This window comes from Aestuariicoccus sp. MJ-SS9, assembly GCF_032586235.1.
Lineage (GTDB): Bacteria > Pseudomonadota > Alphaproteobacteria > Rhodobacterales > Rhodobacteraceae > Aestuariicoccus.
The window spans coordinates 121921-179591 of record NZ_JAWHTD010000005.1; the positions used below are offsets into that span (position 1 = coordinate 121921).

Sequence of the window (57671 nt, forward strand, 5' to 3'; positions counted from 1 at the left end):
TGGAAACGCCGTTCTTCCGCGCCGCGTTTCAGGTTGTGCTGGGCGGCGCGCTGGTCTTTGCGGCGGGCGTGCTGATCGGATCGGGATAGGGCCGACAGGAAAGCCCCGGATCAGGTCCGGGGCCGTGTTGCGCGGTCAGGGATCGTCGGAGACTTCGTGCACCTCGATCACGTTGCCGTCCGGATCGTAGAAAAAGATCTGCCGCCAGCCCGCCACGGCGGCATGTTCCCAGTTGGAATAGGGCACGCCCCGCGCCTCGAGATGGGCGATGAAGCCGTTCAGATCGTCGGTGCGATAGGCGATGTGCCCCCGTGCCACCGGGTTCACGATCTGCCCGGCACGGAACCCCGCCTGCACGTCCTTTTCCGCGATATGGGTCTGGATCGCGCCATCCGTCACGAAGGCCACGTCGCCGGCGTAGCCCTTGTTCTTCTCCAGCACCGGCAGGCCGCTGGTTTCGGTTCTTAACCCCAGCACGTCGCGGTAAAACGCATCCATCCTGTCGACGTTGTCGGTGGCGAGGTTGATGTGATGCAGCCGCAATTTCATCGATCTACCGGCAGTAGGCGCCGCTGCGGTAGCGGGCGGTGTCGAAATGGAAGTGATCGCGGTGAAAGCGGTCCGAGTCTGGCCCCAGCACCGTGCCGAACGGCCCGCAGGCGGCGCGGTGCATCTGGCGCAGCGCCCGGCCGTTGCGGCCCCGGTCCCAATCGGTCAGCACCGTGATCCGCTGACCGTTTTTCAGAACCACCGCCGAGATGTCGATCGCGCGGCCGCGGCCGTGTTCGCTGATCTTGCCGCCGGGCTGGTTGTTGCGCGTGCGGCAGGCGTAATGCGCGGCGACCTCGATCCGTGCGACACCGCCGCCCCTGCGGCCGATGCTGCGCTTGAGCCCCTTGTCCACCCAGGTCTTCAGCGCCTTCGCGGTACGGCAGTCGACCAGCGCCTGCTGGCTGAGGGGGATGCCGTTGACCGAACGGACCCTGACCGCATCGTCGATCCCGCAGCCGCGAATGCGGCCGGGAACAAAGCCCACATGTTCGCCCTGGATATCCCGGTCGCCGCAGACCGCGCCGCGGCGGCGTTCGCGTTGCCGGGCCATGGCCTTTTCGACAATCGCGCCGGGGCGCAGGGCGGGACGCAGCGACAGGCGGGTGGCCTGCGGCGACATTGCGGCGAAGGCCAGAGCGCGGGTTTCGGCCACCTCGGCCGGTTCAGGCGCGAAACCGGGCCGCGCCTCGACACGGAGCTGCCGCGCCAGGCTTTCGGCCAGCGCTGCCTCGAGCACCGCAGGGCGCGCCGCGGGGCGCACCTGCGCCAGCGCGGGCGCCTCGTCTTGAATTTCGACCGTACCGCGCGGCACCGGGCGCAGGCTGCTGTCCGGCGCCTTGGCGAGGCTGGCGGACCCGATGACGCAAAGCACGATCAGGTTCAGGACAAACCGCATCATCCCGCCGCCTTTCCGCGTCCGAAATTTGGCTCGTCGGTGTCCTGACCCGCCTCGATGATGCCGCGGCGGATCGCGCGGGTCCGGGTGAAATAGTCGAAAAGGTGATCGCCGTCGCCCTGCCGGATCGCCCGCTGCAACGCAAAAAGCTCTTCGGTAAACCGGCCGAGGATCTCAATCGTCGCCTCCTTGTTGGTCAGGAAGACGTCGCGCCACATGGTCGGATCGCTGGCCGCAATCCGGGTGAAATCGCGAAAGCCCGCAGCCGAGAACTTGACCACCTCCTGATCCGACACGCGGCCCAGATCGTCGGCGACGCCGACCATCGTATAGGCGATGAGGTGCGGGATATGGCTGACCACGGCGCAGACCAGATCGTGATGGGCCACGTCCATCCGTTCGGTATTGGCCCCGAGCGCCTGCCAATAGGCCTCGAGCCGCGCAACCGCGTCCTCGTCGGCGCCTTCGGGTACGATCAGCGTCCAGCGGTTGTCGAAGAGCGTGGCAAAACCCGATTCCGGGCCGGAATGCTCGGTCCCCGCCATCGGATGCGCGGGCACGAAATGCACGCCCTCTGGCACATGCGGGCCGACCGCGTCGATCACCGATTGCTTGACCGAGCCCACATCGGTCAGTGTCGCGCCGGGCTTGAGATGGGGCGCGATCTCGCGCGCCACCACCTCCATCGCGCCGACGGGCACCGCCAGAACCACCAGATCGGCATCCCTGACCGCATCCGCCAGCCTGTCGCACACCGTGTCGCAGAGCCCGATGCGCCGCGCGGTTTCCCGCGTCTCGGCCGAGCGGGCATAGCCGGTGACATGGCCCGCCACGCCGCGGCGCTTCATCGCCCAGAACATCGACGACGCGATCAGACCGAGCCCGATCAGAGCGACCCGCTGGTAGATCATCTTGCCCCCGCCTTGAACAGGCCGATGCAATGGGCCACGCGGCGGCAGCTGGCCTCGTCGCCGACCGTGATCCGCAGCGCCGCGGGCAGCTTGTAGCCCGCGACCCGCCGCACGATGATCCCTTGGCTTTGCAGGTAGGTGTCGCAGGCCTCGGCCTCGTCCTGCGACCCGAACCGCGCCAGCACGAAATTCGCCGTCGATGCGTCGGACGGCACGCCATGCTCGGCCAGCGCCTCGGCCAGCCAGGCTCTGAGGCGGGTGTTCTCGGCGCGGCATTTCTCGGAATAGGCAATGTCGCGGACCGCCGCCTCGGCCGCCGCCAGCGCAGTGCCCGAGAGGTTGAACGGCCCCCGGACGCGGTTGAGCACGTCGATCACATGCCGCGGTCCATAACCCCAGCCGACGCGCAGCCCGCCCAGCCCGTAAAGCTTGGAGAAGGTCCGCGTCATCACGACATTCTCGCGTTCCTCAACCAGCGCCGCGCCGCCGTCATAGCCTTCGACGAATTCCGCATAGGCCCCGTCCAACACCAGCAGCGTCTGCTCCGGCAGGCTTTCGGCCAGCCGCGTGATCTCGGCCAGGCCGATCATGGTTCCGGTCGGGTTGTTGGGGTTGGCGATGAAGACCAGCCGCGTCTTGTCGGTGCAGGCCTCCAGGATGGCGTCCACATCGGTCACCCTTTCGCGTTCGCGCACCTCGACGGGCGTGGCCCCGGCGGCCAGCGCGCCGATGCGGTAGAGCGCAAAACCGTGTTCGGTATGGATCACCTCGTCGCCTGGCCCGGCATAGGCCTGGTTCAGAAACGCCAGAATCTCGTCGCTGCCGACGCCGCAGATGATGCGCTCGGCGTCCAGCCCGTGCACCTCGGCGATGGCCTTGCGCAGCGCGGCATGGTCGGTCGAGGGATAGCGGTGCAGCTCGTGCACCGACCGCTTCACCGCCTCCTGCGCGGCAGGCGACGGCCCGAACGGATTCTCGTTCGAGCTCAGCTTGATGATGTTCGACACGCCCTCGACATGCGACTTCCCACCGACATAAAGCGAGATGTCCATGATGCCGGGCTGCGGTTCGATGCCAGCCATTTGCGTCCCCACGCTATGCTTTGGAACTGTCTAGCCTTTGCCACCGGGCAAGACCAGCCTTCGGCGCGTCGCATCCGCCATCGGGCGGCATAAAAGCGCGCGGAAGCGCTCAATTTGGCAACGGCCTGTGGCGAGGGTCAGACCACGACCTCCAGCCGCTCCTGTTCGCCGACGTCGAACACGCGCTTGTAGCGCGCGATCTCCGAGGCCGGGCCCATCGCCTTGTTGGGATTGTCCGACAGCTTGACCGTGGGCTTGCCCTCGGCGCTGACCGCCTTGCACACAAGGCTGAACGGCGCCAGCCGGTCGTCCGGCGTCAATCCGCGGAAATCGTTGGTCAAGAGCGTGCCCCAGCCAAAGCTGACCCGCACGCGCCCTGCGAATTGCTGCTGCAACTCGACGATCTTTTCCTCGTCCAGCCCGTCCGAGAAGATCACCAGCTTCTTCTTCGGATCCTCGCCGCGTTCCTTCCACCAGCGGATCGCGATTTCCGCCCCCGTCGCCGGATCGCCGCTGTCGATGCGGATGCCGGTCCATCCCGCCAGCCAGTCGGGCGCGCGTTTCAGGAAACCCTCGGTCCCGAAGGTGTCGGGCAGGATGATGCGCAGGTTGCCCTCGTGCTCTTCGTGCCAGTCGGCCAGCACGTCATAAGGCGCCTTGGCCAGCGCCGCGTCGCCCTCGGCCAGCGCGGCATAGACCATCGGCAGCTCATGCGCATTGGTGCCGATCGCCTCCATGTCGCGGTTCTTGGCGATGAGGCAGTTCGACGTGCCGACAAAGCTGTCGCCCAGCCCCTCGACCATCGCCTGCACGCACCAGTCCTGCCAGAGGAACGAATGCCGCCGCCGCGTTCCGAAATCGGCGATCCGCAATTCGGGAAAGGCGCGCAGGTGTTCGACCTTTTCCCAAAGCTTGGTCATCGCACGGGCATAGAGCACCTGAAGCTCGAACCGCCCCATATCGTTCAGAACCGCGCGGCCGCGCAACTCCATCAGCACGGCGAGCGCGGGGATCTCCCACAGCATCACCTCGGGCCATGCGCCTTCGAAGGTCAGCTCGTACTGATCGCCCACCCGCTCCAGGTGATAGGGCGGCAGGCGCAGGTTCTCGAACCAGTCCATGAAATCCGGGCGGAACATCTGGCGCTTGCCGTAAAAGGTGTTCCCCCGCATCCAGGTCGATTCCCCGCGCCTCAGCGACAAGGACCGGATGTGATCGAGCTGCTCTCGCAGCTCGCCCTCGTCGATCAGCTTGGCCAGCGGCACATGCTTGGACCGGTTGATGAGCGAAAACGTCACCTGCGTGTCTGGCTTGTTGCGAAAAACCGACTGGCACATCAAGAGCTTGTAGAAATCCGTGTCGATGAGCGACCGCACGATCGGGTCGATCTTCCACTTGTGGTTCCAGACACGGGTAGCGATATCGACCATTGGACTGTCCTGCGCGGCTCATGCCGTTTAACCAAAGCGTCCCCGCGGTTGCAAGCGACGCGGCACCGGTGCGGCCGGGCGGCGGGCCGGGATTTGCAGATCTTGGGCAGCGTCCCCTAGACCAGCGCGACCCCCGCCGCCGCCATCCCCTGCCGCGCGGCGTCAAGCGATCCATCGAGGTCGATGGCGCGGCACAGATCGGTCCGCACGGTCACGTCAAACCCCAGCTTCGCCGCATCCACCGCCGAGTAGTTCACACAGAAATCCGTAGCGAGCCCCACCAGCGTCAGCCGGTCGATCCCGCGGGTGCGCAGATATCCCTCCAGCCCCGTGGGCGTCTCGTGATCGTTCTCAAAGAACGCCGAATAGCTGTCGATGGCCGGGTTGTACCCCTTGCGGACGATCAGGTCGGCGCGGTCGCTGTCCAGATCGGCGTGAAACGCCGCGCCCTGCGATCCCTGCACGCAATGATCGGGCCAGAGCACCTGGGGCCCATACGTCATCTCGATCATCTCCAGCGGCGCCTTGCCCGCGTGCTGCGAGGCAAAGGACGAATGGCCCGCCGGATGCCAGTCCTGGGTCAGGATCACCGCGTCGAATTCGGCCATCAGCGCGTTGATGGGCATCACGATCTCGTCCCCGCCGGTCACGGCCAGCGCGCCCCCGGGGCAGAAATCGTTCTGAACGTCGATAACGAGAAGTGCGTGCATATCCGGTCTCCCTCAGCTGGCACAGGCCTACCAGCCGCTCAGGCCGGGTCAAGCCCCGCATCTTGCGCAAAGCCGCGCACGGCAATAGACCGCGCGCATGTTCACCGTCGCCGCGCTCTACCACTTCACACGATTCGACGACCCCGCCGCGCTGCAGGGCCCGCTGGCGGCACTTGGCCGCGCGGAAAAGATCACTGGCACGCTGCTCTTGGCGCAGGAGGGGATCAACGGCACCATCGCCGGGCCGCGCGCCGGGATCGACGCGATGCTGGCCCACATCCGCGCGCTGCCCGGCTGCGCCGATCTCGAATGGAAGCTCTCTACCGCCGCCGAACGCCCCTTCGCCCGCCTCAAGGTGCGGCTCAAGCGCGAGATCGTGACCATGGGCCAGCCCGACGTCGATCCGCGCGCGGGCACCGGCCACTATGTCGCCCCCGCCGAATGGAACGCCCTGATCGCCAGCCCCGACGTCGCCGTGATCGACACCCGCAACGACTATGAGGTCGCCATAGGCACCTTCGACGGCGCCATCGACCCGCAAACCCAAAGCTTCCGTGACTTCCCCGCCTGGTGGGAGGAAAACAAGCACCGCTTCCACAACAAAAAGATCGCGATGTTCTGCACCGGCGGCATCCGCTGCGAGAAATCCACCAACTACCTGCTGGGCCAGGGGGTGGACGAGGTCTATCACCTCAAGGGCGGCATCCTGAAATACCTCGAAGAGGTGCCCGAGGATCAAAGCACCTGGCACGGCGACTGCTTCGTCTTCGACGGCCGCGTGTCGGTCGGCCACGGGCTGCGCGAAGGCCCGCATGACCTTTGCCACGCCTGCCGCCGCCCGATCCTGCCCGCCGACCGCGACCGCCCGGAATACGAACACGGCGTGTCCTGCCACCTGTGCATCGACGAAACGTCGGACGACGACAAGGCCCGCTTCCGCGAACGCCAGAAACAGATCGCCCTGGCCCGCGCCCGCGGCGAACGCCACCTGCACGCGGATGTCGACGACTTCGACACCCCCTGATCTTCTTCTTGGGATAAATACTCCGGGGGGCTGCGCAGCAGCGGGGGCAGCGCCCCCTCCCCGGCCCGGCTTCAGGCGGCCAGCGCCCGTTCGGGGGCCGATGACCCGCCGCGCCCCCGGGTCACGATCCAGATCATGATCGCGATGTTGAAGCCGTTCCAGACGATGCCGTTGACGAAGGCCCATTGGTAGCTGCCGGTCAGATCGTAGATCGCCCCCGACAGCCATCCGCCCAGGGCCATTCCCATGATCGTCATCATCAGCACAAAGCCGACCCGCGCCCCCGCCTCGCGCGCGGGCAGGTATTCGCGCACGATCACCGCATAGCTGGGCACGATCCCGCCCTGGCTCAGCCCGAATATCAGGCTGACGGCATAGAGGCTGACCATCCCGCCCGCCGGCAGGTAGAGAAAGAGCGCGATGCATTGCAACGTCGATCCGATCAACAGCGTGCGCACCCCGCCCAACCGGTCCGCCAGCACGCCCGAGATCAGCCGCGATACCACGCCGCCGAACAGCATCAGCGACAGCATCTCGGCCCCCACCGCCGCGCCGAACCCCATGTCCACGCAAAGCGCGACGATATGCACTTGCGGCATGGACATGGCCACGCAGCAGCTGATCCCGGCGAACCCCAGCAGGAATTGCAGCTGGCGCGGGCTCAGCCCTGTGCCCCGGGCCCGCTGCGAGGCCACGCTTTCGGCCTGTGCCAGCGCCTCGGCCGGGACCCGGCGGCGCAACAGCAGCGACAGCGGCAGCACGATGGCCAGCGTCAGCATCGCCAGCGCGGTGTAGATCCACCGCCAGCCCGCATCGGCCGCCAGCCAGCCCAAAAGCACCGGCCAGATCGCGCCCGACAGGTAATTGCCCGACGCCGCGATGGCGACGGCGATGCCGCGCCTGCGCAGAAACCATTGCGAGATATCGGCGATCAGAGGGCCGAAACAGGACGCAGTACCAAAGCCGATCGCCAGCTGCACCAGGCTCAGCACCGCGATCGACGGGCTCAGCGCCGCCACCGCATAGCTCACCGCGATCAGCAGACCCGACGCGATCAGCGCCCAGGTCATGCCAAAGCGGTCCACCGCCCGGCCGATCAGCAGGTTGCCCAGCGCGAAACCGATCATTGTCGTCGTGTAGGGCAGCGCCGATTCGGCGCGGCCCGCGCCGAATTCCGCCTCGACCGCGGGCATGATGACGATGATCGCCCACATGCCGACATTGCCCATCACCGCGATGGTCAGCGTGACCGCAAGCCGGATCCACGAATAGCGGCTGTCGAAGGGGGACGTGTCGTTCATGGCGGCACGCTACGCCGCCGCCCGCCGCCGCGATAGCCCAAATCGTCGACCCGTTTGAAAGGCCCGCCGCGATGGGGCACTCTGCCCCGGACTGGAGGGCATCATGAGCGACCGGATCGAAACAACGACCCTGAGCGATGGCGACGTTTCCGTCACGGTGTTGTCCTTGGGCTGCGCCATATTCGACTGGCAGGTCGCGGGGCGGCGCGTGGTGCTGGGCCATGCCGAGCCCGAACATTACCGGCAGAACCCGGGGTCCATGGGCGCGGTCTGGGGTCGGGTTGCCAACCGCATCTCGAACGCGCGTTTCACGCTGGACGGCACCGAATACCCTCTGGCCGCGAACCAGGGGCCGCATATGCTGCACGGCGGCCCGGACGGCATCGGCAAGCGCAACTGGACGATGGAGCGTGACGGCGACCGCGCTTTGCGGCTGACATTGCACTCGCCGCATCTGGACCAGGGCTTTCCGGGCGCGGTGGATTTCACGGTCACGATGCGGCTGGACGGACATACCCTGCACTACGACATGCAGGCCCTGCCCGACCGCCCTACGCCGATCAACATGGTGCAGCACAGCTATTTCAACCTTGCCTGCCATGGCACGGTGCGCGACCACATCCTGCGGCTCAACGCCTCGCATTACACGCCAACCCACAGCGATCTGATCCCCACCGGCGACATCGCCGACGTGACCGGCACCAAGTGGGATTTCCGCAGCCCCCGTACCCTGGCCGACGCAGACCCCGAAGACGAGGGCTGGGACGGCAACCTGATGTTCGACCCAGCCCAAGGCGACGCCCCGCAGGTCGAGCTGCGCACGCAGGACATGGGCCTGAAGCTCTGGACCGATCAGCCCGCAGTGCAGCTCTATTCCTCGATCTGGCTGGGCCCGGGTCCGACGCAGCGCCCCGATCAGCCGCATATGCGGTCGGGCGGGGTCTGCCTCGAGGCGCAGTATCCGCCGGACGCCGTCAATATTCCGGCGTTCGGGTCGATCATCCACACGCCCGACCGGCCCTACCGACAGCGCACCGCCATCGAAATCGCCCCCGTTCCGGCCCCTGGGTTTTAATCGCGGCGGCACTGTCCTAGTGTCGCGCGCATGAAAATCGCTGCCGACAGACCTGCGGTCACGCTCGACCGGATCATGGCCGCCGCCCGCGTGCTGCTCGGCGTCGCCGATGCGACGCCCATGGTCCCCTCGCCGCATATGGAGGCGACTTACGGCCAGCCTTTCTGGCTCAAGCTGGAGAACATGCAGCCCATCGGGGCCTTCAAACTGCGTGGCGCGCTCAACGCCGTTGCCGCCCTGCCTGACGGTACGCGGGGCGTGACCTGCTGTTCCACCGGCAATCATGGCCGCGGGGTGGCCTATGCCGCACGGGCACGCGGGATCCCCGCGACGATCTGCATGTCCAACCTCGTGCCGCAGGCCAAGTTCGACGGGATCCGCGCGCTGGGGGCCGAGGTCCGCATCGTCGGTACCTCGCAGGATGATGCGCAGGTGGAATGCGAACGGCTGGTGGCCGAAGAGGGCTTTACCGAGATCTCGCCTTTCGACGATCCGCTTGTGATCGCCGGGCAAGGCACCATCGGGCTGGAGATCCTCGCCGCCGCACCCGACATCGACACGCTGCTGGTGCCCCTGTCGGGCGGCGGGCTGGCCGCCGGTGTGGCGAGCGCCGCCAAGGCCATCAACCCCGCGATCCGCGTCATCGGCATAAGTATGGACCGGGGTGCGGCGATGTACGAAAGCCTCAAGGCCGGCCATCCCGTCGAGGTCGAGGAGGTGCCCAGCCTCGCCGACAGCCTCGGCGGCGGCATCGGGCTGATGAACCGCCTGTCCTACCCGATCTGCCGCACCTTGCTGGACGACGTGGTGATCGTGTCCGAAGAGGCCATCTATCGCGCCATGCAGACCCTTTATTACGAGGACCGCATCGTCGCCGAAGGGGCCTGCGTGGTCGGCATCGCCGCCGTGCAGACGGGCCGCGTTCAATTGACCGGGCCCACCGCCACGGTCATCACAGGGCGCAATGCCGACATGGATCTCTTCACCCGCGTCGTCACCGGGCAGGATGTGGTTCTGGGCGATCTGACACTCAGGGGGGCGCCTTATGCCGCATGACATCCGGGTGGTGACGGAAACCGAATTGCGCGAGCTGGTGAAGCTCGACCTCGACCTTGTCAACGTGGTCGAACAGGCCTTCGTCGCGCTGGGACGCGGCGACGTGATCATGCCGCCGATCATGTCGATGGAGCTGCCACAGCTGAACGCCGAGGTGGACGCCAAGACCGCCTTTATCCCCGGCTTCGACGGCTTCGCGCTCAAGGTCAGCACCGGTTTTTTCGACAACCCCAAACGCGGGCTGCCCAGCCTCGGCGGCCTGATGACCCTGCTGTCGGCCACCGATGGCGCGGTGCGGGCGGTGTTCCTGGACAACGGCTTTCTGACCGACATGCGGACCGCCGCCGCGGGCGCCGTGGCCGCACGGCACCTTGCACCTGAAACGGTGACGACGGCGGGCGTGATCGGCACCGGCCTGCAGGCCCGGCTGCAAATGCGCGCCGCCCATCTGGTGCGCCCGTTCGAGCGCGTGCTGGTCTGGGGCCGCGATCTGGAAAAGGCCACGCTCTGCGCCGCCGATCTGGGCCGCGACATCGGCGTCGAGGCCGAGGTCTGCACCGACCCCGCCGTGCTGATGAAACGCGCGCAGCTGGTGGTCACCACGACCCCCAGCTTCACCCCCATCGTTCAGGCGGGCTGGCTGCATCCCGAACTGCACATCACCGCCATGGGGTCGGACGCGCCCGACAAATGCGAACTTGCGCCCGAGGCGCTGGCCCGCGCCGATCTCTACGTCGCCGACAGCGCAGCCCAGGTCGAGACCCGGGGCGAATTGCGCACGGCGCTGGAAAGGGGGGTCTGGCCCGGCACCCCCGTCACCGAGTTGGGTCCGCTGATCCTCGGCGCGCAGCCGGGACGAAACAGCGCACGCGACACCACCATCGCCGATTTGACGGGCACCGGCGCACAGGATACCGCGATCGCGACACATGTGTTCGCACGGTTGGGGGATGCAGGCACCCTCATCTCCACCTGACCGGAATCGCACAAGGAAAAAGGACAGATCATGTTGAAGAACGATATGCTGGAACAGTGGGACCGAGAGAACTTCTTCCACCCATCGACACATCTCGCCGAATTCGCGCGTGGCAACCTGCCGAACCGCGTCATCACCGGCGGCACCGATTGCCACATCACCGACCGTGACGGCACCCGCCTGCTGGATGCCTTCGCCGGGCTCTACTGCGTCAACGTCGGTTACGGGCGTCAGGACATCGCCGACGCCATTGCCGCGCAGGCCAAAGAGCTGGCCTATTACCACGCCTATGTCGGCCACGGCACCGAGGCGTCGATCACGCTGGCCAAGATGATCCTCGACCGCGCGCCCGACCACATGTCCAAGGTCTATTTCGGGCTGTCCGGATCCGACGCGAACGAGACCAACATCAAGCTGGTCTGGTATTACAACAACATCCTGGGCCGCCCCGAGAAGAAAAAGATCATCTCGCGCTGGCGCGGCTATCACGGCTCGGGGCTGATGACCGGCTCGCTGACGGGGCTCGAGCTTTTCCACAAGAAGTTCGACCTGCCGCTGGCGCAGGTCCTGCATACCGAGGCGCCCTATTACTATCGCCGCACCGACACGGGCATGGACGAGGCCGCCTTCGTCACCCATTGCGCCGCCGAGCTCGAGGCGCTGATCGAACGCGAGGGCGCCGACACCATCGCCGCCTTCATCGGCGAGCCGGTCCTGGGCACCGGCGGCATCGTCCCGCCGCCCGCCGGTTACTGGAAGGCGATCCAGTCGGTCCTGCAAAAGCACGACATCCTGCTGATCGCCGACGAGGTCGTGACCGGCTTCGGCCGTCTGGGCAGCATGTTCGGCTCGGATCACTACGGTCTGAAACCCGATCTCATCACCATCGCCAAGGGCCTGACCTCGGCCTATGCACCGCTTTCCGGCTCCATCGTGTCCGACAGGATGTGGAAGGTTCTGGAACAGGGCACCGACGAAAACGGCCCCATCGGCCACGGCTGGACCTATTCGGCCCATCCCATCGGCTCCGCCGCCGGGGTCGCCAACCTGAAACTGCTGGACGAGCTGAACCTGATCGGCAACGCCGGTGACACCGGCGCGTATCTCAACAAGGTCATGACCGAGGCGGTGGGCCACCACGCCAACGTAGGCGAGGTGCGCGGCGAGGGCATGCTCTGCGCCGTCGAATTCGTCAAGGACCGCGACAGCCGCACCTTCTTCGACGCCGCCGACAAGGTCGGGCCCCGCATCGCCGCGGCCCTTCTCGACCAGGGCGTCATCGCCCGCGCCATGCCGCAGGGCGACATCCTGGGCTTCGCCCCGCCCTTCTGCCTCACCCGGGCCGAAGCGGACGAAATCGCCGCCAAGACCGCCAAAGCGGTGGCTCAGATCCTCACCTGACCTCTTTCATCTGGTCATAAATATCCCGGGGAGCGAGGGGCTGGCCCCTCGCTCCCCAATCTCAAGGCCCGCGCGGCGCTCAGAATCCCTGGGCCGCCGTCACCGCCCGCTTCCACGCGCCGTATTTCGCCGCGCGGGTGTCCTCGTCCATCTGCGGCTGGAAATTCCGCTCCAGCGCCCAGGTCTCGGCGAAACCCTCCATGTCCGGATAAAGCCCGGCGCGCTGCCCGGCGAGCCAGGCCGCACCCATGGCTGTCGTCTCTAGCACCTTGGGCCGGTCGACCGGCGCGCCGATGATGTCCGACAGGAACTGCATCGCCCAGTCGCTGGCGCTCATCCCGCCGTCCACGCGCAGGGTGCGGTCGCCGCCTTCGGGCGTCCAGTCCGCATGCATCGCCTCCAGCAGATCGCGGGTCTGATAACCGACCGATTCAAGCGCGGCGCGGGCGAACTCCTCTGGCCCGGAATTGCGCGTCAGCCCAAAGATCGCACCCCGGCATTCGGCGTTCCAATAGGGCGCGCCCAGCCCGGTGAAGGCCGGCACCAGGACAACGCCCTGCCCGGCATCGGCCTTTTCGGCCAGCGGCTGGGTCTCTTTCGCTTCGCGGATGATCTTGAGCCCGTCGCGCAGCCATTGCACCACCGCCCCGGCGATAAAGATCGATCCCTCCAGCGCATAGGTCGGCTTGCCGTCCATCTGATAGGCGATCGTCGTCAGCAGGCGGTTCTTCGAGGTCACCGGCGTTTCGCCGGTGTTGAGCAGCGCGAAACACCCGGTGCCGTAGGTCGATTTCAGCATCCCCGGCTGGAAACAGGCCTGCCCGATGGTCGCTGCCTGCTGGTCGCCCGCGACGCCCAGGATCGGGATCTCTCGCCCGAAAAGGTCGGACCGCGTCACGCCGAAATCGGCGGCGCAATCGTGCACTTCGGGCAGCATTCCGCGCGGAATGTCGAAAAGATCGCAGATTGTCTGCGACCAGCGCCCCTTGCGGATGTCGTAAAGCAATGTCCGCGCGGCGTTCGTGGCGTCGGTGACATGCCGCTTGCCGCCGGTCAGCTTCCAGATCAGATAGGTGTCGACGGTGCCGAAAAGAAGCTCGCCCGCCTTCGCCCGCTCGCGCGCGCCGTCGACGTTGTCCAGGATCCACTTCAGCTTGGTCCCCGAGAAATACGGGTCAAGCAGCAGGCCCGTCCGATCCGTGAACATCGCCTCGTGCCCGGCCTCGCGCAGCGCCGCGCAGGTGTCCGAGGTGCGGCGGTCCTGCCAGACGATGGCGTTATAGACCGGCTTGCCGGTCTCCTTGTCCCAAACCAGCGTGGTTTCGCGCTGATTGGTGATGCCGATGGCGGCGATGTCGTCCGCCGACACGCCCGCCCGCTCGATCACGCTGCGGCAGACGCCCGCGGTGGTCGACCAAAGGTCCGCCGGGTCGTGCTCGACCCAGCCGCTGGCCGGGTAATGCTGCGGAAATTCCTCCTGCGCGGTCGCGGTCAGGTTCATCGCCTCGTCGAAGAGAATGGCGCGGCTGGATGTGGTGCCCTGGTCGATGGCCAGAATGAATCGCATGGTCCCCCCTTGGAAATTCGTCTGGTAATTCGTCCTCTGCGGGCATTCGCCCGGTTTCGACCCGCGAGTCTACAATGCAAGAGGCCGAATGCCCAGACGGGGGGGCAGCCGGTGAGCAGAGCGCCGCTAGAAGTAGCTTTTGACCAGCGCGCCTGCCAAAAGCGACCATCCGTCCGCCACGACGAAGAACGCCAGCTTGAACGGCAGGGACACGATCGCCGGCGGCACCATCATCATGCCCATCGACATCAGCACCGCCGCCACGACAAGGTCGATGATCAGGAACGGCAGGAAGATCAGGAACCCGATCTGGAAGGCGCGCGCGATCTCAGACAGCATGAAGCTCGGCACCAGGATCGACAGCGGCGCGTCCGGGGACAGCGCCGTGCCGGCGGCGTCGGGCCGCAGATCCGCCATCGCCGCAAAGGTCGCGGGATCGGCGCGCCCGGCCATGAAGTCGCGGAACGGGGCCAGCGTGCGCGCCATGCCTTCGGTCAGGTCGATCTCTTCGGCGACCAGAGGCTGCAACCCGTCCTGCCAGGCGGCGGTAAAGACCGGCTCCATCACGAAATAGGTGAGGAAGAGCGCCAGGCTGACGATCAGCATGTTGGGCGGCGATTGCTGCAGGCCGACCGCCTGCCGCAGGATCGCCAGCACCGTCACCAGGAACGGAAAACAGGTGATCATCACCGCAATACCCGGTGCCAGGCTCAGCAGGGTGATCAGCGCAATCAGCTGAAGGCTGGTCGCCGTGACCGAACCGCCCTCGCCCAGATCGACCGAAATACCCTGCGCGGCGGCGGGCAACGCCGCCACCAGGATCAGGGCCATGAGCCCGGAAAACAGCGTCGGTCGCATCGCTCAGGACGACGCGCGCAGATCGGCGACCTCGGTCAGGCGCACGGCCAGCTGGCCATCATCACCGCCCTCGACCACCTCCAGAACCCCCACTCCGATCAGCTTGTCCCCGACATAAAGCTCGACGGGGTCGTCGACCTTTTTGTCGAGCGTCAGCACCGAGCCCTCGGTCAAGCGCAAGAGGTCGCGCACCAGCGGTTTGGCGCGTCCGATCGACACTGTGATTTCGATCGGGACGCTGGTGAAGGGGGCCTGCGCATCGGCGCGCGCCCGGACTGTCCGGCTCTCATCCATTGGCAACTTTCCTCTGATTGTCGTCGGCGAATGCCGCGACCGCATGGCCGACCGACTGCACGATTTCGCTCAGGTCGATCTGCTTTTCGGTTTCTCCGAAGCGGATGTCCGCCTGTCCCTCGTGCAGGGTCTCGTCGGCGATGATTTCAAGCGGAAAACCGTAATCGCCGCTGACCAGCGCTTCGACAGCGGCAAGGTTCCGCGGCGCCACCCCGATGACGACGCTGAGCGAGCCCGCATCGCGCGCCAACGTTTCCAGCTTTTCGATCAGATGCACCGCAAGGGTCTGGCGCGCCAGTTCGGGCAACAGTGACTGCACCATGTCCTGCAACAGCGGGCTCATCGCGTTCTGCACCCGCGAATAGGCCTCGTGATAGGTGAATGACAGATCCTGCAGGTTCTGGGCGAAATCGCTGGCGATGCGGGTCTTGTCCTCGGTCTGGGTGCGGATCGCGTCGTCCCAGCCGGCACGGTAGCCCTGTTCGAACGCCTCCAGCTTTTCCGCCTCCAGATCGGCCTCGGCAAAACGGAACCCGGCTTGGGCGACGGGCACCGCCGCGCCGAAATCCTCAAGCAGTGCACGAATGCTCATTGTCTGGTCTCCTCGGGTTCATCGAGCCAGCTGCGCAGGATTTCGACCGTCTCGCTCTTGCGCTCTTCGATGAGGTTGCGCAGCCGGTCCACCGGATCCTCGGACGGCGCGTCGAAATCCACCGTGCCCATCTCGCCGAAATCCCCGCCGCCCAACACCGGCCGCGGGCCCAGACCGTCGTCCGGGTCGATCTCTCCGTTCAGGGCCGGCAGGTCGGCCATGTCGGGCGGCGGTGCGAGCGCCATGCCGCCACCCTCCGGCGCGGGCAAGGCCGCGGCAGAGCCGCCAGCCAGAAGCGGGCGCACCACAAACAGGCCCAGAACAAGGGTGACAAGCGCCAGGATCGCCATCTGGATCAGCGCCATCGGGTCCAGCGCCAGACGCTCCAGCAGACCAGGCTGCAGTACCTCGGTCCCAAGGCCCTCGGGCCGTTCGAAGGCCAGCGACCGAAGGGTGATCACGTCGCCCCGCGCCTCGTCGTATCCAACCGCAGAGGCGACCAGATCGCGCAGCGCGTCAAGCTCTGCCTCGGGCAAAGGGGCAAAGACCTGCGCGCCGGTCCCGTCGGTTTCGAACGTGCCGTTCACCAGCACGGCCACGGTCAGGCGGCGCACCGCCCCGGGGGCGCGCATGACCTCGCGCGTGGTCTCGGATACCTCGTAATTCAGCCGTTCGCGGGTTTCGCTGTTCCGGCTACTCGATTCGCCGCCCCCCGCAGCCTCGCCGTCGGGCAGGTTCGAGGCGACGGTCACGTCGGCGCCGTTGTCCTGGGACTGGTTGCTGGTTTCGGTGGTGTCCGAGCTGATCACCACGCAGTTTTCCGGATCGAAGCGCCGCTCGAGGATCGACTCGCTTTCCGTCACGGTATCGACCGCGACCTCGACAACGGCGTTGCCCAGACCGACCCGCGCCTCAATCAGCCGCTGCACCCGATCCCGCAGCGCCATTGCCTTGTCGTCGGCGGTTTGGCCCGGAGCGCTCTCGTCATCGGCGCCGACAAGCCCGCCCTGCGCGTCGATGACCGACACGTTTTCCGGCACCAGCCCGGGAACGGCCGCTGCCACGAGGTGTTTCAGCGCCCGCGCCTGAACCACCGTAAGCGCCCCGCCACTGGTCGTGACCGAAACCGAGGCCGACGGGTTAACATCGCGCTGAAAGGGATTGGCGCTGCTGTTGGCGATATGGACCCGGGCCGAGGTGATGTAGGGCGTGGCGACGATGGTGCGCGCCAGTTCGCCCTCCTTGGCGCGCCAATAGGCGGCGTCGAACATCTGCGAGGTGGTGCCGAACCCCGACAGCGTGTCGAGCAATTCATACCCCTGGCTGCCGTTCGCGGGCAGCCCTTCGCTGGCCAGCGTCAGCCGCAGCTGGTCGCGCTGCCCCGAAGGCACGAGGATCGCGCCGCCGTTGACCTCATAGGCAACCCCGCGCTGTTCCAGCGCCTTGACGACATCGCCCGCCGCCCCGTTTTCGAGGCCCGCGTAAAGAAGCGTCATGTTCGGGGCCGTCGCCATCCGGGACATGGCCAGAATCGCGAGGACCATCGCCACAGTCGCGCCGGCGACCACCAATTGACGCCGCAGTCCCAGCGCGGTCCACGTCTTAACGATCTGCTTCAAGATCACCCTCCGCTCCAAACGTTCTGTTCGGTTGCGGGCAGCTTTGGCGGCTCAGGTTTAATAATCGGTTAGTTTCTCGCCGTTTATAAACCCGGCAGAGCAAAATGAGGTTGAGGATGAGCGACGCCACCGTCCCCGAAGACTCGGTCGACAAAAAACCATCCAAGCTGCCGCTGGTCCTCGGCCTGGTTCTGGCCATGGCCGGCGGCGGGGGCGGGTTCTACGCGGCGCAATCCGGTTTGCTGTCCGGCAGCGGCGGCATGGACATGCCGCAGGCTGCCCCTCGGGCCGACGCCCTGCCGGATGTCCGCTTTGTGCCCATTCCCGCGCTGGTGATTTCACTGCCGCCCTCCGCCGGGGCAGAGTTTCTTCGCTTCAGGGCAGAGCTGGAGGTGCCCCGACAATACGCAAGCGAGGTCGAATCGATCGTTCCGCGCGTCGTGGACGTGCTCAACAGCTATCTTCGCGCCATCGAACCCGGCGACGTGGTGCAACCCGGTGCGCTGATCCGGCTGCGGGGGCAGATGCTGCGGCGGGTGCAGCTGGTCACCGGCGAGGGTCGGGTCAACAACCTTCTGGTTATGGAATTCGTCTTGAACTAAGGGGGCAGAAGCCTTGGACATAATTGCTGACATCCTGCTGGTGGCGGGCGCCTTCGGTGCCGGGTTCTACTGCTTCATCCTGGCCCGACGCCTGAGCCGTTTTACCGATCTCGAGGGCGGGGTCGGCGGGGCTGTCGCGGTGCTGTCGGCGCAGGTGGACGATCTGACACGCACTCTGAACGCAGCCCAGAGCACCGCCAGCACATCGACCGATTCGCTGGCCGAACTGACCAACCGGGCCGAGGATGTGGCCAAGCGGCTCGAACTGCTGGTCGCCTCGATGCACGATTTGCCGCAAAAACCGCCGGTGCAACAGACGGCTGTCCCCGATCCGCCATCCAGGGAACCGGTCTTCGTGCGCCACCCGGCCCATGGGGCCACGCGATGAGCGCGCAGCGGACCGTGTCGAAACCGCGCAAAACGCGCCGGCGGGGCCGGGGAACGCTCGCCGTGATCGGCGGCCTGCTGCTGACCTCGGCCGCGATCCGGATGGCCGACGAGGCGATCGCACTTGAGCAGAGAGGCCCGTCGTCCGCCCCGGAAAGCGTCGAACTGGAGCAGGCGGCACCAGCAGCACAGGTGATGACCGATCAGGATCTCGCCCCGATCCTGGCCGCCCTGAAGCAGCGCGAAGACAGGATCGCCCGGCGCGAGGGCGACATTCGCAAACGGCTCCAGGCGCTCACCCTGGCCGAGAGCGAAATCGACCGGAAAATGGCCGCCATGAAACGGGCCGAGGAAGACCTGCGGGCGACGCTCGCGCTGGCGCAGACCGCGGCCGAAGACGATCTGACGCGCCTCACGAATGTCTATGCCAACATGAAGCCGAAACAGGCCGCTGCCCTGTTCGAAGAGATGGATCCGGATTTCGCCGCTGGGTTCCTCGGCCGGATGCGTGCGGACGCCGCGGCGGCCATCATGGCTGGACTGACCCCGCGCGCCGCCTATACGATCAGCGTCGTTCTGGCGGGCAGAAACGCGGAGGTTCCGACAGAATGACTCCGGCTTTGCGTACCGGCCATCGTTTAGTTGCAATAGTTGGACCGCTGGTGCTGCGTTGCGTGGAAGCGGCCGCCATCAAGAAACCGGCATTGGCCTGCCCGCAAGGGCCGGCATAAAAAAAACCCCGGCGCAAGGCCGGGGTCCTGTTGCGCGAGAACGGGCGTCAGTTCAGCGCCGCATCCGTAATCGCGTGGGTCCAGGCGCCCTCGGGCGCCTTGCTGATGACCGGGTCCGATCCGCCGGCCAGCAGCGTCTGCACCGTGCGTTCGTAATCGGCCGGGTCGAGCGCGCCGTTCGAGCCCGCGGTCAGCTTGGCCACTTCGCCCATCATGCGGATCTGATGTTCTTCGGTCTGGGCGCCGGTTTCATCGTTGTCCAGAACGATCATCGCCGCGTCCTCGGGGTTCTCCTCGGCCCATTTCCAGCCTTTCATCGAGGCCCGGACGAAACGCTCCATCTTGTCGGCGAAAGCGGGATCGTCGAGGTTGTCCTCAAGCACGTAGAGCCCGTCTTCGAGCGTGGCGACGCCCTGATCCTCATATTTGAAAGTGATGAGCTCGTCCGGCGAGACACCCGAATCGATCACCTGCCAATATTCATTGTAGGTCATCGTGCTGATGCAATCGGCCTGACGCTGCAGCAGCGGATCGACGTTGAAGCCCTGCTTCAGCACCTCGACGCCGTTCTCATCCGCGCCATCGGTTTCGATGCCAAGCTGGCTCATCCACGACAGGAATGGATATTCGTTGCCGAAGAACCAGACCCCGAGGGTACGGTTGGCGAGGCTCTCCGGCCCCTCGATCCCGACATCGCCCCAGCAGGTCAGCATCATGCCCGAGGATTTGAACGGCTGCGCAATGTTCACCAGCGGCAGGCCGTTTTCACGCGCCGCCAGCGCGGCGGGCATCCATTCGACGACCACGTCGGCGCCGCCACCAGCGATGACCTGCGTCGGTGCGATATCGGGGCCGCCGGGCAGGATCGTGACGTCCAGCCCCTCTTCGTCGTAATAGCCGTTCTCTTGCGCGACGTAGTAGCCCGCGAATTGCGATTGCGTGACCCATTTCAGCTGCAGCGTCACTGCGTCCTGCGCAAACGCGGGCGCGGAAAGCCCGGCGAGCGCGGCTGCGGCCCAGAACATGCGTTTCATTGTGTAGTCCTCCAGGTTGGTATCATTCACTCTCCCCACGGCTCTGGCGGCGCGGGATTTTCTGTTATCGTCCGCCCCTCTGCGAGGCGTGCCAGAACGTCAGTCGTTTCTCGATCACCGTGACCAGCCCGAAAAAGACCGATCCGGCCAGCGCCGCGACCACGATGGCCGACCAGACCATGCCAAGGTCAAGCTGGCCAATACTGGTCGAAATGCGGAAGCCGAGGCCCAGTGTAGGCGAGCCGAAAAATTCGGCAACAATCGCGCCGACAAGCGCAAGAGTTGTGCTGATTTTGAGCCCATTGAAAATGAAGGGCATCGCGGCGGGCAGGCGCAGCTTGATCAGCGTCTGGCCCCAGCTGGCGGCATAGGTGCGCACCAGGTCGCGCTGCATGGCGGTGGTGTCCTGCAAACCGGCGACGGTGTTCACCAGCATCGGGAAGAACACCATAAGCACGACGACCGCCGCCTTGGATTGCCAGCCAAAGCCGAACCACATCACCAGGATCGGCGCGGTGCCGACGATGGGCAGGGCGGCCATGAAGTTGCCGAGCGGCAGAAGCCCCTCGCGCAGATAGCGGTAGCGGTCGACCAGCAGAGCGGTCAGAAAGGCCGCGCCGCAGCCGATGATATAGCCGCCCAGCGCGCCTTTGAGGATCGTCTGCACGAAGTCGCGCCAGAGCAGGCCCAGATTGGCGCCGAAGGTCTGCGCGATCTGGCTGGGTGGCGGCAGGATCACCGGCGGCACCCCCAGCCCGCGCACCAGGCATTCCCACATGGCCAGAACGGTCGCGCCGAAGACGACGGGCACCGCCAGCCGGGCCGCCGCCGTCCCGCGGGCAGGCCCGTTGGCCAGCGCCACATTCAGCGCAAAGCCCCCCGCCCAGAGCGCCAGTGCCAGCACCACCAGCGTCATGCGCTCATACCGATGCGCCGCAGGGTCCGCCTCTCGAGCCAGCCGATGGCCCAGACCAGTACCGCCGCCAGACCGGCCGCCATGAAGAGCGCAGCCCAGATCTGCGCGGTCTGTCCGTAATAGCTGCCCGCCAGCATCCGCGCGCCCAGCCCGCCCTGCTGCACCGGCAATTCGCCGACGATGGCCCCGACGAGGCTCGCCGCGATGGCGATCTTGAGCGAGGCAAAGAGGTAGGGCACCGAGGCGGGCAGGCGCAATTTCCAGAGCACCGTGGGCGCGCCGGCGTTATAGGTCCGCATCAGGTCCATCTGCATCGCGTCGGGGCTGCGCAGGCCCTTGACCATGCCCACGACCACAGGGAAGAACGACAGGTAGGCCGAGATCACCGCCTTGGGGATCAGCCCCTGCACGCCCACGGAATAAAGCACGACGATGATCATCGGCGCCAGCGCCACGATGGGAATGGTCTGGCTGACGATGGCCCAGGGCATGACGGACATGTCCATCACCCGGCTGTGCACGATGCCGATGGCCAACGCGATGCCGAGGCCTGCACCGATCAGAAAGCCCACGAAGGTCGCGTTAAGCGTGACCCAGCCGTGATAGATCAGGCTCCGGTTCGACAGGCTGCCCGACCGCACGATGCCGCGCCGGCCGTTGAGCTCTTCGTCGATGGTGCTGTCGTAAAGCTCGACCAGCACCTGGTGCGGCGCGGGCAGGCGCGCGCGGTCGAGGCTCCAGCTGGCGCCCAACGCGCCGGGGTTCTGCGCGACGAGCACCAGATGCCCCATGTCCCGCCGCTCTGCCGCCGAGGGCGGCGACACCGCGACCCCGGCGCGTTCGGCCTGGGTCAGCACCTCCTTGACGTTCATCGGCACGGCGGCCGCGTACCACAGCGTCATGATCGCCAGGATCATCGCCAGAACCGGCGGCACACGCCATCGGCGCGCGGTCAGGGGCACAGCCGCATCCGCCATCAGCCCACCCCGCCCCGGGCCTGACCCGGGGCCCCGTCGGCCGCGGCAATTCGCGCCTGTGAAAATCTCATTCCTGATACCCCGACCGCAGCCCCTCGCGCACGCGATGGGCGATCTCGATGAACTCGGGCGTATCGCGGATGTCGAGTGGGCGCTCCTTGCGCAGGGGGCTTTCGATCACGTCCGTGATCCGCCCGGGCCGCGGCGACATCACCACGATATGGGTCGACAGATAGACCGCCTCGGGGATCGAGTGGGTGACGAAGGCAATGGTCTTTTCCGTCCGCGCCCAGAGCCGCAGCAATTCCTCGTTCAGACGGTCGCGCACGATCTCGTCCAGCGCGCCGAAAGGTTCGTCCATCAGAAGGATGTCCGCATCGAAGGCCAGTGCGCGCGCGATGCTCGCCCGTTGCTGCATGCCGCCCGACAATTGCCAGGGGAACTTGTCGGCAAAGCCCGACAGCTCGACCAGTTCCAGCACCCGTGCCACGCGGTCTTTCTGATCCGCCTTGGAAAAGCCCATGATCTCGAGCGGCAGACGGATGTTGCCGCCGATGGTCCGCCACGGATAAAGCCCCGCCGCCTGGAAGACATAGCCATAGGCGCGCGCCTTGCGCGCTGCGTCGGGGGACATGCCGTTGACGCTCAGCTCGCCGCCGGTCGGCGCCTCCAGCGCTGCGATGCAGCGCAGAAGGGTCGTCTTGCCGCAGCCCGAGGGGCCGATGAAGCTGACAAAGGCCCCTTTGGGGATATCCAGCGAAACGTCCTTTAGCGCATGAACCGGGCCATCCGCCGTCTGGAACGTCAGATCGAGATGCGACGCGCGAATGACCGGCGCGCCGCTATCTGCTAGGCTTGATGCTGGTTGGGACAAGAGAGGCTCAGACATGGCGGATTGTGTAAAGCTGCGGCCCGAAGGCACGTATGACGGCAAACAAGGGTTTTCCTACTTCGAAGGGATCGCAAAGGAAACGGTCGGATCGCAGGGCGTCTGCATGCATTTGCTGACGGTTCCGCCCGGCGGCCGCGCCAAGGCGCATAAGCACGAAACTCATGAAACCGCGATCTACGTGATTTCGGGATCGGCCAGGATGTACTGGGGCGAGCGGCTTGAACACGTGATGGAGACCAAGGCCGGCGACATGATCTACATCCCCGCCGACGTGCCGCACCTGCCGTTCAACGACGGAGATGTCCCCGCCGTCGCCGTTATCGCCCGCACCGACCCGCATGAACAGGAAAGCGTCGTCCTGCTGCCCGAACTCGAGGCGCTGGTCCCGAGCTGAGCGGCACCCGTTTTCTTGCCAAGAAAACGGTCCGAAATCTTTGAAAGATTTCGGCGCGCGCGTGGCTGCGGATCGTTCAACCAAACTCAAACACCAGTCGCCGGGATCCCCGTCCGCTCGACCGGGCGCGGCGCCGTCAGATCCTTCCACTTGCTCAGCGCGCGGTTGACCGGGGTGTTGGGGGCACGTTTCACAAATTTGCCGTGCCCTTCCTGTGTGCGGATCTCGCCGTCATGCACCGCCACATGCCCGCGCGTGAGGGTAAAGCGGGGCAAACCCTTGACCTGCTGGCCCTCGAAAACGTTGTAGTCGATAGCCGATTGCTGACGGGATGCCGTGATGGTCTTTTCCTTCTCCGGATCCCAAACCACGATATCTGCATCCGACCCAACCCGGATTGCGCCCTTCTTCGGATAGCAGTTCAGGATTTTGGCGATGTTGGTCGAGGTCATCGCGACGAATTCTTCGGGCGTCAGCCGCCCGGTGGCGACGCCATGAGTCCAGAGCATCGGCATCCGGTCTTCCAGCCCGCCGGTGCCGTTGGGGATCTTGGTGAAATCGCCCACGCCATAGCGCTTCTGTTCGGTGGTAAACGCACAGTGGTCCGTCGCAACGACTGACAGAGACCCCGACATCAACCCGTGCCACAGGCTTTCCTGGTGCTTGGCATTACGGAACGGCGGCGACATAACGCGGCGCGCGGCGTGGTCCCAGTCCTTGTTGAAATACTCACTTTCATCCAGGGTCAGGTGCTGGATCAACGGCTCGCCCCAGACCCGCTTGCCCTGCTGGCGGGCGCGGCGGATGGCCTCGTGCGCCTCTTCGCAGCTGACATGCACGATATAAAGCGGCACACCCGCCATATCGGCGATCATGATCGCGCGGTTCGCCGCCTCGCCTTCGACCTGCGGGGGGCGGGAATAGGCATGCGCCTCGGGCCCGGTGTTGCCCTCGGCCAGCAGTTTGGCGCTCAGCTCGGCGACCACGTCGCCGTTTTCCGCATGCACCATGGCGATTCCGCCCAGTTCGGCCAGCCGGTTGAACGAGGCGTACATCTCGTCGTCGTTCACCATCAGCGCGCCCTTGTAGGCCATGAAATGCTTGAAGGTGTTGATGCCGCGATCCTCGATCACGGTCTTCATCTCGTCAAAGACCTGCTCGCCCCACCAGGTAACGGCCATGTGGAACGAGTAATCGCAATTGGCGCGGGTGGATTTGTTGTCCCACATCTGGAGCGCGTCGAGCAGACCCTGCTGCGGGCTGGGCAGGGCGAAATCCACCACCATCGTGGTGCCGCCCGACAGCGCCGCCCGCGTGCCGGATTCGAAGTCGTCGCTGGAATAGGTGCCCATGAAGGGCATCTCCAGATGCGTGTGCGGATCGATCCCGCCGGGCATGACATAGCATCCGGTGGCGTCCAGTTGTTCGTCGCCTTTCAGGTTCTCACCGATCTCGACGATCACGCCGTTCTCGATCAGCACGTCGGCCTTGTAGCTGAGATCGGCCGTGACGATGGTTCCGTTCTTGATGACTGTGGTCATTTTGTTCAAGCACCTCTAATTATTTTCGCTGGCTATCCGGTCAACGACGAGTTGCGCAAGGCTATCGCATACGGCCCTGTCAGAGACCCAAATTTCGTTACCGTCCCAAGCCGACCCGGTATTCGCGTAGTGGCGACGAAAGCTTTCAACGTATTGACCTGCGATAGTTTCGGAATCTAACTCGACGCTAGTAATCGCTTGCTCACCAGTCATACCCGAACGGTTTGCCCGGATTCGAGACGCCGCGAGAAAAAGCGCCAGAACGTTTTCTTTCCAATAATCAAGCACACTATTGGGCAATTGAGCCCCGGCCCAAGAACCGCTTGCGCGAAAAAACGCGGCGCACCGGACAAACGCGTAAGACGCCTCAGGAGAATTGGAAAGCGTTTCTTCTAACGTCCGGAACTGTTGGGCGTAGGACGCATTCGATAAAAAAATGGCGAACGCTGCCAGCAACAACCGCCTCACCCCACAATCTCCGCCGTTTCGACCACCGCGTGGAACAGAACGTCCGCCCCCGCCTTGGCCCAGTCCTTGCTGATCTCCTCGGCCTCGTTGTGCGACAGGCCGTCGACGCAGGGGCACATGACCATCGCCGTGGGGGCAACGCGGTTGATCCAGCAGGCGTCGTGGCCCGCGCCCGAGATAATGTTCATATGCGAATAGCCCAGCCGCTCGGCCGCGTTGCGCACCGCGGTCACGCAGCCTTCGTCGAATTCCACCGGGTCGAAGCCGCCGACCTTTTCGAATTCGACCTCCAGCCCCATGTCGTCGCAGATCTTCTGCGCCTCGACGCGCAGCCGCGCCTCCATATCCTGGATCACGCTCAGATCGGGTGACCGGAAATCGACCGTGAAGACCACCTTGCCCGGGATCACGTTGCGCGAATTGGGATAGACGTCGATATGGCCCGCCGCGCCCACCGCGTGGGGTTTGTGCGACCAGGCGATCTCGTCGACCTTCTCGAGGATGCGCGCCATGCCCAACCCGGCGTTCTTGCGCATCGGCATCGGCGTCGACCCGGTGTGCGAATCCTTGCCCGTCACGGTCACCTGCGTCCATGACAGCCCCTGCCCGTGGGTGACGACACCGATATCCTTTCCCTCGGCCTCGAGGATCGGACCCTGCTCGATGTGCAGCTCGAAGAACGCGTGCATCTTGCGCGCGCCAACCTCTTCCTCGCCCTTCCAGCCGATCCGCTCCAGCTCGTCGCCAAAGCGTTTGCCCTCGGCGTCGACGCGGTCATAGGCCCAGTCCTGCGTGTGCATCCCCGCGAAGACGCCCGAGGACAACATAGCGGGGGCGTAGCGTGTGCCCTCTTCGTTGGTCCAGTTGGTCACCACGATGGGATGCCTGGTCTGGATACCGAGATCGTTCAGCGTGCGGATGATTTCCAGCCCGCCCAGCACGCCCAGAACCCCGTCGTACTTGCCGCCCGTCGGCTGCGTGTCGAGATGCGAGCCCACATAGACCGGCAGCGCCTCGGGGTCCGTTCCCTCGCGCCGGGCGAACATGTTGCCCATCTGGTCCAGCCCCATGGAACAGCCCGCCGCCTCGCACCATTTCTGGAACAGGGCGCGGCCCTCGCCATCCGCGTCGGTCAGGGTCTGGCGGTTGTTGCCTCCGGCGACGCCCGGGCCGATCTTTGCCATCTCCATCAGGCTGTCCCAGAGCCTGTCGCCGTCGATTGTCAGATTCGCTGCTGGCGCGGCCATGGCGTGTCTCCCCGTCCTTCGGCGCGGCACCCCCCGCGCGCATCTTGATTTGACCAATCGGTCAAAGAGACGCTACCAGAGGGGTGGCCTCAGTCAAGCGGGATGCTGCCTGAGACATCGAATGCTCGGGGATAAGGCGAGGCGGAGGCGAGATGACGGAAACTTCGGCACAGCCAGAAGGCACGCCCGCGCCGCGCACGCGCATCCAGCGGCGCAAGCGCGAGGCCATTCTCGAGGCCGGGCTGACAGTCTTTTCGCAAGAGGGGTTTCGCGGCGCAACGCTCGACCGGATCGCGGCCGAGGCCGGTTTGTCGAAACCCAACCTGCTGTATTATTTCCCCTCCAAGGAGGCGATCCACACCGAGCTGCTGACCGGGCTGTTGCACACCTGGCTCGATCCTCTGCGCGCGCTCGATCCGGCGGGCGATCCGCTGGCGGAGCTTCTGGGCTATGTCCGCCGCAAGCTCTTGCTGGCGCGGGATTACCCGCGCGAAAGCCGCCTTTTCGCCAACGAGATCCTGCAGGGTGCACCGCGGATGAGACCGGCGCTTGAAGGCGAATTGCGCGCGCTCGTCGAAGAATACGCCACGGTCATCAAAGGCTGGATCGACGCAGGCCATATCGCGCCCATCGACCCGGTGCACCTGATTTTTTCGATCTGGGCGCTGACCCAGCATTTCGCCGATTTCGAGGTTCAGGTCCGCGCCGTGCTCGGCTCGGAGGACCCTTTCGAAGGGGCCGAGGCGCATCTCGACACGGTCTTCCGCAGAATACTCAGACCCGATGCGGACGGTCCGCGAACCAGCGCATAAAGGCCGCGCCGCACCTGCACGCCTCAGCTATAAAACGCGGGGTCCACCTCGTCGGCGTCGAAATCGATGTGCAGATGGTTCCCGTCCGGGTCCCAGATGTTGACCTGCACAAGCGGGAACCCGGGCACCTTCAAGATGCGCATCCGCTCGCCCCGCGCCTCGAGCGCGGCGTGGAACCGTTCAAAGCCCTTGGCGCTGAACGCCCCGTGCTCGAGCTTGAGGTCGGTGCCGGGGTCCGACGGCTCTTCCGGCACCTCGACGAGATGCACCAGCGGCTGACCGTTGGCATAAAGCCAGGCACCTGGAATCCCAAAGTCCGGCCTTGGCCCGGGTGTCATGCCCAGCACCTCGCCATACCAGTCGACCATCGCGTCCAGCTTCGCCGTGCGGATGTTGATGTGATCCAGCCGTTCGATCATGCGCGCCTCCCCCTCTGTCCCCGAACAGTCAAGGACGGTAGAGGCGACAAGTCAACGCGTGCTTTACTCCGCCGCCTGCGCCGACGGATTGTTGGGATGGGTCGTCCAGTTGGCGTAATCGTCCGACACCACCTTGCCGGTGCGCGGGTCGACCGCGCCGGCGGGCAGGCGTTCCATGGTGATACAGTTCTCAACCGGGCAGACATCGACGCAGAGGTTGCAGGCCACGCATTCGGCGTCGATCACCTCGAACGTCCGGTCCGGCGACATCGAGATCGCCTGATGCGAGGTGTCCTCGCACGCGGCGAAGCAGCGGCCGCACTTGATGCAGGCGTCCTGGTCGATCCGGGCCTTGGTGATGAAATTGAGGTTGAGATACTGCCAGTCGGTCACGTTCGGCACCGCGCGGCCGATGAAATCGGCGGTAGAGGCATAGCCCTTCTCGTCCATCCATTGCGACAGCCCGCGCTTCATCTCTTCGACGATGCGGAAGCCATAGGTCATTGCGGCGGTGCAGACCTGCACGTTGCCCGCGCCGAGCGACATGAACTCTGCCGCGTCGCGCCAGGTGGTGACGCCGCCGATGCCGCTGATCGGCAGGCCGGCGGTTTCCGGGTCACGGGCGATCTCGGCCACCATGTTCATCGCGATGGGTTTCACCGCCGGGCCGCAATAGCCGCCGTGGCTGCCCTTGCCATCGATGCTGGGTTCGGGGCTGAAGTCATCGAGGTTGACCGAGGTGATCGAGCTGATCGTATTGATCAGCGACACCGCATCGGCCCCGCCGTTCTTGGCAGCGCGCGCAGGGTAACGGATGTCGGTGATATTCGGCGTCAGCTTGACGATCACCGGGCGGTCGTAATGCTGTTTGCACCAGCGCGTGACCATCTCGATATATTCCGGCACCTGGCCGACGGCGCTGCCCATACCGCGCTCGGACATGCCGTGCGGACAGCCGAAGTTCAGCTCGATCCCGTCCGCGCCGGTCTCGGCCACCCGGGGCAGGATCGCCTTCCAGGCGGCCTCTTCGCAGGGCACCATGATCGAGGCGATCAGGGCCCGGTCAGGGTAATCCGCCTTGACGCGGGCCATTTCCTCGAGGTTCACCTCGAGCGGCCGGTCGGTGATCAACTCGATATTGTTGAGCCCCAGAACCCGCCGGTCGGCCCCGTGGATGACCCCGTATCGCGGGCCGTTGACGTTGACGATGGGCGGCCCGGCCTCGCCCAGTGTCTTCCAGACGACACCGCCCCAACCCGCCTCGAAGGCGCGGCGAACGTTGTATTCCTTGTCCGTGGGCGGGGCCGAGGCCAGCCAGAAGGGATTGGGGCTGGTGATGCCCAGAAAGTTCGTCGTCAGGTCAGCCATCTTGGGCCTCCGTGTGAATATGTCTCGTCGCGGCCCCGGACCCTGATCCGGGGCCTCCTCGTTCCAAGAGGTCCCGGGGCAGGCCCGGGACTGTGTCAGCCCCGCAGCGCCGCATCGATATCCTCTGCCGCGTCCCGGCCTTCGGCCACGGCAACGACCGTCAGATCCTCGCCCGGCGTGCAATCGCCCCCGGCCCAGACCCCTGGCACCGAGGTCCGCCCAGCCCCGTTGATGGCGATCTTGCCATTCGCGAGGTCGAGCCCGTCCAGCACAGCGAGTTTCTGACCGATGGCGCGGAAGACCTGGTCGGCAGGCAGGCGCAAAGTCTCGCCGGTGCCCTGCAGACGGCCATCCACCTCGGCGGTGTATTCCAGTTCGATCTCTCGCACCGCGCCGTTGCCGTGGATCGCCTTGGGCATGACGTCGGTCAGCAGCCGCACGCCCTTGGACGTGGCCAGATCCTGTTCGTAGCGGCTGGCCCCCATCTGCGCCTGCGACCGGCGGTAGGCGACGGTCACGCTTTCGGCACCCAGCAGCTTTGACTGCACAGCCGCGTCGATGGCCGTCATGCCGCCACCGATCACCACGACGTTGCGCCCGACCGGAAGCGTTGCCAGATCGGACGCCTGCCGCAGGTCGGCGATGAAGTCCACCGCATCGGCAACACCATCCTTGTCCGCCCCGTCGACCGGCAGGCCGTTGACGGCGCCAAGGCCCATGCCCAGGAAAACCGCGTCATATTCAGCGCGCAGCCCCTCCAGCGTGATCGCGCCGCCCAGCGCCTTGCCGTATTCGATGCTGATCCCGCCGATGCCCAGCAGCCATTCGACCTCGCGCGCGGCGAAGTCGTCGGTCGACTTGTAGGCCGCGATCCCGAATTCGTTCAGCCCGCCCGGTTTCGCCCTGGCCTCGAGGATGACCACGTCATGCCCCTTCATCGCCAGCCGGTGCGCACAGGCCAGCCCTGCCGGCCCCGCGCCGACGACAGCCACGCGCTTGCCGCTGAGCGCGGCCCGCGTGAACGGGTGGCCCTGCTGCGCCATCCTCGTGTCGGTGGCGTGGCGCTGCAGGCGCCCGATCTCGACCGGCTTGCCCTCGGCCGCCTCGCGCACGCAGGCCTCTTCGCAAAGCGTCTCTGTCGGGCAGACCCGGGCGCACATGCCGCCAAGGATGTTCTGCTCGAAAATCGTCTGCGCCGCGGCCTCGGGCTGGCCGGTGGCGATCTGGCGGATGAAAAGCGGAATGTCGATGGCCGTGGGGCAGGCCGTGATGCAGGGCGCATCGTGGCAGAAATAGCACCGGTCCGCCGCAACCGCCGCCTCATGCGGATCGAGCGGCGCGTGCAGATCGGCGAAGTTGGTCAGGAGTGTTTCGTGATCGAGACGCCCAGCGGCGATCCCCGATTTACGCAGATCTGTCATGTCGGCTTCCTAAGCGGCTTCATACGATCAGCCTGCCACAAGAATTTTTTTTATCAAACGGTAAAATTTAAAAAATTGCGCAAGGGGGCGCGGCGCGGGCTGCGCGGATGACAAATTGAGCGTCTGTGAAGATCAGGGGCGACCGTCGCCGTTCTGAATGACCACGACGCCGCCTGCGGTGTCGCCCGGGCGTGAGGCCGGAAAGTCCGAGAACGACTCTCGTGCCGTCGCCGCTGCGGGCGCTTGGCCGCCGGCGACAAACCCGGACCCGCCCTGCTGAAACCCCAAGACAGCCACCAGAAAGATCACGACCACGAAAAAAACGGCCCCCACCAGAACGACCAGAGTCATCTTGTCGCCGTCCAGCGTCCCGCTAGGCTCCAGACCCATTGATTTCGGGCCTTTGGCATGATTCAGGCTCCGCAAGGAGACCCGATCGATGAGCAATCTTTACTGGCTGACGGACGCCCAAATGGAGCGTCTGAAGCCGTTCTTTCCCAAGAGCCATGGCAAGCCCCGCGTCGATGATCGCCGCGTCCTCAGCGGCATAATCTTCATCAATCGCAATGGCTTGCGCTGGTGTGATGCGCCAAAGGAATACGGCCCGGCGAAGACCCTTTACAACCGCTGGAAGCGCTGGAGCGACAACGGCGTCTTCGCCCGGATCATGGTCGGCCTGCATCGCCGGAACGCGCCGAGCACAAGACGATCATGATCGACGCAACCTATCTCAAAGCACACCGCACGGCGTCGAGCCTATGCGTGAAAAAGGGGGGCGTGGGCGCCAGATCGGGCGCACCAAGGGCGGCATGAACACCAAGCTGCACGCCGTCGCCGATGCCAAGGGGCGCCCAATCGGGTTCTTCATGTCCGCCGGCCAGGTCAGCGATTACACCGGCGCAGCGGCGTTGCTGGGCAGCCTGCCGAAAGCGGGCTGGCTGCTGGCCGACAGGGGCTATGATGCCGATTGGTTCAGAGAAGCGTTGAAAGACAAGGGGATAAAGGACTGCATCCCGGGCCGGAAGTCGCGCAAGAAGGCGGTGAAATACGACAAGCGGCGCTACAAACGGCGCAACCGCATCGAGATCATGTTCGGCAGGCTCAAGGATTGGCGGCGCGTGGCAACCCGATACGACCGCTGCCCGGAAACGTTCTTCTCCGCAATCATGCTCGCCGCAACCGTTCTGTTCTGGCTATGAAATTCAATGAGTCTGGACCCTAAGTGGGCGCAAGATGAATTTTCGGATATGCTCAAGAGAGTTGAGTCCACGCAACCGACACAAAGTGGCTCCGATGGGAACGGAGCCAACGAGGGAAGCGGCGAAGATGAAGAAAACGGAGAAGAAAGCGAAGACGGGAGCAGCGGCGAAGAGGCGGAAACCGCAACAGCCCGGGTCGACAGCTTCGATATATTCCGCGTCACAGTTGCCAACGTCGTTTTGGTCCTTGGCTATGCGATCATCGTTGGCACAACGCTCTTAATTCAACGCTCAACGATTAATACCGAGCTTTACAGACGCTGGTCCGACAGCATCTACTTCTTTGGCTTCATCATGACGCTGACGGCGCTGATCGTGGCGCTTGCCTCTACCGCGGCTCCCGGATCGGGAGCATTGATCGGCGTCGTTATCCAGAATGCGGTCGCGCTCTCCAGCACGGTCATGGCCCTGATAGCGCGGACCATCATCATTCTTATTGGCCCGGTCGACGAGGAAGAAGAGCCGTTCACGCTGGAATTGCTGCAATCCCAGGTCAACCGGCTGGCAGAAAAGGTTGGCGAGGTGGCGGAGAAAACCGCTGTACTCGCGGGCGCCGTGGCCGCGAGCGAGGCGCAGATCGGCCAGACGACGACGACCTTCCGCAAAAGCGCCGATGAGGTCTCGAACACGTTGTCTGAAAAGGCGCGCGAAATCGAGGCGCTCGCGATTGACGAGGACGCGCTGTCAGAGACCATCGCGCGCATCGCCAAGCTGGCAGTGTCCAGGATCGACGATGAAATCGGCACCGTCGCGAATGCGCTCAAAGACTCCGCGGCAGAGATAAAGGGTGGCGCCGGGTCGCTTCGGAGCGGCTTCGAAACGCTGGGCACGACTGCAAACAGCGCGGCGACAAAAACGGGCGAAGCCTTCGACGGGCTCAAGACCAGCATCGACGCCGTCGATGCCGACGAGATCCTGCGCGATGGCCTCAAGGGGACGCTGGCCAAGGTCGGAAACGCGCTCGACGAGGAAACGGCGCGGCTGACGGAATCCGTGAACCGCCTGATCGAGGGGCTTGAGGCCAGCGGATCCGCGCAGAGCGCCTTGCGCGAAGACGCCGAGGCGCTGGTCGCGGAAATCTCCGAGCGCGGCGAGAAACTGCAGAGCCTGAACGACGCCATCGAGCAAATCATGGACCGGGTCGACAATTCGTTCCTCGACCCGGCGTGGCATGACGCGCAGGGCAGGCGGCAGAAGGCGCTGAAGGCCGAGATGGAAAAGCTGACCGCGGCCATAGACGCGGCCACCCAAACCCGCGCGATCTGGATGAAACGGACGGGGTCGTTCCGTGATTGGGTGGGATCCCTGTTCGGCCGGTCGCACCGGTCGGACGATGACGACAAGGGCGCGTCTGGATGAGCCTGTTCCGCCGCAAGATCGTCGAACGTGAAGACATCGTCGCGGCGTCGATGAGCGAGATCATGCTCTTCTTCCTGTTCGTCTGTCTGATCCTGCTGGGCAATATCCTCGATCTTTACGGTGCGACCAACGACGCGGGTCCCAGCGATCAGGACCAGGCCATCGCCCAGCTGACAGTCGCCAACGCAGAGCTGACCGGCAAACTGAACGGTGCGAACGCAACGATCGCAGCACTAAGGGGGCAGATTCTTCGGGGAAACGCAGACGTCAAGGACAAGGATGCAAAGATCGGTGCCTATGCCGCCAAGAACAAGGAATTGGAGGAGCGGATCGCAGAGCTGGAACTGCAGATCACGCTGTTGGAGAACCGCCACGACCTGCCGATGTCGATCAGCCTGGCGGAAAACGCGGGCTATACGTTCGACAGTGGCGAAACCGACATCACTCCGGAGTTCCGCCGGGAGTTCAGTCAGTCAGGACAGAGGGAGTTTCGCGACCTTCTGGCCAACGCCCAGGTCGCGATCCAGGCGATCGAAGTGATCGGGCATACCGATGAACGGCCGGTGAACACCACTCGCTACAGCAATCTGGATCGAAGTCTGAAAAGTCATGTGAACGGTTTCGGCGGCTCGCTCCGCTTTGTCGACAACGTCGGTCTGGGCATGGCCCGCGCCGCCGAGGTCGCCCAATTCCTCAAGCAGTACCTGCCGCCGGGCAAATCCTACCAGATCATCCCGTTGTCGGCCGGTCAGTTGCAGCTGCCCAACAACCGGCTGGCGCCGGGCAGGAGTCCCAATTCGACCGACATTCAGGCACGGCGCAGGATCGAGATCCGTTTGCGCAGCCAGACGCGCTAGGGCTCAGATCGCGTCGCGGTCGCGCAGGGTGGCGATCTCGGCCGCGTTATATCCCAGCTCTTGCAGAACCGTCTCGGTATCCGCGCCCAGCGCCGGGATCGGATCCATGCGGGCCTCGGTCAGGCCGGGGGGCAAGAGCGCGGGCACCCGGCCAGCGGGGCTGCCGACCTCGGTCCAGCGGGCGCGGGCCTCAAGCTGCGGATGCGCCCAAAGCCCCGCCATGTCGTTGATACGCGCGGTGGCGATGCCCGCCGCCTCGAGCATCCGCACCACATCGCCCGCGGTCATTTCCGCGAACCCGGTCTCGATGATGTCCCGCAGCGCGTCCTGATGACCGGCGCGGGCGGCGTTGGTGGCAAAGCGCGGATCCTCGGTCAGCTCGGGCCGGGACAGGACGTCGCTGCAAAACCTGCGCCACTCGCGTTCGTTCTGCAGGCCCAGCATCACCTGCCCGCCGTCGCCCGTGGCGAAGGGGCCGTAAGGAAAGATCGTGGCATGGGCGGCCCCGGCGCGCGCGGGCGGCGCGGCCCCGTCGAAGGCGTAATACATCGGGTAGCCCATCCATTCCGCCAGCGCCTCGAGCATCGAGATGTCGATCTGGGCGCCTACCCCGGTGCGCCCGCGCGCGATCAGCGCCGCGAGGATGGAGGAATAGGCGTACATCCCCGCCGCGATATCGGCGACCGAAATGCCTGCCTTGGCCATCCGCTCGCCCTCGCCCGTCACGGACAGAAAGCCCGCCTCGGCCTGGATCAGCAGGTCGTAGGCCTTGCGCGCGGCGTCCGATCCATCGGGCCCGTAGCCCGAGATATTGCAGACGATCAACCGGGGATGCGCCTCTTGCAGATCGGCATAGCCCAGCCCCATCCGCTGCGCAGCACCTGGGGCGAGGTTCTGCACCAGCACGTCGGCCTGGCCGAGCAGACGCCGCAGCACCTCTTGCCCGCCGTCGGATTTAAGGTTCAGCGTCACGCTTTCCTTGGACCGGTTGGTCCAGACGAAATGCGACGACATCCCGCGCACCCGGGTGTCGTAGCCGCGCGCAAAGTCGCCCGTTCCGGGACGTTCCACCTTGATCACCCGCGCGCCGTGATCCGCCATATGCCGCGTGCAAAGCGGCGCCGCAACCGCGTGTTCCAGCGTGACGACGGTGATCCCCTCGAGTGCGCGCATCCCGTTCCCCTTTTCGGTCCTCGGTCGCAAAGCCCGCTGGCCTTTGACCCTGCATCCGTATAGCCCATAGTCCGGTAGGGGCGAGAGCAACAGGGCAATCCGATGATCCGTTTCGCAATGGCATGTCTCGCGGCGCTCTGGGCCTGTGCCGCCTCGGCGCAGGAGCAGCGCGATGTGAAGGCCTATGTCTTCGGCAACAGCCTGTTCAACCATGTCGGCGACATGCCGCATACCAACGTGGCGCATTGGCTCGACCAGCTTGCCACGGCGGGCGGGCGCGGGTTCGCGCTGGATGGCCAATGGGGCTTTCTGCGGGATTTCGCCCGCATGTTGCCGCCGACCGCCAACTGGGGCTTTCCCGGCGTGGCGGGTGTCTGGAACCCCGACGCAGGCGGGTTCGGCCAAGCCCCTTTCACCGACATCCTGATCACCCCGGCGAATTTCATCCAGTACCAGCCCGCCACCGCGCCTTACGATGGCGAAAATGATGGTGGCGCGACCCCGGTATCGGCGACGCTGCGGGTGCTGGACTGGATCACCGCGCAGGGGATGCGGCCCCGGTTCCACATCTACGAAGGCTGGTCGGATATGGGCGGTGTCGCCGGGGCCTTCCCGCCGGATGCCGAGGGGCTCGCCCGCTATCACGCCTTCAACGGCAGCGGCTATCACATCTGGTACAACGCCTACGTTCAGACCCTGCGGCAAGAGCGCCCCGATCTCGACATCCGGCTGATCCCGGTGGCCTCGGTCCTGTCGCGGGTGCTGGCCGCGCAGCCGCTCGATGGCCTGCCCGCGACGGCGTTCTACACCGACGACGCGCCGCACGGCACGCCGACGCTCTATTTCCTGGCCGCGATGGTGAGCCATACGGCGCTTTACGGCGCGCCGCCGCCGGCGGGCTTCACCCCGCCGGGGGACATCCATCCGACCGTGGCAGCGGCCTATCCCCAGATCGCCGAGACCATCGGCGCGCTGGTCCGGCGCGAGGCGGCGCGTCTGTCGCCGCCCCCGGCCGCGACGGCGGAACCAATGCAACGAACCGCCCAGACCACGACAGAACCGGAAGAGGAGAGCGTCGCCGAGGCCCCCGCCCCCACCGCTCCGCCCCTGCCCCGCGCCATTCCCCGCGCCGAGGCCGATGCAACGCCCGCGCTTGCCATGGGGCTGAACGGCATTGCCGACTGGTCGACACAGCATCCCTTCATCGACGTGATGAAGAGCGCGCGGGAATGGATCGGCCATCTGCCCGACCAATGGGGCGGCGTCACCGCCGACGATCTGCGCGCGGGCGGGCATCTGGACGACAACGGCTGGCTGCTCAGCCTCCCGCCCGAGGTCACCCATGTCGAGGCGCTGATCCTAACCGACCAGCCCGAAGAGGCCGAGCACCTGCGCGGCACCTATCTGGTGCTCTACGACGGTCAGGGCGATCTGAAGCTGACCGGCCGCGCGCGGCGCGTGATCTACGAGCCCGGAGAGATCCGCTTTGCCTATGCCCCGGGCGAGGGGTTGGTCGCCCTGTCCATCGGTTCGGTCGACCCCGACGACCCGATCCGCAACATCCGCGTCCTGCGTGAGGACCATCTGCCGCTCTACGAGGCCGGGGCGATCTTCAACCCCGACTGGATCGCGCGGGTGCAGGATGTGCGGGCGGTGCGCTTCATGGACTGGATGTTCACCAATGGCTCGCCCCTGTCGGGCTGGGACAGCCGCCCGCGCATGGACGATTATACCTGGACATCGTTCGGCGTGCCGCTGCCGGTGATGGTCGCGCTGGCCAACCGGATCGGCGCGGACCCCTGGTTCACCCTGCCGCATCTGGCCGACGACGATTTCGCCCGGCGCTTCGCCACCATCGTCCGCGACACGCTCGACCCCAGGCTCAAGGCCTATGTGGAATATTCCAACGAGATGTGGAATTTCATCTTCCCGCAGGCGCATTGGGCCAGCGCCCAGGCCGAGGCGCGCTGGGGACAGTCGCAAACCGGCTGGATGCAGTTCTACGCCCTGCGCGCCGCGCAGGTCATGGACATCTGGACCGAGGTCTTCGGCGCAGAAGCGGACGACCGACTGGTGCGCGTGGTCGCCACCCACACAGGCTGGCCGGGTCTGGAAGAGGACATCCTGATCGCGCCACTGGCCTTTCTGGAACTGGGCCGCCTGCCGCGCGACAGCTTCGACGCCTACGCGGTGACCGGATATTTCGGCTACGAGCTGGGCGGCGAGGAGATGGCGGCAGAGGTGCAAGGCTGGCTGGATACGGCCGAGGCCGAGGCGCGTGCGGCCGGCGAGGCGCAGGGCCTGCGCCGCGTCGCCTTGCGCGAATACATCCGCGAACGCCGCTTCGACGCGGCCTTTCAGCCGGTGACCGAAGAGCTGCTCGACGGATCGCTGCGCGAACTGGTGCAAGAGCTCTTTCCCTACCACGCCGCTGCGGCCGAGGAGGCAGGCCTGCAACTAATCATGTACGAAGGCGGCACCCACGCCACCCCGCAGGGCGAGCGGGTGGATGACGAACGGCTGAGCGATTTCTTTGTCGCTTACAATTACTCGTCGGATATGGCCGCGCTCTACGAGGTGCTGCTGACCGGCTGGGTGCAGGCGGGCGGGACGCTCTTCAACGCCTTCGTCGACGTGGCCCCGGCGACCCGCTGGGGCAGCTGGGGGGCGCTGCGGCACCTCAGCGACGACAACCCGCGCTGGGACGTGCTGATGGACTACAACCGCACCGCACCGTCCGATTGGGAAGACCGCGACCCAGCCGCCTTTGCCAACGGCATCTTCCTCAGCGGCGACGGCCTGCTGGAAGGCACGCCGGAAGAGGACATCCTGCTGGGCGGCCCCGGCGCGGACGAATTCGTCTCGAACGGCGGTGCGGATCGCCTGAACGGCGGGCCGGGCGAGGATCTCGCGCGGCTGCGCGGCCCGCTGGCGCGCTACAGCTTTCGCCGCGAGGACGGTCGCCTGATCGCGGACGGGCCTTTCGGTAGCGTCACGATGATCGGCATCGAGAGACTGCGCTTCGACAGCCCAATCGAGACGGTGTTTCCCGCGGACAGCTTCTGAACCGGGCGCAACACGGTCAGGAGGCCCCGGGGCCAGCCCGGGGCTGCGTCGCTCAACGTGTCAGACGGGAGATTTCCTCGATCAACGTCTCGGCGCCCAGCGAGGCGCGGAAATGCGCCTCGACATGGGCGCGGCCCGCCTCGGCCAGCCTTTGCGCCTTGTCCGGGTCGCCCGCCAGATCGCGGATCGCCCGGGCCAGTGCGCCGGGGTCCTTGGGCGGCACCAGTTTTCCGGTCCGGCCATCCTCGATCAGCTCGGGCACGCCGCCCGCCTCGGTGCCGATCACCGGCACGCCGCAGGCCATGGCCTCCATATAGGCGACGCCCAGCGGCTCGTGCCAACTGGCCAGGGCAAAGACATGCGCCTCCAGCAGTTTGGCCCGTACCGCGCCTGCGTCGATCGCGCCCAAGAGCTTGACGTGATCCTGCAGCCGCAGGTCCTTGAGCGTCCGCTCAAGCTCGGCGCGGAAGCCGCTGCCGCCGTCGTCGTCTTCGCCCGCGATTTCCAGCCGGACATCCACCCCCTGATCCAGCAGCCGCCGCATCGCCGCCATCAGATCCTGGTGTCCCTTCACAACGTTAAGCCGCCCGCAGGAAAAAATCCGCACCGGGCGCCCCTTTTCCGGCGGCCGATAGGGCGTGTCGCGGCGCAGCACCTCGGTGTCGACACCCATCGCGCGGACCACGATCCGGGGCGGCAGGTGACCGGCCAGTTCTTCTTCGACCTCGGCGAGAAGCTTTTTCGTGATGACAGTCGCAAACGCCGCGCCGCGCCATTTAAAGCGCTGCCCCGCGCCGTAATCCGACAGCGGCCCGTGCAGCGTCATCGAATAGGCCGGCCCGCCCATCCGGCGCGCCAGCGCTGCGATCAGCCCGGCGCGGGCACAGGAATGCGCATGGATATGGTCAAGCGCGTGCTCGCGCGCGTAGCCGAGCAATTGCTGCGCCGCCGACAGCATGAGCCCGGCGTCGCGGGCGAAGACCGGCCCCTCCTGCATCATCCACAGCGCAAGCCCCCGCGGCAGAGTACGGGTCAGCCCGCCCAGCGCCGCCAGAGGATCCATCCGGCCCAGGTAGGTAGTCTCGGACATCGCCTCGTCCGACCAGTCATGCGCGATCAGACCCGGAGGCGGCGGACGGGTGGACAGCAAATGCACGTCGACGCCCCTCTCGCGGAGAGCCAGAACCTCGCGCCAGAAAAAGATGTGCGTCTGCCCCGGAAACTGAGGCACGAGATAGCCGATCCGCATCGCCTGCGTCACGTTCACCGCCAATTCGATTTTTCGCCTGCCGTCGTCTTGCGGCACTTGCCACCAGTTTGAAGAAAAATCACCCTTTGGCCACAGTTTCCTGTCAGATGGCGCGTAAAGACGCGTGCGAAAGATAGGATGTGTGGCCACATTGGTACGCAAGATGACAAGGAATGCGGAATCGCTGTCGGTTATCGTACCGGCCAGCAACGAGGCGGCGCTGATCGGCGCGTGCCTCGACGCGCTGCTGTTGTCGCGCTGGGAGCGGGACGAACCGGTCGAGGTGATCGTCGTCGCCAACGGCTGCCGCGATGCCACCGCCGACGCCGCGCGCGCGACCGCTGCCGGTTTCGACCGGCGCGGCTGGCGCCTGCAGGTCATCGAACGGGCCGAGGGCAACAAGCTGGCCGCGCTCAACGCCGGGGACGCTGCGGCGACCGGGGCGGTCCGGCTCTATCTCGACGCCGATGTACGGGTCGGGCGCGATCTGCTGGTGCAGATCGCCACGGCGCTGGACACCGACGCGCCGCGCTATGCCAGCGGGCGGGTCCTGATCGAGGCGCAGGGACCGGTGTCGCGCGCCTATGCGCGGATCTGGCGGCGCGTGCCGTTCATGGCCATAGGCGTGCCGGGCTGCGGAGCCTTCGCCGTCAACGCAGCCGGTCGCGCCCGCTGGGGCGCGTTTCCCGAGATCATTTCGGACGACACCTTCGTGCGGCTCCACTTTGCCCCGGAGGAACGGATCGCCGTCCCGTCCCCCTATCACTGGCCCATCGCCGAAGGCCTGCGCGCGCTGATCCGTGTGCGCCGCAGGCAGGACGCCGGGGTCGACCAGATCCGGCGGGACTATCCCGCGCTTATGGCCAATGACGACACGGCGCCGCTGGCACACAGCGGCAAGCTGGCGCTGGCGCTGCGCGATCCCGTCGGGTTCGCTGTCTATTCGGGCGTTGCTCTGGCCTCGCGCCTGACGCGGGCGCGCGCCAAGGACTGGAGCCGGGGCCGATGAGCGCGCTTCTTACGCGACTTCAGGGTACTTCGCTCTCGGACAGGGCACTGCGGTCATCGCTGTTCACCGTGGGCGGCTTTGGCTTCAGCCAGGCGCTGCGGCTGGCGTCGAACCTGATCCTGACGCGGCTATTGTTCCCCGAGGCCTTCGGGATGATGGCGCTGGTCATGGTCGTCATGATGGGCCTGGCGATGTTTTCCGATGTCGGTGTCACCCCGGCCATCCTGCAAAGCAAACGCGGCGACGATCCGGATTTTCTGAACACCGCCTGGACAATACAGGTGATCCGGGGCGCCGGTCTGTGGTTGACCACCTGCGCGCTGGCCTGGCCCATTGCCGTCGTCTATGGCGAGGATCAGCTGATGCAGCTGGTGCCCGTGACGGGGCTGACCCTGCTGATCGCCGGATTCAGACCGACGCGGATGGACACCGCCAACCGGCATCTCATGCTGGGCCGGGTCACCATGCTGGACGCGGTCACCCAGATCTCGGGGCTGATCGTCGCTGTTCTCCTTGCCTGGCTGACCGGATCGGTCTGGGCGCTTGTCTTCAGCGGCCTTGTCGGGGGGTTGGTCGAGGTTGTCGTCAACTCGCGCTTCCTGCCGGGCGAACGCAACCGCTTCCGCTGGGAGCCCGCCGCCGCGCGGGAACTGATCAACTTCGGCAAATGGATTTTTCTGTCCACCATCGCCGGCTTTCTGTTCAGCCAGGGCGACAAGCTGCTGATCGGCAAATACCTCAGCCTCGATCTGTTCGGGATCTACAACATCGGGTACTTTCTGGCCTCGTTCCCGATGCTGTTGGGCGGGATGGTGACGCGGCGCATCCTGATCCCGATCTACCGCGAGGCCCCGCCCTCGGAAAGCCGAGAGAACTTCGAGAAACTGCGCAAAATGCGCTATGCGGTCACCGCGGCGCTGATGACCCTGGTCGCAGGCTTTGCCGCGCTGGGGGTCTGGCTGGTCGATCTGATGTACGATCCACGGTATTTCGCCGCCGGGGCGGTGGTCGTGCTGATCGCCTGCATGCAGATGCCGCAGATCATCGTGCAGACCTACGATCAGGCGGCGCTGGCGGCGGGCGACAGCAAGCGGTTCTTCGTTCTGGCCGCCACGCGCGGGGTTCTGATGATCGTGTGCATCCTTGTCGGGCTGAGCCTTGCCGGGCTGGTCGGCGCGCTGATCGCCCAGGGCGTCGCCATCGTTCTGGCCTACCCGGTCGTGATCTGGCTGGCCCGGCGCATGGGCGCATGGGACCCGCTGCACGACCTCGTTTTCGCCCTTGCCGGGCTTGCCGCAGCAGGGGCCGCACTCTGGCTGAATTGGGGCGAAATTGTGGCGCTGTCGGCCAAAGCACTCTAGGGTTGCGCGCCCGATTCGCGCAACAATCGAACTTAACCTGTGATAATGCTGCGACAGCCGGGACAGTATCCTACTCCAGACTGGGGAATGTGGCGAAATCGCGGGGGCATATCGAAAATTCGCCGCAATTCCCCCGCATTTGCCGGATACTCGACGCCGACGCGCGTCTGCCGGGATAAAAAATCGATGACAAGGGACATGCAACAGGATTGGGGCGATAACGACATCGCCATCGTCGGCATGGCCGCGCATCTGCCCGGCGCCGCCGACATCGAGGCCTATTGGCGCAACCTGCGCGATGGCGTCTCGTCGATCCGCCGGCTGACCGAGGACGAGTTGCTTGAGGCAGGCGAGGATCCGGGTCTGATCCGGCATCGCGATTACGTGCCCTTCGCCGCCCCCCTCGACGGGTTCGAGATGTTCGACGCAGATTTCTTCGGCCTCTCGCCCAAGGAAGCCGCGATCATGGACCCCCAGCACCGCCGGTTTCTGGAAACCGCGTGGGAGGCGCTGGAAAACGCCGGTCACGTGCCCGAAAGTTTCGACGGTCAGGTCGGCGTCTTCGCGGGCTGCGGCATGGGCAGCTATTTCTATTTCAACGTCTGCTCGAACCCGGACCTGGTGGAAAACACCGGCATGTTCCTGCTGCGCCACACCGGCAACGACAAGGATTTCATGACCACGCGGCTCAGCCACGTGCTGGATCTGCACGGGCCATCGATCAACCTGCAAACCGCCTGTTCCACGTCGCTGGTGGCCACCCATTACGCCGCGCAGGCGTTGCTCAACGGCGAATGCGACATGGCGCTGGCGGGCGGCGTGACGATCGAGCTGCCGCAGGGGCGCGGCTATCTCTACAAGGAAAACGAGATCCTGTCGCCCGACGGCGAATGCCACGCCTTCGACCACCGCGCGCAAGGCACGGTCTTCGGGTCGGGCGCGGGCGTCGTGGTGCTGCGCCGCATGGCCGACGCGGTGGCCGACGGCGACCACATATGGGCGGTGCTCAAGGGCTCGGCGGTGAACAACGACGGCGCCGCCAAGGCGGGCTATCTCGCCCCGTCGGTCGACGGGCAGGCCCAGGCCGTGGCCGAGGCGCAGGCCATCGCCGGCGTCACCGCCGACACGGTGGATTATGTCGAATGCCACGGCACCGGCACCTATCTGGGCGACCCGATCGAGGTGGCGGCCCTGACCCAGGCGTTCCGCGAAACCTCCGACACGGTGGGCCGCACCCGCATCGGCAGCGTCAAGACCAACATCGGCCATCTCGATACGGCGGCGGGCGTGGCGAGCCTGATCAAGACCAGCCTCGCGCTGCATCACAAGCAGATGCCGCCCTCGCTGGGGTTCGAGGCCCCGAACCCCGCCATCGACTTCGACGCCTCGCCGTTCCGCGTCAATGACCGGCTGTCGGACTGGCCCTCCGCTGGCCATCCCCGCCGCGCCGGTGTGAACTCTCTGGGCGTGGGCGGCACCAACGCCCACGCGGTCCTGCAAGAGGCGCCCGCACGCGGTGCATCGGACGAAAGCGACTGGCCGTTCCAGATCCTCACCCTGTCGGCCCGCTCGAAAACCGCGCTGGACGAAAACGCCAGACGGCTGGCCCAACACCTGCGCGATCACCCCGACCAGCCGCTGGCCGACGTCGCCTGGACCCTGCAGCAAGGCCGCCGCGCCTTTGACAAACGCCGCATCGTGGTCGCCGAAAACCCCGCCGAGGCCGCCCGCCTGCTGTCCGAGGATGCCCCCCGCCGGGTGCATTCGCACAGCGCGCTCGACCGCCCCGACACGGTCTTCACCTTCCCCGGCGGCGGCGCGCAGTACACCGGCATGGCCCGCGACCTCTACGAGACCGAGCCGGTCTTCGCCGAATGGATGGACCGCGGGCTCGATCACCTCGCCACCCTGACCGACGCCGACATCCGGGCGCTGTGGTTTCCTGCCGAGGAGGACCGGCAACGGGCCGAAGAGGCGCTGCGCCGACCCTCGCTGCAATTGCCGCTGATCATGATCACCGAATATGCGCTGGCGCAGCTCTGGATGTCCTGGGGCATCGAACCGGCGGCTCTGGCCGGGCATTCCATGGGCGAAAACACCGCCGCCTGCGTCGCCGGTGTCATGGCCTTCGAGGATTGCATCGGCCTCGTCCATCTGCGCGGCACCCTCTTCGACGGCGTTCCCAAGGGCGGCATGCTGTCGGTCGCCCTGCCCGCCGACAGGCTGCGCCCGATGCTCGGCGACGATCTCGACCTCGGCGCGATCAACGCGCCCGACCTCTCCGTCGCCTCCGGCCCTCAGGCAGCGCTCGACGCGCTCGAAACCGCGCTCCAGGCACAGGACATCGACTTCCAGCGCATCCCCATCGACATCGCCGCGCATTCCCGGATGCTCGAGCCCATCCTCAACGATTTCCGCGCCTACCTGCGGTCGATCGCCCTGAACCCGCCGCAGATCCCGCTGACCTCGAACCGCACCGGCCAGATGATGACCGACGCCCAGGCCACCGACCCGGACTATTGGGTCGAACACCTGCGCGGCACCGTCCATTTCGCCGATTGCATCGGCGCGCTTGCCGCCGAGAACCGCATCTTCCTCGAGGTCGGCCCGGGCAAGGCGCTTTCCGCCCTCGCCCGCCAGCACTCCGAGGTCAGCGCCAATCAGGTGCTGTCGTCGCTGCGCCACCCCGACGACGCCATCCCCGACGACAAGCACATGTTCGAGGTGCTGGGCCGCATGTGGGCGCTGGGGGCGGACATCGACTGGGGTCAGATCTGGGGCGACGCCCGCCGCCACCGCGTGCCGCTGCCCAGCTACGCCTTCCAGCACGCCCCCTATTTCATCGAACCGGGCAGGGCCCGGACCGATGCCGCGCCGACCTATCTGATGCGCAGCGACGACGTGGCGCAATGGGGCTGGAAACCGGTCTGGCGGCCCCGCGCCGCCCAAGTCGAGGTCGATGTGATCGACGGCCTTGCCGACGCCACGCCGCAGACCTGGCTGATGTTCATGGACGATGCGGGGCTGGCGCAGGGCTGCGCCGACAGGCTACGCGCCGCCGGGCATGACGTGATCGAACTGCGCCCCGGCGACACCTTCGCGCGACTTTCGGACACCCGCTACATCCTCGCCCCCGAGCGCGGGCGCGACGGGTACGACCAACTGCTGCAAGACCTCGTGCAAAGCGGCCGCACCCCGACCCGCATCGCACATTTCTGGCTGGTGACCGCCGACGAAAGCCACCGCCCGGGATCAAGCTTTTTCCACCGCGTGCAAGAGCAGGGTTTCTATGCGCTGATGTTCCTCGCGCAGGCCATCGCCGACGAGAACCTGCCCCGCCCCCTGCATCTGACCGTCGTCACCAACGGCGCGGCGCGCCTGCGCGACGAGGGCCTGCCCTATCCCGCGAAATCCACCATCGCCGGCCCGGCCCGTGTGATCCCGCGCGAATTGCCCGGGGTCAGCGTGGCGACGCTCGATCTCCAACTGCCTGCCGTGCCCGACGCGCCATTCTGGCAGCGCGCCCGCACCGAGGCGGCGCAGCGCGCCGCGATGGCCGCGCTGCAGACCCGCGTGCTCGAGGATCTGCTGGCCGAACCCGCCGCCAGTGTCGCCGCCCTGCGCGCCGACCGGCGCTTTGAATGCGCGATGAAACCTGTGCCTCTGGCCCCCGCGCCCGAGGCGGCGGAGGGCACCTATCTGATCACCGGCGGCTTCGGCGGCATCGGCCTGACGCTGGCGCGCGATTTCGCCGCCAAGGGGGCCAACCTGATCCTCGTCGCCCGGCACGATCTGCCGCCCCGCGACAACTGGGACAGTTACCTGGCCCGCCACGCCCCGCAGGACAGCCTCGCCCGCCGCATCCGCGCCGTGCGCATGCTGGAAGAGGCGGGCGGCACGGTCATGACCGCCGCCGCCGATGTCTGCAACCTGACCCAGATGCGCCGCGTCGTTGACGCCGCGACCGAGCGTTTCGGGCCGATCACCGGCGTGATCCACGGCGCGGGCGTGATCGCCGACGCGCCGCTGATGACCAAAAGCCCCGCCACGGTCGAGGACGTGTTCACGCCCAAGATCCACGGCGCGCTGGTGCTGGACCAGCTCTTCCCCGACGGCAGCGTCGACTGGATCGCGCTCTTTGCGTCGTCCTCGACCGTGACCGCCCCGGCGGGGCAGGTCGATTACGTTGCCGCCAACGAATTCCTCAACGCCTTCGCGCAGGCGCGGGCGGGCGGCAAGACCCGCGTGACCGCGATCAACTGGGGCATCTGGAACGAGGTCGGCATGGCCGCCGAGGCGGTGGCCGAACGCACCGGCGATCTGCCCGACGCGCCGGTCGACGCGGTCGATCTGCCGATGCTCGACAAGGCGACCTTCGACACGCAGGGCAACCGTGTGTTTACCGCGCGCTATGGCACCGACGACTGGTTCATCGACGAACACCGCACCGCCGCCGGTGACGCGCTGCTGCCCGGCAGCGGCTATCTGACGCTCGCCGCCCATGCGCTGCGCGCCCATCACGAAGACGGCGCGTTCGAGATCCGCGACCTGAACTTCCTGCGCCCGCTGCGCGTGGCCGACGGGGCCGAGCGCGACGTGCGCCTGCGCCTCAGCCGCAGCGCCGAGGGCTACGGGATGGACGTGCTGGCCGATTGTACCTTGGGCGGGCGGCACGGCCATTGCCTGACCGCGCAGGCGCGGCTGGCGCTGACCCCTCTGAAACGGCCCGATCCGCTCGACCTGTTAGCGATCCGCGCGCGCTGCGGACAGGCGCTTTTGGCCGGAACAGGGTCGAAACTGGCCTCGGCGCAAGAGGTCCATCTAGCCTTCGGCCCGCGCTGGAAAGTGCTCGACACCCGCGCCATCGGGCGCGGCGAGGGCATCGCCGATCTGTCACTGCCCGAGGCCGCCGCGCAGGACGGCGGCTATATCCTGCACCCCGCTTTGCTGGACATCGCGACAGGCTGGGCGATGGAACTGATCGAGGGCTACCAGCCCACGCATCTCTGGGTGCCGGTGTCCTATGCCCGCGTCCGCGTCCACGGCCCTCTGCCCGCGCGGATCGTCAGCTGGGTCCGCAACGCCGCCGACAACCGCGCCGACGGCGAGACCGCCAGCTTCGACATCACGCTTTGCGCGCCGGACGGACAGGTCTGCGTAGAAATCGCAGGCTTCACCATTCGCAAGCTGGCCGACAGCGCCGCGCTTACCGCCGCCCCGCGCCTGACCGCCGCAGAGGTCGAACTGGTCGACGCCACGGGCAGCGCCCAGCCGCTGTCGCCGGCCGAGGAACGTCTGGCCCACAACCTCAGCCAGGGCATTCTGCCCGCCGAAGGGGTCGATGCCTTCCGCCGGGCGCTGGCGCTGGGTCAGCCGCAGGTCGTCGTGTCGTCGATGGACCTGGATCAGCTGACCCGCCAGACCGCCGCAAGCTCGGTCCAGGCGGGTGCGGCGCAGAAATTCGACCGCCCGCAGCTCGATGGCGATTACGTCGCGCCCGAGACCGATATCGAACGCACCCTCGCCGGGTTCTGGGAGGATCTGCTGGGCGTTCAAAACGTCGGTGTCGAGGACAGCTTCTTTGACCTGGGCGGGCACAGCCTGATCGCCGTGCGCCTCTTCTCGATGGTCAAGAAAGCCTACCGCGTCGATTTCCCGATCTCGGTCCTGTTCGAGGCTCCGACCATCCGCAAATGCGCCGCGCTTATCGCCGAACAGACCGGCCACACCGGCGACACGGACGCAGAGGCGCCCAAGGCCCCCGAACGCCGCTTCAAGCATCTGGTCGCCATGCACGACGGCGAAGGCGGGCCGCGCCAGCCGTTCTTCCTGGTGGCGGGGATGTTCGGCAACGTGCTGAACCTGCGCCATCTGGCCAACCTTCTGGGCCACGACCGGCCGTTCTACGGCCTGCAGGCCAAGGGGCTCTACGGCGGTGAGGCGCCGCACGACACCATCGAAGAGGCCGCCCGCGCCTATATCGCCGAGATCCGGCAGGTTCAGCCCGAAGGGCCCTATATGATCGGCGGCTTCTCGGGCGGCGGCATAACCGCCTACGAGATCGCGCATCAGCTGGACACCGCGGGGCAAGAGGTGTCGCTTGTCGTCATGCTCGACACGCCGCTGCCGAGGCGCCGTACCCTGTCGCGCAAGGACCGGCTGATCATCCAGTGGCACGAGGCGCGCGCCCGCGGCCCGCTTTATCCTCTGATCTGGGCGAAGAACCGCATCGCCTGGGAATTCGCCAAGCGCCGCGATACCGGCGCGACCGATGCAGAGGCCGCCTTCCACAACGCGGAAATCGAGGCCGCCTTTTACCGCGCCATCGCCGCCTATCAGGTTCGGCCCTGGAATGGGCGGGTGGTGCTCTACCGTCCGCCGCTGGTAGGCAAGTGGACGGTGTCGGGCGGTCGTCTGGTCAATTCCGAACGCACCTACGTTCTGCCCGACAACGATTGGGGCAGCGTCGCGCCGCAGGTCGAGGTGCACGAGGTGCCCGGCGATCACGACAGCATGGTGCTGGAGCCCAACGTGCGGGTTCTGGCGGGCCTGATGCGCGAGGCGATCGAGGCCGCCGAGGCGCAGGCAGCTGGCCATGGCGAGGTCGTCGCCTTCCCCAACATCCACGCGGCGGAATAGCCCATGTCCGAGCCCCGTCTGCTGATCGTCCTGCTGAACTACCGTACCCCCGACATGACGCTGCGGGCGGCGGAACATGCCGCGCGGGCGATGCAGGGGCTCGATGCCGAGATGGTCATCGTCGACAACGACAGCGGCGACGGGTCTTTCGAGGCCCTGCAGGCGGGTGTTGCGGCAGGCTGGGCGCAGGGCACGCCGATCCGCGTGATCCAGTCGGGCCAGAACGGCGGCTTCGGCGCAGGCAACAACGTCGGCATCCGCGCGGGCCGCAGCGACGGTGCGCCCGATTACGTCTATATCCTGAACTCCGACGCCTTCCCGGCGCCGGACGCGCTCCGCAAGCTGCTGGATCACCTGGAAACCCATCCCGAGGCCGGGTTCGCCGGCAGCTACATCCACGGCCCAGAGGGCGGTCCGCATGTGACCGCCTTCCGCTTTCCAACGCTCTGGTCAGAGCTCGAGGGCGCGGCCCGCTTCGGCCCGATCAGCCGCGCGCTGCGCCAAAAGATCGTGCCGATGGGCGTTCCGGAGGCAACGCAGCGCGTCGACTGGCTGGCGGGGGCGTCGATGCTGATGCGGCAGTCGTTGCTGGACCGGATCGGGCTCTTTGACGAGACGTTCTTTCTTTATTTCGAGGAAACCGACCTCTGCCTGCGCGCCGCCCGCGCGGGGTTCGAAACGCATTACGTGCGCGACAGCCACGTGGCGCATATCGGGTCGGTCTCGACCGGGATGAAGACCTGGGCGCGGACCCCGCGCTTTTGGTTCGACAGCCGCTGGCATTACTTCACCAAGAACCACGGCCGCGCCTATGCGGCGGCGGCCACGCTGATGCATGCCCTCGGCGGCACGCTCTGGCGGCTGCGGCGGCTGGTACAGAAAAAACCGCCCGCCGACCCGCCGCATTTCCTGCGGGATCTTTTGCAACATGACCTTTCGGCGCTTTTCCGGCCTTTGCCGGGAAAGCCCCGCGCGGTTCGGCCCCCGGCGGCGCGAACCGCGATTGACGCCCAAGCGGAGTGATCCAGATGCCCTTTTCCTGCCTTCTGATCGGTAACGACACCCTGACCCTGCAATGCGGCGACAAGCTGCGCGGCGCGGGTCACGCGATCCGCGCGGTGGTGACCTCCAGCCCGGCGGTGGCGGAGTGGGCCGGGGGGCACGGCCTGACGGTCGTCGCACCGGGCAAGGGGCTGGCCGAACGGCTGGGCGGCACCCGCGCCGACTGGCTGCTGAGCATCGCCAATCTGACGATCATGCCCGACGATGTGCTGGCGCTGGCCACGCGCGGGGCCGTGAACTTTCACGACGGCCCGCTGCCGCGCCATGCCGGGCTGAACGCGCCGGTCTGGGCGCTGATCGAGGGCGAAACCCGCCACGGCATCACCTGGCACATGATAGAGGGTGGCGTTGACGAGGGCGATATCCTGGTCAGCCGCGGGTTCGACATCAACGATGCCGACACGGCGCTGACGCTGAACACCAAAGCCTTCGCCGCCGCGCTCGACAGTTTCGACGACCTGATGGCGCAGCTCGACGGCCCCGCGCCGCAGCGCATTCCGCAGGACCTGAGCCAGCGCAGTTATCACGGGCTGGCCGACCGTCCCGCCGCCGGTGGGTTGCTGGAGTTCTCCCGCCCCGCCGTGGAATTGGAACGACTGATCCGCGCGCTGGATCACGGCCCCTACTGGAACCCGCTCTGCCTGCCCAAGCTGATGGCGGGCGGCAAGCTGTGGTTCGTGGCTGAGGCCCGCGTCACCGAAAGCCACGCCGCCCCCGGCACTGTGATCGATATCGACGGTTCACACCTAACCGTGGCCTGCGGCACCGGCGCGCTGGTGCTAGGCGGTCTGCGCGGTGCAGATGGCACCCCGGCCGATCCCCGGCAGATCGCCAAGGCGGGTGACCTGCTGACCCCGCCGGATATGGCCGCGGCGGAGGAGACGATGCAAGGCATCGCCGCGTCCGACGCGGTCTGGCGCAAGGCGTTGGCCGGGATGGCCGCCGCAACGCTGCCGCAGGCCGGCGCGGCGTCGGGCAGCTTTGCCAGCCTTCCTTTGACAGTGCCCGATGGCTGCGACGCGCGCGTGGCCGCCTGGGCCTCGCGCCTTGTGGGCGGCGACACCGTCAGCCTGGCGTTCGCATCCGCCGATCTGGTCGAACTGGCCGGTGGCGGGTTTGTGTCGCGCTGGGTGCCGTTGACCGTCGCCACGTCTGGCACGATGGACGACCTCGCCGCCGCGATGGGCACCGCCCTGAACCGGGCAGAGCGGAACAAGGGCTTTGCCATCGACCTGCCGCTGCGCGATCCGGCACTGAGCGTCACGCAGCCGCAGATCGGGCTCAGCCACGGTGCGGGCCCGATCCCCGGCACGCTGATGACCGTTGAAATCTCTGACGGCACGGCGACGCTGCATCACGACACCGGCGCCATCGGCGCGGTGGAGGCGAGCCATTATGCCGCGCGACTGGAGTTGCTGGCGGGAGCCAGTGCCGACAATGTCGCGGCGCTTCCCAACCTGCCCGACAGCGAGCGGGAGATGGTGCTGAACCGCTGGAACGCCACCGAAACCGATCATGACCGCAGCCTGACCATGCACGCCGCGTTCGAAGCGCAGGCGGCAAAGACCCCCGACGCAGCCGCCCTGATATTCGAAGGGCAGAGCCTGACCTATGCCGACCTCAATGCCCGCGCCAACCGCGCCGCGCATGTTCTGCGCGGCATGGGCGTGGGGCCGGACGTGGTTGTGGGGCTCTGCACCCGCCGGTCGGTCGACCTGATGGTCGGCGCTTTGGCGATCCTCAAGGCGGGCGGGGCCTACCTGCCGCTCGACCCGGCCTTCCCGGCCGACCGTCTGCGCCACTACATCGCCGACAGCGGCACGACGGTGATCGTGACGCAATCCGCACTACGCGAGCAATTGCCCGAGACGACGGCGCAGATCCTGACGCTCGACGCTGATCCGCGCATCGCGCAAGCCCCGGCCACCACCCCCGAGGCCCTGAGCGGCCCCGCCGATCTGGCCTATCTGATCTACACCTCAGGCAGCACCGGAACGCCCAAGGGCGTCATGGTCGAACACCGCAACGTCGCCAATTTCTACACCGGAATGGACGCGCATGTACCCCATGCGGACGGCGGCACCTGGCTGGCCGTCACCTCGCTGTCCTTCGACATCTCGGTGCTCGAGCTTTTCTGGACCACAGCGCGCGGCTTTACCGTGGTGCTGACCAGCGACGAAGACCGCGGCCTGATCTCGAACGGGCCGATGCCCATGTCGGACCAGGCGATGCAGTTCAGCCTTTACTACTGGGGAAACGACGATGGCGTCGGGCCCGACAAGTACAAGACCCTTCTGGAAGGCGCGAAATTCGCCGACGCGCATGGCTTTGTCGCGGTCTGGACGCCGGAGCGGCATTTCCACGCCTTTGGCGGACCCTACCCCAACCCCTCGGTGACCGGGGCCGCCGTCGCGGGCATGACCAAGAACATCGGCGTGCGCGCCGGCTCTTGCGTCGCCCCGCTGCACCATCCCGCCCGCATCGCCGAGGAATGGGCGGTGATCGACAACCTGACCAACGGGCGCGCCGGGCTGGCCATCGCCAGCGGCTGGCAGCCCGACGACTTCGTGCTGCGCCCGGAAAACACCCCGCCGCAGAACAAACCCGCAATGATCGAGAGCATCGAAACCCTGCGCAAGCTCTGGCGCGGCGAGGCGGTGGGCTTTGCCCGCAAGAATGGCACGATGCACGAGGTCGTCACCCAGCCCCGCCCGGTGTCGAAGGAATTGCCGGTCTGGGTCACCACGGCGGGCAACCCCGAAACCTGGAAAGAGGCCGGGCGGCTGGGGGCCAACGTGCTGACGCACCTGCTGGGCCAGTCCATCGACGAAGTGGCGGGCAAGATCGGCATCTACCACCAGGCGCTGCGCGATGCGGGCTTTGACCCGGCGGATTTCACCGTGACGCTGATGCTGCACACCTGCCTGGCCGAAACCCGCGACAAGGCGCGCGAGATCGCGCGCGAACCGATGAAGGATTACCTGCGCTCGGCCGCCGGGCTGATCAAGCAATACGCCTGGGCCTTCCCGGCCTTCAAGAAGCCCGAGGGTGTGAAGAACGCGTTCGAGCTCGACCTCGGATCACTCGAGGCCGACGAGCTGGAGGGCATCCTAGACTTTGCCTTCGAGCGCTATTTCAACGACAGCGGCATGTTCGGCACAATCGAGGATGCGCTGGCGCGGGTAGAAGAGCTGAAACGGATCGGCGTGGGCGAGGTGGCCTGCCTGATCGACTATGGCATCGCGCCCGATCTGGTGCTTGAGGGGCTGACGCCGCTGGCTCAGGTCGTGGCCCGCGCCAACGACGCGCCCGAACTGGCCGCGGACGATTTTTCTATCGCCGCGCAGATCGTGCGGCATGGCGTGACGCATATGCAATGCACCCCGTCGATGGCGCGGATGATCGCCATGAACGACGAGGCGCGCTTTGCCCTGCGCGGTGTGCAGCACCTGTTGCTGGGCGGCGAGCCCTTGCCCGGCGCGCTGGTGGCCGAATTCAACGGTATCACAGGCGCCACGATCACCAATATGTATGGCCCCACTGAAACCACGATCTGGTCCTCGGTCGAACCGGCAGAGGTCACCGAAGGCGTCGTCAACATCGGCCTGCCCATCGCCAACACGCAGCTTTACGTTCTGGACGCGGATCGCAACGCGGTGCCCATCGGGCAGGACGGCGAGCTTTGGATCGGCGGCGAGGGCGTGACGCGCGGCTATTGGAACCGCGCCGAGCTGACCGCCGAACGCTATGCCGAAAACCCGTTCCATGGGGGCCGGATGTACCGCACCGGCGATCTGGTCCGGCGGCGCGCGGATGGCCGGATCGATTTCATCGGTCGGGTCGATCACCAGATCAAACTGCGCGGCTTCCGCATCGAATTGGGCGAGATCGAGGCCGCGATCGAGGCGCAGGCGGACATCACCCAGGCCGTCGTCGTGGCGCGCGAGGACACGCCGGGCGATCTGCGGCTGGTGGGATATTATACCGGTGCCGCCCTGTCCGACGCCGATCTGAAAAAGGTCCTGTCCGCCCGGCTGCCCGATTACATGGTGCCAAGGCATTTCGAGCAGCTTGAGAGCTTTCCACTGACCCCGAACAAGAAGGTCGACCGCAACGCGCTTCCCGCGCCACAGCCCGCGCCGCAGCGCGCCGAGCCTGTGGTGCGCGCGCCGGTCACACAGCTGTCGTCCACCCGGCCCGACGCCGAAACCGAGGCGCAGATCGCGCGGATCTGGACCGAGGTTCTGGGTGTGCAGGGCATCACCGGACGCGACAGCTTCTTCGATCTCGGCGGGCATTCGCTGCTGGCGGTCCAGGCGCATCGCGCGATCCGCGACAGGCTTGGGGTGCGCGCGCTGTCGATCACCGACGTCTTCCGCTTTCCCGTGCTCAGCGATCTGGCCGCCCGCGTGGCCGAGCTTGGCACGCCGAAGCAGGCCGCGCCGGACGCAGCCCCCGCCGCCGCACCGGCCAACGACCGCGCCGATGCCCGCGCCAGCGCGATGGAACGGCGGCGCGCGATGCGCGCGAAACGGCGCGCCTGAGCGCGACCGGGCACCCGCGCCACGACACATTGAACCGCGCCCGCGAAGGGCGCGGCAATCACCGTTCGAGGGCTTTGACGCCGGACACGACCGCCAGCCTATCCACTGGAAAATATGGCGAAATTGTGGCGGCAGTCCCGGATTCAGAGACGCTCTGTTTCCGGAAATCACGGCAATACTTATGGCGAAAATAAGGCGCAATCGTTACATTGTGGCATGAAGGTGGCGGCAAACCGGCAGCGCCGGGGCCAAAACCTTTCGAACGCATTGGGGGCCACTTTGCGGGAGCGATGACATGAACCAGTTCCAGTCGATCGACGAGGCGCTTGCCGCGCTCCGCCGCCGCTTTTGGGTGATCGTCGTGGTCACGGTTCTGGGCTGCGCCGGGTCGCTCTATTTTGCGCTGAACCAGGCCAAAATCTACGAGGCGACTGCGGTCGTCCAGATCGAGGACGCCCGCGTACCGGATTCGCTGGCCGGCGCCACCGCCCAGGTGAGCAACGCCGCCCGCCGGGTGCGGCTGATCGAACAACGGCTGATGGCGCGCGACAACCTCATGCGTATCATGGAAAAGCACGGTCTCTTTTCCCAGGATCCGGCGATAACGATGAACGAACAGATCTTTCGCATGCGCCAGGCCGCCCGGATCCAAGAGATCGTCAACCCCACGCAAAGCTTTCAGCCTGACGCAACGCCCTCGGGTCTGCTAATTACGGTGCGCCTGGGCGACCCGCAAAAGGCCGCGGATCTGGCAAACGAGCTGATGGCTTCGGTGATCGAACAATCCCGCGCCCGCAGCGCCAGCCGCGCCCGCGATACCCTGACCTTTTTCGAACAAGAGGCAGCCCGCGTCGAAACCGATATCGTGACGCTCGAGGCCGAAATCGCCGCGTTCAAGCGCGACAATGCCGACGCGCTGCCCGCGGGGATCACCGCCCTGCGCGGCGAGCTGACAAACCTGCGCGAGACGGATCTGGAGCTGGACCAGCAGATCGTGTCGCTGGAGGGCGATTCCAGCCGCGCCCGGCAAGAGGTGCTGGAGCGCCGGATCGGCCTGCTGCAAGAACAGAAGGCCCTGATCGCACGGCGCATCGCCGCGATCGAGGCCAGCATCCGCGCCGCCCCCGAGGTAGAGCGCGATCTGAATGCGCTGGAACGGCAACTGGACCAGCTGCAGGAACAATACGGCGTCATCACCCGCCGCAAGGCCGAGGCCGAGATGGGCCAGATGCTGGAGGATCGCCAGCAGATGGACCGATTCGAAGTGCTGGAAACCGCGTTGGTGCCGGAAAACCCAGTGTCGCGCAGCCGCAAGCAGATCGCGCTTCTGGGCGGGGTGGCCAGCGTGATGGCGGGACTGTTCCTGGCGGCGGTACTGGAGCTTATGAACCCGACGATTCGCAGCGCCGCACAGATGGAACGGATGCTGGGCATTCAGCCCGTGGTTGCCATTCCGCCAATCCGCACCGCGCGGGACCGCCGCAAGCGCGGGCTGAAATGGCTGGCGGGGCTGGCGGCACTGGCGGCGCTCATATGGGCCGGGATGCGGTATCTGTCCGACGTGGTGCCGTGGCAGTCCTTCGGCCGGTTCCTGCCGCTGCAGGCGCGCCCCTGACGCTGGCTCAGTAAAGGTATTTCCGCAGCTGCGTGCCTTCGGCACGGTTCAGAACGGTGCCGAGAAGCGGAGTATCGCCAAGGCGCCTTTCGACCTCGCGCACCTCTTTCTCGGTGGTCAGCCCGCCGCCGACGACCAGCAGAACGCCATCGACCTGCGGGCGAAAGGCGATGACATCGTCTGAATAGAGCGCGGGCGGCAGATCGAACAGGATCACATCGGGATCGAAAAGACTGTCCACCTTGCGCAGCGTCCCGGCGCAGCGCGGGTCCTGCAGCAGCTCGGCGGCATAGGGTTCACTGATGCCGTTGAACCCGAAGGCCAGGTTGTGGCCGACGTGGATCGTGTTGGGGCCCGGGCGCTGCAAATGCCGCTCCGGCGCGATCGCGCCGCGCAGCATGTCGCCCATCGAACCGGGGTCGCGCGCGCCCATGACCTTGTGCAGGCTCGGTTTGCGCATGTCGCAATCGAGCAGCAGCGTCCGGCAGTTTTCCTGACGCGACAGGCTGATCGCCAGATTGGCGGCGGTAAAGGTCTTGCCGCAATCCTTTGTCGGAGAGGTGATCGCGACGCGTTTCCAGCCGTTCTGAGACAGCGCCTGCAACAGCCGCGTGCGCAGCACGTCAAAGGCCGCATGGGCGGGGTCGTGACGGCTGGCGGTGATGATGCGATTCCGGTCGAGATGGCGCTCGTCGATCGGGAATTCATCGAGGCTTTGCCATATATCGCCGGTGCGCTTCGTCTCGGGGCGAACGGCCGGAGGCTGGGGCACCGGCCTTTCGGCGGGGCGCTCGGGGGCCGCGGGCAGGGCCTTGGCTGGGCGCGCCTCCTCGGCCTTCCGCTTCGCCGCGGCCTCCTGTTCAGCGCGCACCTCCTCGGCCCGCTGGGCCTCTTCGGCTTTTTTCTGGGCGGCGCGCTTTCGGGCGGCTTCGGCTTTGCGCGAGGCCTCGACCACGCGGGCCTCTTCGGCGCGGCGGTCTTGCTCGGCTGCCGCCTTGCGCGCCTCTTCGGCCTTGCGGGCCTCGGCGCGTTTGCGGGCGGCGGCTTCGCTCGCGCGGCGGCGGCGTTCGGCGGCTTGCGCTTCGGCCGCTTCCGCGGCCTTGCGTGCATCGCGCTGGCTGCGGGACTCGAGCGGCGCGATAGGCTCGAGCTCTTCCGAGGCCGGTTCGGGCGCGGTCTTACGCTTGCGGGTGAATTTCGGGCGATTGGCCATATTCATGCCCCACACGACCCTGGCAGATTGAACGCCACGACGGATCGAGGCGCAAGCCAAGCGCCGGCAATCGTCCTGTCAAAGGCCAAATTCATATCTGCTCAACTCCGCAACGGCAGGGCGCGCCGTGACATCAGGGGACGTTACACCAGACAATTCTGTCCAAAATAAGTCAAATTGACGGGGATTGTTTACGGCACAGTGGCAAATCCCGGCCATTCAGACCCCAAAGAGATTGGCATCGGCGATGGCTTTTTCAACAAAGGCGGCGCGGTCGGTTTCGGGCCGCCAGCCCAGCCGGTCCTTGGCCGCATCGTTGACGAAGGGCGAGAAATGCGCGCGGCTTTTCCAATCGGCCAGCGAGGGCCGGATCACCTCGGGCCGCCGCAGCGCGTGTTTCTTCAGAAAATACTTCACCGCGTCCGAGGCGTAGAACGCGTAGAGATTGCCCGATTTGACCCGGATCCGCGCCCCCGTCGCGGCGTGGATGGCGTCGAAATAATCGCGCGCCGACAGCATCCTGTCGCCGACCAGGTTAAAGCTTTGGCCCACGACATCGGCGTCGATCATCCGCACCAGGCCATCGACCACGTCGTCGATCAGCACGAAGGGCAGCTTGTTGTAGCCCGGCCCCCAGATGCGCACCGCGCCCGCGCCGTGCCAGCGCCCGATGCCCCAATGCTGCAGCGGCCCGCCCGCGCCCACGACGATTC

47 protein-coding genes and 1 pseudogene (2 of these 48 only partly in view) are annotated in these 57671 nt (G+C 66.3%); 21 read left to right on the plus strand and 27 right to left on the minus strand.

Features of this window, described 5'->3' with window-relative positions; genetic code table 11:
• Positions 1-89, plus strand: the end of a protein-coding gene (mbfA, locus tag RXV88_RS05760; RefSeq protein WP_316291152.1) for an iron exporter MbfA. The gene continues 886 nt to the left of window position 1, outside the view; 89 of the gene's 975 nt are visible here — the last part of the coding sequence; the start codon falls outside the window, past its left edge; its stop codon occupies positions 87-89.
• 46 nt (positions 90-135) lie between these two features.
• Here the strand turns inward: mbfA and RXV88_RS05765 are convergent, their stop codons facing one another.
• The 6 genes from RXV88_RS05765 to pncA all read right to left on the minus strand — a co-directional run bounded on the left by RXV88_RS05765 (position 136) and on the right by pncA (position 5580).
• Positions 136-549 carry a VOC family protein gene (locus tag RXV88_RS05765; protein ID WP_316291153.1) on the minus strand — a complete coding sequence of 138 codons (414 nt, stop codon included), beginning with the start codon at positions 547-549 and terminating at the stop codon, positions 136-138.
• A gap of 4 nt (positions 550-553) precedes the next feature.
• Positions 554-1450 (minus strand): extensin family protein, encoded by an 897-nt coding sequence (locus RXV88_RS05770; RefSeq protein ID WP_316291154.1) that lies wholly within the window; start codon positions 1448-1450, stop codon positions 554-556.
• Entirely contained in the window at positions 1447-2358 is a 912-nt protein-coding gene (locus RXV88_RS05775; protein ID WP_316291155.1) for a prephenate/arogenate dehydrogenase family protein, read from the minus strand. The genes RXV88_RS05770 and RXV88_RS05775 overlap by 4 nt, the downstream gene beginning before the upstream one ends.
• Positions 2355-3440 carry a histidinol-phosphate transaminase gene (gene hisC, locus RXV88_RS05780; RefSeq protein WP_316291156.1) on the minus strand — a complete coding sequence of 362 codons (1086 nt, stop codon included), beginning with the start codon at positions 3438-3440 and terminating at the stop codon, positions 2355-2357. Before hisC ends, RXV88_RS05775 begins: the two co-directional genes overlap by 4 nt.
• Before the next feature lie 137 nt (positions 3441-3577).
• On the minus strand, positions 3578-4870 hold the full coding sequence (gene pncB / locus RXV88_RS05785) for a nicotinate phosphoribosyltransferase (RefSeq protein ID WP_316291157.1): 1293 nt from the start codon (positions 4868-4870) through the stop codon (positions 3578-3580).
• A 116-nt stretch (positions 4871-4986) separates the two neighbouring features.
• A complete protein-coding gene (gene pncA, locus RXV88_RS05790; protein WP_316291158.1) occupies positions 4987-5580 on the minus strand; it encodes a bifunctional nicotinamidase/pyrazinamidase in 594 nt (197 codons plus the stop codon).
• A gap of 97 nt (positions 5581-5677) precedes the next feature.
• On the opposite strand from pncA, the gene RXV88_RS05795 reads away from it, so the two are divergent.
• Entirely contained in the window at positions 5678-6604 is a 927-nt protein-coding gene (locus tag RXV88_RS05795) for a rhodanese-related sulfurtransferase (RefSeq protein WP_316291159.1), read from the plus strand.
• Positions 6605-6675: 71 nt separating this feature from the next.
• On the opposite strand, the gene RXV88_RS05800 is transcribed toward RXV88_RS05795, so the two are convergent.
• Positions 6676-7905, minus strand: a complete 1230-nt coding sequence (locus RXV88_RS05800; RefSeq protein ID WP_316291160.1) for an MFS transporter — start codon at positions 7903-7905, stop codon at positions 6676-6678.
• 103 nt (positions 7906-8008) lie between these two features.
• Between RXV88_RS05800 and RXV88_RS05805 the strand changes: the two genes are divergently transcribed.
• From RXV88_RS05805 to RXV88_RS05820, 4 genes are read left to right on the plus strand one after another with little or no spacing between them, the layout of a single operon-like run.
• Entirely contained in the window at positions 8009-8980 is a 972-nt protein-coding gene (locus RXV88_RS05805; protein ID WP_316291161.1) for an aldose epimerase family protein, read from the plus strand.
• Between the two features lie 30 nt (positions 8981-9010).
• Complete coding sequence (eutB, locus tag RXV88_RS05810) at positions 9011-10036, plus strand: hydroxyectoine utilization dehydratase EutB (protein ID WP_316291162.1); 1026 nt, start codon at positions 9011-9013, stop codon at positions 10034-10036.
• Positions 10026-11012: a cyclodeaminase gene (locus RXV88_RS05815; RefSeq protein ID WP_316291163.1), complete on the plus strand. Its 987-nt coding sequence runs from the start codon at positions 10026-10028 to the stop codon at positions 11010-11012. Before eutB ends, RXV88_RS05815 begins: the two co-directional genes overlap by 11 nt.
• A gap of 30 nt (positions 11013-11042) precedes the next feature.
• On the plus strand, positions 11043-12413 hold the full coding sequence (locus RXV88_RS05820) for an aspartate aminotransferase family protein (protein ID WP_316291164.1): 1371 nt from the start codon (positions 11043-11045) through the stop codon (positions 12411-12413).
• A 79-nt stretch (positions 12414-12492) separates the two neighbouring features.
• Here RXV88_RS05820 and glpK read toward each other — a convergent pair whose 3' ends face one another.
• From glpK to fliF, 5 genes are all read right to left on the minus strand, one after another.
• Complete coding sequence (gene glpK, locus RXV88_RS05825; RefSeq protein ID WP_316291165.1) at positions 12493-13980, minus strand: glycerol kinase GlpK; 1488 nt, start codon at positions 13978-13980, stop codon at positions 12493-12495.
• A 126-nt stretch (positions 13981-14106) separates the two neighbouring features.
• Positions 14107-14811: a flagellar type III secretion system pore protein FliP gene (gene fliP, locus RXV88_RS05830; protein WP_316291166.1), complete on the minus strand. Its 705-nt coding sequence runs from the start codon at positions 14809-14811 to the stop codon at positions 14107-14109.
• Positions 14812-14841: 30 nt separating this feature from the next.
• Positions 14842-15132 (minus strand): FliM/FliN family flagellar motor C-terminal domain-containing protein, encoded by a 291-nt coding sequence (locus RXV88_RS05835; protein ID WP_316291167.1) that lies wholly within the window; start codon positions 15130-15132, stop codon positions 14842-14844.
• Positions 15125-15724 carry an ABC transporter ATP-binding protein gene (locus RXV88_RS05840; RefSeq protein ID WP_316291168.1) on the minus strand — a complete coding sequence of 200 codons (600 nt, stop codon included), beginning with the start codon at positions 15722-15724 and terminating at the stop codon, positions 15125-15127. Before RXV88_RS05840 ends, RXV88_RS05835 begins: the two co-directional genes overlap by 8 nt.
• Positions 15721-17343 (minus strand): flagellar basal-body MS-ring/collar protein FliF, encoded by a 1623-nt coding sequence (gene fliF / locus RXV88_RS05845; RefSeq protein WP_316291169.1) that lies wholly within the window; start codon positions 17341-17343, stop codon positions 15721-15723. The genes RXV88_RS05840 and fliF overlap by 4 nt, the downstream gene beginning before the upstream one ends.
• Before the next feature lie 116 nt (positions 17344-17459).
• Between fliF and fliL the strand changes: the two genes are divergently transcribed.
• The 3 genes from fliL to RXV88_RS05860 are packed head-to-tail and all read left to right on the plus strand — an operon-like array spanning position 17460 to position 18944.
• The gene (fliL, locus tag RXV88_RS05850; protein ID WP_316291170.1) at positions 17460-17945 is read left to right on the plus strand and encodes a flagellar basal body-associated protein FliL; all 486 of its coding nucleotides are present in this window, start codon (positions 17460-17462) and stop codon (positions 17943-17945) included.
• Positions 17946-17958: 13 nt separating this feature from the next.
• Positions 17959-18333, plus strand: coding sequence for a hypothetical protein (locus RXV88_RS05855; RefSeq protein ID WP_316291171.1), 375 nt, complete (start codon positions 17959-17961; stop codon positions 18331-18333).
• Positions 18330-18944 carry a hypothetical protein gene (locus RXV88_RS05860; RefSeq protein ID WP_316291172.1) on the plus strand — a complete coding sequence of 205 codons (615 nt, stop codon included), beginning with the start codon at positions 18330-18332 and terminating at the stop codon, positions 18942-18944. Before RXV88_RS05855 ends, RXV88_RS05860 begins: the two co-directional genes overlap by 4 nt.
• A 166-nt stretch (positions 18945-19110) precedes the next feature.
• Here the strand turns inward: RXV88_RS05860 and RXV88_RS05865 are convergent, their stop codons facing one another.
• The 4 genes from RXV88_RS05865 to RXV88_RS05880 all read right to left on the minus strand — a co-directional run bounded on the left by RXV88_RS05865 (position 19111) and on the right by RXV88_RS05880 (position 22879).
• Positions 19111-20097 (minus strand): ABC transporter substrate-binding protein, encoded by a 987-nt coding sequence (locus RXV88_RS05865; RefSeq protein WP_316291173.1) that lies wholly within the window; start codon positions 20095-20097, stop codon positions 19111-19113.
• Positions 20098-20161: 64 nt separating this feature from the next.
• Entirely contained in the window at positions 20162-21013 is an 852-nt protein-coding gene (locus tag RXV88_RS05870; RefSeq protein WP_316291174.1) for an ABC transporter permease, read from the minus strand.
• Positions 21010-21990, minus strand: a complete 981-nt coding sequence (locus RXV88_RS05875) for an ABC transporter permease (protein WP_316291175.1) — start codon at positions 21988-21990, stop codon at positions 21010-21012. Before RXV88_RS05875 ends, RXV88_RS05870 begins: the two co-directional genes overlap by 4 nt.
• A gap of 67 nt (positions 21991-22057) precedes the next feature.
• A complete protein-coding gene (locus RXV88_RS05880) occupies positions 22058-22879 on the minus strand; it encodes an ABC transporter ATP-binding protein (protein ID WP_316291176.1) in 822 nt (273 codons plus the stop codon).
• Here RXV88_RS05880 and RXV88_RS05885 point away from each other — a divergent pair.
• Positions 22878-23276, plus strand: a complete 399-nt coding sequence (locus RXV88_RS05885; protein WP_316291177.1) for a cupin domain-containing protein — start codon at positions 22878-22880, stop codon at positions 23274-23276. The genes RXV88_RS05880 and RXV88_RS05885 overlap by 2 nt on opposite strands.
• Before the next feature lie 86 nt (positions 23277-23362).
• Here RXV88_RS05885 and hydA read toward each other — a convergent pair whose 3' ends face one another.
• From hydA to RXV88_RS05900, 3 genes are read right to left on the minus strand one after another with little or no spacing between them, the layout of a single operon-like run.
• Positions 23363-24817: a dihydropyrimidinase gene (gene hydA / locus RXV88_RS05890; protein WP_316291178.1), complete on the minus strand. Its 1455-nt coding sequence runs from the start codon at positions 24815-24817 to the stop codon at positions 23363-23365.
• Positions 24818-24832: 15 nt separating this feature from the next.
• Positions 24833-25273, minus strand: a complete 441-nt coding sequence (locus RXV88_RS05895; protein ID WP_316291179.1) for a hypothetical protein — start codon at positions 25271-25273, stop codon at positions 24833-24835.
• 8 nt (positions 25274-25281) lie between these two features.
• Positions 25282-26532, minus strand: coding sequence for a Zn-dependent hydrolase (locus RXV88_RS05900; RefSeq protein WP_316291180.1), 1251 nt, complete (start codon positions 26530-26532; stop codon positions 25282-25284).
• Between the two features lie 152 nt (positions 26533-26684).
• Here RXV88_RS05900 and RXV88_RS05905 point away from each other — a divergent pair, with 152 nt between their 5' ends.
• Positions 26685-27344, plus strand: a complete 660-nt coding sequence (locus RXV88_RS05905; protein WP_316291181.1) for a TetR family transcriptional regulator C-terminal domain-containing protein — start codon at positions 26685-26687, stop codon at positions 27342-27344.
• A 23-nt stretch (positions 27345-27367) separates the two neighbouring features.
• On the opposite strand, the gene RXV88_RS05910 is transcribed toward RXV88_RS05905, so the two are convergent.
• From RXV88_RS05910 to RXV88_RS05925, 4 genes are all read right to left on the minus strand, one after another.
• Entirely contained in the window at positions 27368-27763 is a 396-nt protein-coding gene (locus RXV88_RS05910) for a VOC family protein (RefSeq protein WP_316291182.1), read from the minus strand.
• 63 nt (positions 27764-27826) lie between these two features.
• Positions 27827-29131, minus strand: a complete 1305-nt coding sequence (gene preA, locus RXV88_RS05915) for an NAD-dependent dihydropyrimidine dehydrogenase subunit PreA (RefSeq protein ID WP_316291183.1) — start codon at positions 29129-29131, stop codon at positions 27827-27829.
• Between the two features lie 95 nt (positions 29132-29226).
• Complete coding sequence (locus RXV88_RS05920) at positions 29227-30552, minus strand: NAD(P)-dependent oxidoreductase (RefSeq protein WP_316291184.1); 1326 nt, start codon at positions 30550-30552, stop codon at positions 29227-29229.
• 132 nt (positions 30553-30684) lie between these two features.
• Positions 30685-30942: a hypothetical protein gene (locus RXV88_RS05925; protein WP_316291185.1), complete on the minus strand. Its 258-nt coding sequence runs from the start codon at positions 30940-30942 to the stop codon at positions 30685-30687.
• 49 nt (positions 30943-30991) lie between these two features.
• Here RXV88_RS05925 and RXV88_RS05930 point away from each other — a divergent pair.
• The 3 genes and pseudogenes from RXV88_RS05930 to RXV88_RS05940 all read left to right on the plus strand — a co-directional run bounded on the left by RXV88_RS05930 (position 30992) and on the right by RXV88_RS05940 (position 34027).
• Positions 30992-31751: pseudogene (locus RXV88_RS05930) on the plus strand (IS5 family transposase).
• A 6-nt stretch (positions 31752-31757) separates the two neighbouring features.
• The gene (locus RXV88_RS05935; protein ID WP_316291186.1) at positions 31758-33170 is read left to right on the plus strand and encodes a hypothetical protein; all 1413 of its coding nucleotides are present in this window, start codon (positions 31758-31760) and stop codon (positions 33168-33170) included.
• Positions 33167-34027: a hypothetical protein gene (locus RXV88_RS05940; RefSeq protein ID WP_316291187.1), complete on the plus strand. Its 861-nt coding sequence runs from the start codon at positions 33167-33169 to the stop codon at positions 34025-34027. The genes RXV88_RS05935 and RXV88_RS05940 overlap by 4 nt, the downstream gene beginning before the upstream one ends.
• A 3-nt stretch (positions 34028-34030) precedes the next feature.
• On the opposite strand, the gene RXV88_RS05945 is transcribed toward RXV88_RS05940, so the two are convergent.
• A complete protein-coding gene (locus RXV88_RS05945; RefSeq protein ID WP_316291188.1) occupies positions 34031-35200 on the minus strand; it encodes a CaiB/BaiF CoA-transferase family protein in 1170 nt (389 codons plus the stop codon).
• Between the two features lie 102 nt (positions 35201-35302).
• Here RXV88_RS05945 and RXV88_RS05950 point away from each other — a divergent pair, with 102 nt between their 5' ends.
• Positions 35303-38266 (plus strand): calcium-binding protein, encoded by a 2964-nt coding sequence (locus RXV88_RS05950; RefSeq protein ID WP_316291189.1) that lies wholly within the window; start codon positions 35303-35305, stop codon positions 38264-38266.
• 52 nt (positions 38267-38318) lie between these two features.
• Here RXV88_RS05950 and epsE read toward each other — a convergent pair whose 3' ends face one another.
• Complete coding sequence (epsE, locus tag RXV88_RS05955) at positions 38319-39515, minus strand: exopolysaccharide biosynthesis GT4 family glycosyltransferase EpsE (protein WP_316291208.1); 1197 nt, start codon at positions 39513-39515, stop codon at positions 38319-38321.
• A 163-nt stretch (positions 39516-39678) separates the two neighbouring features.
• Between epsE and RXV88_RS05960 the strand changes: the two genes are divergently transcribed.
• The 6 genes from RXV88_RS05960 (at position 39679) to RXV88_RS05985 (ending at position 55745) form a co-directional block, all read left to right on the plus strand.
• Positions 39679-40524 (plus strand): glycosyltransferase family A protein, encoded by an 846-nt coding sequence (locus RXV88_RS05960; RefSeq protein ID WP_316291190.1) that lies wholly within the window; start codon positions 39679-39681, stop codon positions 40522-40524.
• A complete protein-coding gene (locus tag RXV88_RS05965; protein ID WP_316291191.1) occupies positions 40521-41885 on the plus strand; it encodes an oligosaccharide flippase family protein in 1365 nt (454 codons plus the stop codon). The genes RXV88_RS05960 and RXV88_RS05965 overlap by 4 nt, the downstream gene beginning before the upstream one ends.
• A gap of 198 nt (positions 41886-42083) precedes the next feature.
• On the plus strand, positions 42084-48524 hold the full coding sequence (locus tag RXV88_RS05970) for a type I polyketide synthase (protein ID WP_316291192.1): 6441 nt from the start codon (positions 42084-42086) through the stop codon (positions 48522-48524).
• Between the two features lie 3 nt (positions 48525-48527).
• Positions 48528-49547, plus strand: coding sequence for a glycosyltransferase family 2 protein (locus RXV88_RS05975; protein ID WP_316291193.1), 1020 nt, complete (start codon positions 48528-48530; stop codon positions 49545-49547).
• A 5-nt stretch (positions 49548-49552) separates the two neighbouring features.
• On the plus strand, positions 49553-54130 hold the full coding sequence (locus RXV88_RS05980; RefSeq protein ID WP_316291194.1) for a MupA/Atu3671 family FMN-dependent luciferase-like monooxygenase: 4578 nt from the start codon (positions 49553-49555) through the stop codon (positions 54128-54130).
• Positions 54131-54425: 295 nt separating this feature from the next.
• A complete protein-coding gene (locus tag RXV88_RS05985; protein WP_316291195.1) occupies positions 54426-55745 on the plus strand; it encodes a GumC family protein in 1320 nt (439 codons plus the stop codon).
• A 7-nt stretch (positions 55746-55752) separates the two neighbouring features.
• Here the strand turns inward: RXV88_RS05985 and RXV88_RS05990 are convergent, their stop codons facing one another.
• Entirely contained in the window at positions 55753-56964 is a 1212-nt protein-coding gene (locus RXV88_RS05990; RefSeq protein ID WP_316291196.1) for a CpsD/CapB family tyrosine-protein kinase, read from the minus strand.
• Positions 56965-57177: 213 nt separating this feature from the next.
• Positions 57178-57671 carry the 3' end of an NAD-dependent epimerase/dehydratase family protein gene (locus RXV88_RS05995; RefSeq protein ID WP_316291197.1) on the minus strand. Its footprint extends 1609 nt past the window's final position, so only the last 494 of its 2103 coding nucleotides appear in the window; the start codon falls outside the window, past its right edge; it ends in the stop codon at positions 57178-57180.

What these genes read in the sequence shown, in the direction of transcription:
- RXV88_RS05910 (WP_316291182.1), bottom strand. Translation starts at nt 27,763, where the DNA reads ATGATCGAACGGCTGGATCACATCAACATCCGCACGGCGAAGCTGGAC.
- RXV88_RS05765 (WP_316291153.1), bottom strand. Translation starts at nt 549, where the DNA reads ATGAAATTGCGGCTGCATCACATCAACCTCGCCACCGACAACGTCGAC.
- fliL (WP_316291170.1), top strand. Translation starts at nt 17,460, where the DNA reads ATGAGCGACGCCACCGTCCCCGAAGACTCGGTCGACAAAAAACCATCC.
- RXV88_RS05795 (WP_316291159.1), top strand. Translation starts at nt 5,678, where the DNA reads ATGTTCACCGTCGCCGCGCTCTACCACTTCACACGATTCGACGACCCC.
- RXV88_RS05905 (WP_316291181.1), top strand. Translation starts at nt 26,685, where the DNA reads ATGACGGAAACTTCGGCACAGCCAGAAGGCACGCCCGCGCCGCGCACG.
- glpK (WP_316291165.1), bottom strand. Translation starts at nt 13,980, where the DNA reads ATGCGATTCATTCTGGCCATCGACCAGGGCACCACATCCAGCCGCGCC.
- RXV88_RS05920 (WP_316291184.1), bottom strand. Translation starts at nt 30,552, where the DNA reads ATGACAGATCTGCGTAAATCGGGGATCGCCGCTGGGCGTCTCGATCAC.
- RXV88_RS05945 (WP_316291188.1), bottom strand. Translation starts at nt 35,200, where the DNA reads ATGCGCGCACTCGAGGGGATCACCGTCGTCACGCTGGAACACGCGGTT.
- RXV88_RS05885 (WP_316291177.1), top strand. Translation starts at nt 22,878, where the DNA reads ATGGCGGATTGTGTAAAGCTGCGGCCCGAAGGCACGTATGACGGCAAA.
- RXV88_RS05875 (WP_316291175.1), bottom strand. Translation starts at nt 21,990, where the DNA reads ATGGCGGATGCGGCTGTGCCCCTGACCGCGCGCCGATGGCGTGTGCCG.
- eutB (WP_316291162.1), top strand. Translation starts at nt 9,011, where the DNA reads ATGAAAATCGCTGCCGACAGACCTGCGGTCACGCTCGACCGGATCATG.
- RXV88_RS05965 (WP_316291191.1), top strand. Translation starts at nt 40,521, where the DNA reads ATGAGCGCGCTTCTTACGCGACTTCAGGGTACTTCGCTCTCGGACAGG.
- RXV88_RS05865 (WP_316291173.1), bottom strand. Translation starts at nt 20,097, where the DNA reads ATGAAACGCATGTTCTGGGCCGCAGCCGCGCTCGCCGGGCTTTCCGCG.
- RXV88_RS05770 (WP_316291154.1), bottom strand. Translation starts at nt 1,450, where the DNA reads ATGATGCGGTTTGTCCTGAACCTGATCGTGCTTTGCGTCATCGGGTCC.
- RXV88_RS05835 (WP_316291167.1), bottom strand. Translation starts at nt 15,132, where the DNA reads ATGGATGAGAGCCGGACAGTCCGGGCGCGCGCCGATGCGCAGGCCCCC.
- hisC (WP_316291156.1), bottom strand. Translation starts at nt 3,440, where the DNA reads ATGGCTGGCATCGAACCGCAGCCCGGCATCATGGACATCTCGCTTTAT.
- pncA (WP_316291158.1), bottom strand. Translation starts at nt 5,580, where the DNA reads ATGCACGCACTTCTCGTTATCGACGTTCAGAACGATTTCTGCCCCGGG.
- RXV88_RS05950 (WP_316291189.1), top strand. Translation starts at nt 35,303, where the DNA reads ATGATCCGTTTCGCAATGGCATGTCTCGCGGCGCTCTGGGCCTGTGCC.
- RXV88_RS05925 (WP_316291185.1), bottom strand. Translation starts at nt 30,942, where the DNA reads ATGGGTCTGGAGCCTAGCGGGACGCTGGACGGCGACAAGATGACTCTG.
- hydA (WP_316291178.1), bottom strand. Translation starts at nt 24,817, where the DNA reads ATGACCACAGTCATCAAGAACGGAACCATCGTCACGGCCGATCTCAGC.
- epsE (WP_316291208.1), bottom strand. Translation starts at nt 39,515, where the DNA reads ATGCGGATCGGCTATCTCGTGCCTCAGTTTCCGGGGCAGACGCACATC.
- RXV88_RS05870 (WP_316291174.1), bottom strand. Translation starts at nt 21,013, where the DNA reads ATGACGCTGGTGGTGCTGGCACTGGCGCTCTGGGCGGGGGGCTTTGCG.
- RXV88_RS05860 (WP_316291172.1), top strand. Translation starts at nt 18,330, where the DNA reads ATGAGCGCGCAGCGGACCGTGTCGAAACCGCGCAAAACGCGCCGGCGG.
- RXV88_RS05800 (WP_316291160.1), bottom strand. Translation starts at nt 7,905, where the DNA reads ATGAACGACACGTCCCCCTTCGACAGCCGCTATTCGTGGATCCGGCTT.
- RXV88_RS05960 (WP_316291190.1), top strand. Translation starts at nt 39,679, where the DNA reads ATGACAAGGAATGCGGAATCGCTGTCGGTTATCGTACCGGCCAGCAAC.
- RXV88_RS05975 (WP_316291193.1), top strand. Translation starts at nt 48,528, where the DNA reads ATGTCCGAGCCCCGTCTGCTGATCGTCCTGCTGAACTACCGTACCCCC.
- preA (WP_316291183.1), bottom strand. Translation starts at nt 29,131, where the DNA reads ATGGCTGACCTGACGACGAACTTTCTGGGCATCACCAGCCCCAATCCC.
- RXV88_RS05820 (WP_316291164.1), top strand. Translation starts at nt 11,043, where the DNA reads ATGTTGAAGAACGATATGCTGGAACAGTGGGACCGAGAGAACTTCTTC.
- RXV88_RS05880 (WP_316291176.1), bottom strand. Translation starts at nt 22,879, where the DNA reads ATGTCTGAGCCTCTCTTGTCCCAACCAGCATCAAGCCTAGCAGATAGC.
- RXV88_RS05940 (WP_316291187.1), top strand. Translation starts at nt 33,167, where the DNA reads ATGAGCCTGTTCCGCCGCAAGATCGTCGAACGTGAAGACATCGTCGCG.
- RXV88_RS05990 (WP_316291196.1), bottom strand. Translation starts at nt 56,964, where the DNA reads ATGAATATGGCCAATCGCCCGAAATTCACCCGCAAGCGTAAGACCGCG.
- RXV88_RS05935 (WP_316291186.1), top strand. Translation starts at nt 31,758, where the DNA reads ATGAGTCTGGACCCTAAGTGGGCGCAAGATGAATTTTCGGATATGCTC.
- RXV88_RS05775 (WP_316291155.1), bottom strand. Translation starts at nt 2,358, where the DNA reads ATGATCTACCAGCGGGTCGCTCTGATCGGGCTCGGTCTGATCGCGTCG.
- RXV88_RS05840 (WP_316291168.1), bottom strand. Translation starts at nt 15,724, where the DNA reads ATGAGCATTCGTGCACTGCTTGAGGATTTCGGCGCGGCGGTGCCCGTC.
- fliP (WP_316291166.1), bottom strand. Translation starts at nt 14,811, where the DNA reads ATGGCCCTGATCCTGGTGGCGGCGTTGCCCGCCGCCGCGCAGGGTATT.
- RXV88_RS05900 (WP_316291180.1), bottom strand. Translation starts at nt 26,532, where the DNA reads ATGGCCGCGCCAGCAGCGAATCTGACAATCGACGGCGACAGGCTCTGG.
- pncB (WP_316291157.1), bottom strand. Translation starts at nt 4,870, where the DNA reads ATGGTCGATATCGCTACCCGTGTCTGGAACCACAAGTGGAAGATCGAC.
- RXV88_RS05985 (WP_316291195.1), top strand. Translation starts at nt 54,426, where the DNA reads ATGAACCAGTTCCAGTCGATCGACGAGGCGCTTGCCGCGCTCCGCCGC.
- RXV88_RS05815 (WP_316291163.1), top strand. Translation starts at nt 10,026, where the DNA reads ATGCCGCATGACATCCGGGTGGTGACGGAAACCGAATTGCGCGAGCTG.
- RXV88_RS05980 (WP_316291194.1), top strand. Translation starts at nt 49,553, where the DNA reads ATGCCCTTTTCCTGCCTTCTGATCGGTAACGACACCCTGACCCTGCAA.
- RXV88_RS05970 (WP_316291192.1), top strand. Translation starts at nt 42,084, where the DNA reads ATGCAACAGGATTGGGGCGATAACGACATCGCCATCGTCGGCATGGCC.
- RXV88_RS05805 (WP_316291161.1), top strand. Translation starts at nt 8,009, where the DNA reads ATGAGCGACCGGATCGAAACAACGACCCTGAGCGATGGCGACGTTTCC.